General features: G+C 72.5%; 54 protein-coding genes and 2 pseudogenes (2 of these 56 running past the window's edge). 23 read left to right on the top strand and 33 right to left on the bottom strand.

Annotated features, from left to right (window positions below; genetic code table 11):
- Both QFZ71_RS07780 and QFZ71_RS07775 read left to right on the top strand, forming a co-directional pair.
- A pseudogene (locus tag QFZ71_RS07780) lies at positions 1-11 on the top strand (MFS transporter); its annotated part reaches 183 nt to the left of the window's first position; the annotation flags it as partial.
- A gap of 70 nt (positions 12-81) precedes the next feature.
- A complete protein-coding gene (locus tag QFZ71_RS07775) occupies positions 82-1,047 on the top strand; it encodes a hypothetical protein (protein WP_307667523.1) in 966 nt (321 codons plus the stop codon).
- A 51-nt stretch (positions 1,048-1,098) separates the two neighbouring features.
- Here QFZ71_RS07775 and QFZ71_RS07770 read toward each other — a convergent pair whose 3' ends face one another.
- A complete protein-coding gene (locus QFZ71_RS07770; protein ID WP_373465186.1) occupies positions 1,099-2,511 on the bottom strand; it encodes a carboxyl transferase domain-containing protein in 1,413 nt (470 codons plus the stop codon).
- Positions 2,512-2,542: 31 nt separating this feature from the next.
- Positions 2,543-4,303, bottom strand: a complete 1,761-nt coding sequence (locus tag QFZ71_RS07765) for an AMP-binding protein (protein ID WP_307667521.1) — start codon at positions 4,301-4,303, stop codon at positions 2,543-2,545.
- Between the two features lie 190 nt (positions 4,304-4,493).
- On the opposite strand from QFZ71_RS07765, the gene QFZ71_RS07760 reads away from it, so the two are divergent.
- The gene (locus QFZ71_RS07760) at positions 4,494-4,925 is read left to right on the top strand and encodes an Lrp/AsnC family transcriptional regulator (protein ID WP_307667520.1); all 432 of its coding nucleotides are present in this window, start codon (positions 4,494-4,496) and stop codon (positions 4,923-4,925) included.
- A gap of 165 nt (positions 4,926-5,090) precedes the next feature.
- Here QFZ71_RS07760 and QFZ71_RS07755 read toward each other — a convergent pair whose 3' ends face one another.
- The 3 genes from QFZ71_RS07755 to QFZ71_RS07745 all read right to left on the bottom strand — a co-directional run bounded on the left by QFZ71_RS07755 (position 5,091) and on the right by QFZ71_RS07745 (position 8,845).
- On the bottom strand, positions 5,091-6,914 hold the full coding sequence (locus tag QFZ71_RS07755; protein WP_307671369.1) for a GAF domain-containing protein: 1,824 nt from the start codon (positions 6,912-6,914) through the stop codon (positions 5,091-5,093).
- A gap of 185 nt (positions 6,915-7,099) precedes the next feature.
- On the bottom strand, positions 7,100-8,137 hold the full coding sequence (locus tag QFZ71_RS07750) for a rod shape-determining protein (RefSeq protein ID WP_307667519.1): 1,038 nt from the start codon (positions 8,135-8,137) through the stop codon (positions 7,100-7,102).
- Positions 8,138-8,278: 141 nt separating this feature from the next.
- A complete protein-coding gene (locus QFZ71_RS07745; protein ID WP_307667518.1) occupies positions 8,279-8,845 on the bottom strand; it encodes a hypothetical protein in 567 nt (188 codons plus the stop codon).
- Between the two features lie 124 nt (positions 8,846-8,969).
- On the opposite strand from QFZ71_RS07745, the gene QFZ71_RS07740 reads away from it, so the two are divergent.
- The gene (locus QFZ71_RS07740) at positions 8,970-9,854 is read left to right on the top strand and encodes a hypothetical protein (protein WP_307667517.1); all 885 of its coding nucleotides are present in this window, start codon (positions 8,970-8,972) and stop codon (positions 9,852-9,854) included.
- Positions 9,855-9,972: 118 nt separating this feature from the next.
- Here the strand turns inward: QFZ71_RS07740 and QFZ71_RS07735 are convergent, their stop codons facing one another.
- The gene (locus QFZ71_RS07735) at positions 9,973-10,407 is read right to left on the bottom strand and encodes a MarR family winged helix-turn-helix transcriptional regulator (RefSeq protein ID WP_307667516.1); all 435 of its coding nucleotides are present in this window, start codon (positions 10,405-10,407) and stop codon (positions 9,973-9,975) included.
- Between the two features lie 130 nt (positions 10,408-10,537).
- On the opposite strand from QFZ71_RS07735, the gene QFZ71_RS07730 reads away from it, so the two are divergent.
- From QFZ71_RS07730 to QFZ71_RS07715, 4 genes are all read left to right on the top strand, one after another.
- Positions 10,538-11,557, top strand: a complete 1,020-nt coding sequence (locus QFZ71_RS07730; RefSeq protein ID WP_307667515.1) for an NADP-dependent oxidoreductase — start codon at positions 10,538-10,540, stop codon at positions 11,555-11,557.
- A gap of 115 nt (positions 11,558-11,672) precedes the next feature.
- The gene (locus tag QFZ71_RS07725) at positions 11,673-12,101 is read left to right on the top strand and encodes an organic hydroperoxide resistance protein (RefSeq protein WP_307667514.1); all 429 of its coding nucleotides are present in this window, start codon (positions 11,673-11,675) and stop codon (positions 12,099-12,101) included.
- A gap of 133 nt (positions 12,102-12,234) precedes the next feature.
- Positions 12,235-13,056, top strand: coding sequence for an EI24 domain-containing protein (locus tag QFZ71_RS07720; RefSeq protein ID WP_307667513.1), 822 nt, complete (start codon positions 12,235-12,237; stop codon positions 13,054-13,056).
- Positions 13,053-13,661 carry a LysE family translocator gene (locus QFZ71_RS07715; RefSeq protein WP_307667512.1) on the top strand — a complete coding sequence of 203 codons (609 nt, stop codon included), beginning with the start codon at positions 13,053-13,055 and terminating at the stop codon, positions 13,659-13,661. The genes QFZ71_RS07720 and QFZ71_RS07715 overlap by 4 nt, the downstream gene beginning before the upstream one ends.
- 22 nt (positions 13,662-13,683) lie before the next feature.
- On the opposite strand, the pseudogene QFZ71_RS07710 reads toward QFZ71_RS07715, so the two are convergent.
- A pseudogene (locus QFZ71_RS07710) lies at positions 13,684-13,848 on the bottom strand (galactose-1-epimerase); the annotation flags it as partial.
- Between the two features lie 20 nt (positions 13,849-13,868).
- The gene (locus tag QFZ71_RS07705) at positions 13,869-14,813 is read right to left on the bottom strand and encodes an SGNH/GDSL hydrolase family protein (protein WP_307667511.1); all 945 of its coding nucleotides are present in this window, start codon (positions 14,811-14,813) and stop codon (positions 13,869-13,871) included.
- Positions 14,814-15,186: 373 nt separating this feature from the next.
- On the opposite strand from QFZ71_RS07705, the gene QFZ71_RS07700 reads away from it, so the two are divergent.
- Positions 15,187-15,681, top strand: coding sequence for a DUF3145 domain-containing protein (locus QFZ71_RS07700; RefSeq protein WP_307667510.1), 495 nt, complete (start codon positions 15,187-15,189; stop codon positions 15,679-15,681).
- A gap of 115 nt (positions 15,682-15,796) precedes the next feature.
- Here the strand turns inward: QFZ71_RS07700 and fabF are convergent, their stop codons facing one another.
- The 5 genes from fabF to QFZ71_RS07675 all read right to left on the bottom strand — a co-directional run bounded on the left by fabF (position 15,797) and on the right by QFZ71_RS07675 (position 20,695).
- Entirely contained in the window at positions 15,797-17,059 is a 1,263-nt protein-coding gene (gene fabF, locus QFZ71_RS07695) for a beta-ketoacyl-ACP synthase II (RefSeq protein WP_307667509.1), read from the bottom strand.
- Positions 17,060-17,135: 76 nt separating this feature from the next.
- Positions 17,136-17,384, bottom strand: a complete 249-nt coding sequence (locus tag QFZ71_RS07690) for an acyl carrier protein (protein WP_014045780.1) — start codon at positions 17,382-17,384, stop codon at positions 17,136-17,138.
- A 63-nt stretch (positions 17,385-17,447) separates the two neighbouring features.
- Complete coding sequence (locus QFZ71_RS07685; protein WP_307667508.1) at positions 17,448-18,479, bottom strand: ketoacyl-ACP synthase III; 1,032 nt, start codon at positions 18,477-18,479, stop codon at positions 17,448-17,450.
- 9 nt (positions 18,480-18,488) lie between these two features.
- A complete protein-coding gene (locus QFZ71_RS07680; RefSeq protein WP_307667507.1) occupies positions 18,489-19,406 on the bottom strand; it encodes an ACP S-malonyltransferase in 918 nt (305 codons plus the stop codon).
- Positions 19,407-19,495: 89 nt separating this feature from the next.
- Complete coding sequence (locus tag QFZ71_RS07675; protein ID WP_307667506.1) at positions 19,496-20,695, bottom strand: CdaR family transcriptional regulator; 1,200 nt, start codon at positions 20,693-20,695, stop codon at positions 19,496-19,498.
- A gap of 684 nt (positions 20,696-21,379) precedes the next feature.
- Here QFZ71_RS07675 and QFZ71_RS07670 point away from each other — a divergent pair.
- Positions 21,380-22,525, top strand: a complete 1,146-nt coding sequence (locus QFZ71_RS07670; RefSeq protein ID WP_307667505.1) for a hypothetical protein — start codon at positions 21,380-21,382, stop codon at positions 22,523-22,525.
- A 186-nt stretch (positions 22,526-22,711) separates the two neighbouring features.
- The gene (locus QFZ71_RS07665; protein WP_307667504.1) at positions 22,712-23,371 is read left to right on the top strand and encodes a pirin family protein; all 660 of its coding nucleotides are present in this window, start codon (positions 22,712-22,714) and stop codon (positions 23,369-23,371) included.
- A 9-nt stretch (positions 23,372-23,380) separates the two neighbouring features.
- Here the strand turns inward: QFZ71_RS07665 and QFZ71_RS07660 are convergent, their stop codons facing one another.
- The 5 genes from QFZ71_RS07660 to QFZ71_RS07640 form a co-directional block, all read right to left on the bottom strand.
- Positions 23,381-24,094 carry a DinB family protein gene (locus QFZ71_RS07660; RefSeq protein WP_307667503.1) on the bottom strand — a complete coding sequence of 238 codons (714 nt, stop codon included), beginning with the start codon at positions 24,092-24,094 and terminating at the stop codon, positions 23,381-23,383.
- A 29-nt stretch (positions 24,095-24,123) separates the two neighbouring features.
- A complete protein-coding gene (locus QFZ71_RS07655; RefSeq protein ID WP_307667502.1) occupies positions 24,124-24,531 on the bottom strand; it encodes a hypothetical protein in 408 nt (135 codons plus the stop codon).
- 105 nt (positions 24,532-24,636) lie between these two features.
- Complete coding sequence (locus QFZ71_RS07650) at positions 24,637-25,350, bottom strand: hypothetical protein (protein ID WP_307667501.1); 714 nt, start codon at positions 25,348-25,350, stop codon at positions 24,637-24,639.
- Positions 25,351-25,513: 163 nt separating this feature from the next.
- Positions 25,514-25,855: a DUF397 domain-containing protein gene (locus tag QFZ71_RS07645; protein WP_307667500.1), complete on the bottom strand. Its 342-nt coding sequence runs from the start codon at positions 25,853-25,855 to the stop codon at positions 25,514-25,516.
- Complete coding sequence (locus QFZ71_RS07640; protein WP_307667499.1) at positions 25,839-26,663, bottom strand: helix-turn-helix transcriptional regulator; 825 nt, start codon at positions 26,661-26,663, stop codon at positions 25,839-25,841. Before QFZ71_RS07640 ends, QFZ71_RS07645 begins: the two co-directional genes overlap by 17 nt.
- Before the next feature lie 83 nt (positions 26,664-26,746).
- On the opposite strand from QFZ71_RS07640, the gene QFZ71_RS07635 reads away from it, so the two are divergent.
- Positions 26,747-27,223: an ATP-binding protein gene (locus tag QFZ71_RS07635; protein WP_307667498.1), complete on the top strand. Its 477-nt coding sequence runs from the start codon at positions 26,747-26,749 to the stop codon at positions 27,221-27,223.
- Here QFZ71_RS07635 and QFZ71_RS07630 read toward each other — a convergent pair.
- The 6 genes from QFZ71_RS07630 to QFZ71_RS07605 form a co-directional block, all read right to left on the bottom strand.
- Complete coding sequence (locus QFZ71_RS07630; protein ID WP_307667497.1) at positions 27,192-28,004, bottom strand: serine hydrolase; 813 nt, start codon at positions 28,002-28,004, stop codon at positions 27,192-27,194. The genes QFZ71_RS07635 and QFZ71_RS07630 overlap by 32 nt on opposite strands.
- Before the next feature lie 165 nt (positions 28,005-28,169).
- A complete protein-coding gene (locus tag QFZ71_RS07625; protein ID WP_307667496.1) occupies positions 28,170-29,390 on the bottom strand; it encodes a glycerate kinase in 1,221 nt (406 codons plus the stop codon).
- Entirely contained in the window at positions 29,387-30,820 is a 1,434-nt protein-coding gene (locus tag QFZ71_RS07620) for an SLC13 family permease (protein ID WP_307667495.1), read from the bottom strand. The genes QFZ71_RS07625 and QFZ71_RS07620 overlap by 4 nt, the downstream gene beginning before the upstream one ends.
- 168 nt (positions 30,821-30,988) lie before the next feature.
- Positions 30,989-31,648: a response regulator transcription factor gene (locus QFZ71_RS07615; protein WP_307667494.1), complete on the bottom strand. Its 660-nt coding sequence runs from the start codon at positions 31,646-31,648 to the stop codon at positions 30,989-30,991.
- A complete protein-coding gene (locus QFZ71_RS07610; RefSeq protein WP_307667493.1) occupies positions 31,645-33,114 on the bottom strand; it encodes a cell wall metabolism sensor histidine kinase WalK in 1,470 nt (489 codons plus the stop codon). Before QFZ71_RS07610 ends, QFZ71_RS07615 begins: the two co-directional genes overlap by 4 nt.
- Positions 33,104-33,409, bottom strand: a complete 306-nt coding sequence (locus QFZ71_RS07605) for a small hydrophilic protein (RefSeq protein WP_307667492.1) — start codon at positions 33,407-33,409, stop codon at positions 33,104-33,106. The genes QFZ71_RS07610 and QFZ71_RS07605 overlap by 11 nt, the downstream gene beginning before the upstream one ends.
- Positions 33,410-33,585: 176 nt before the next feature.
- Between QFZ71_RS07605 and QFZ71_RS07600 the strand changes: the two genes are divergently transcribed.
- A complete protein-coding gene (locus tag QFZ71_RS07600; RefSeq protein ID WP_307671368.1) occupies positions 33,586-34,134 on the top strand; it encodes a MerR family transcriptional regulator in 549 nt (182 codons plus the stop codon).
- Positions 34,134-35,147 carry an aldo/keto reductase gene (locus QFZ71_RS07595; protein ID WP_307667491.1) on the top strand — a complete coding sequence of 338 codons (1,014 nt, stop codon included), beginning with the start codon at positions 34,134-34,136 and terminating at the stop codon, positions 35,145-35,147. The genes QFZ71_RS07600 and QFZ71_RS07595 overlap by 1 nt, the downstream gene beginning before the upstream one ends.
- Positions 35,148-35,317: 170 nt before the next feature.
- Here the strand turns inward: QFZ71_RS07595 and QFZ71_RS07590 are convergent, their stop codons facing one another.
- From QFZ71_RS07590 to QFZ71_RS07560, 7 genes are all read right to left on the bottom strand, one after another.
- Complete coding sequence (locus tag QFZ71_RS07590; protein ID WP_307667490.1) at positions 35,318-36,550, bottom strand: acyltransferase; 1,233 nt, start codon at positions 36,548-36,550, stop codon at positions 35,318-35,320.
- Positions 36,547-37,698, bottom strand: coding sequence for an alpha/beta hydrolase (locus QFZ71_RS07585; RefSeq protein WP_307667489.1), 1,152 nt, complete (start codon positions 37,696-37,698; stop codon positions 36,547-36,549). Before QFZ71_RS07585 ends, QFZ71_RS07590 begins: the two co-directional genes overlap by 4 nt.
- A 148-nt stretch (positions 37,699-37,846) precedes the next feature.
- A complete protein-coding gene (locus tag QFZ71_RS07580) occupies positions 37,847-38,536 on the bottom strand; it encodes a response regulator transcription factor (RefSeq protein WP_307667488.1) in 690 nt (229 codons plus the stop codon).
- Positions 38,533-39,894, bottom strand: a complete 1,362-nt coding sequence (locus QFZ71_RS07575) for a sensor histidine kinase (RefSeq protein ID WP_307667487.1) — start codon at positions 39,892-39,894, stop codon at positions 38,533-38,535. Before QFZ71_RS07575 ends, QFZ71_RS07580 begins: the two co-directional genes overlap by 4 nt.
- A gap of 217 nt (positions 39,895-40,111) precedes the next feature.
- Entirely contained in the window at positions 40,112-41,077 is a 966-nt protein-coding gene (locus tag QFZ71_RS07570) for a DUF4429 domain-containing protein (RefSeq protein WP_307667486.1), read from the bottom strand.
- Positions 41,078-41,163: 86 nt separating this feature from the next.
- Entirely contained in the window at positions 41,164-42,372 is a 1,209-nt protein-coding gene (locus QFZ71_RS07565) for an alpha/beta hydrolase (protein ID WP_307667485.1), read from the bottom strand.
- A 156-nt stretch (positions 42,373-42,528) separates the two neighbouring features.
- Positions 42,529-43,182, bottom strand: coding sequence for a TetR family transcriptional regulator (locus tag QFZ71_RS07560; protein ID WP_307667484.1), 654 nt, complete (start codon positions 43,180-43,182; stop codon positions 42,529-42,531).
- Between the two features lie 250 nt (positions 43,183-43,432).
- Between QFZ71_RS07560 and QFZ71_RS07555 the strand changes: the two genes are divergently transcribed.
- On the top strand, positions 43,433-44,926 hold the full coding sequence (locus tag QFZ71_RS07555) for an MFS transporter (protein ID WP_373465185.1): 1,494 nt from the start codon (positions 43,433-43,435) through the stop codon (positions 44,924-44,926).
- A gap of 200 nt (positions 44,927-45,126) precedes the next feature.
- A complete protein-coding gene (locus tag QFZ71_RS07550; protein ID WP_307671367.1) occupies positions 45,127-45,561 on the top strand; it encodes a peptidase inhibitor family I36 protein in 435 nt (144 codons plus the stop codon).
- Between the two features lie 64 nt (positions 45,562-45,625).
- Here QFZ71_RS07550 and aceE read toward each other — a convergent pair whose 3' ends face one another.
- Positions 45,626-48,358, bottom strand: coding sequence for a pyruvate dehydrogenase (acetyl-transferring), homodimeric type (gene aceE / locus QFZ71_RS07545; protein ID WP_307667482.1), 2,733 nt, complete (start codon positions 48,356-48,358; stop codon positions 45,626-45,628).
- A 496-nt stretch (positions 48,359-48,854) separates the two neighbouring features.
- On the opposite strand from aceE, the gene QFZ71_RS07540 reads away from it, so the two are divergent.
- The 6 genes from QFZ71_RS07540 to QFZ71_RS07515 all read left to right on the top strand — a co-directional run bounded on the left by QFZ71_RS07540 (position 48,855) and on the right by QFZ71_RS07515 (position 53,470).
- Positions 48,855-49,292, top strand: coding sequence for a DUF3052 domain-containing protein (locus tag QFZ71_RS07540; protein ID WP_073769554.1), 438 nt, complete (start codon positions 48,855-48,857; stop codon positions 49,290-49,292).
- A 193-nt stretch (positions 49,293-49,485) separates the two neighbouring features.
- Positions 49,486-49,944, top strand: a complete 459-nt coding sequence (locus QFZ71_RS07535; protein ID WP_307667481.1) for a peroxiredoxin — start codon at positions 49,486-49,488, stop codon at positions 49,942-49,944.
- Between the two features lie 138 nt (positions 49,945-50,082).
- On the top strand, positions 50,083-50,658 hold the full coding sequence (locus QFZ71_RS07530) for a TerD family protein (protein ID WP_307667480.1): 576 nt from the start codon (positions 50,083-50,085) through the stop codon (positions 50,656-50,658).
- Between the two features lie 129 nt (positions 50,659-50,787).
- Complete coding sequence (locus QFZ71_RS07525) at positions 50,788-51,363, top strand: TerD family protein (RefSeq protein ID WP_007452411.1); 576 nt, start codon at positions 50,788-50,790, stop codon at positions 51,361-51,363.
- 70 nt (positions 51,364-51,433) lie between these two features.
- Complete coding sequence (locus QFZ71_RS07520; RefSeq protein WP_307667479.1) at positions 51,434-52,582, top strand: DUF475 domain-containing protein; 1,149 nt, start codon at positions 51,434-51,436, stop codon at positions 52,580-52,582.
- Between the two features lie 153 nt (positions 52,583-52,735).
- Complete coding sequence (locus tag QFZ71_RS07515) at positions 52,736-53,470, top strand: Tellurium resistance (RefSeq protein ID WP_307667478.1); 735 nt, start codon at positions 52,736-52,738, stop codon at positions 53,468-53,470.
- 55 nt (positions 53,471-53,525) lie between these two features.
- On the opposite strand, the gene QFZ71_RS07510 is transcribed toward QFZ71_RS07515, so the two are convergent.
- Entirely contained in the window at positions 53,526-54,407 is an 882-nt protein-coding gene (locus tag QFZ71_RS07510) for a TerD family protein (RefSeq protein ID WP_307667477.1), read from the bottom strand.
- 212 nt (positions 54,408-54,619) lie between these two features.
- Here QFZ71_RS07510 and QFZ71_RS07505 point away from each other — a divergent pair, with 212 nt between their 5' ends.
- On the top strand, positions 54,620-55,294 hold the 5' portion of the coding sequence (locus QFZ71_RS07505) for an HpcH/HpaI aldolase/citrate lyase family protein (RefSeq protein WP_307667476.1). The gene runs 564 nt beyond the window's last position; only the first 675 of its 1,239 coding nucleotides appear in the window; it begins with the start codon at positions 54,620-54,622; its stop codon lies beyond the right edge, outside the window.

Here is a 55,294-nt window from a genome sequence, read left to right as displayed (position 1 = left end):
CGCAGCCGTAGCGCCCGTCCCCTTCGATCGGCCGACTCCCTCGGCGACGGAACTGTCAGTGGGAGGCGCGAGGATGAACACATGTCCTACGCAGAGAAGTTCCGGGCGCACGCCCGTCAGTACGGAGTGTCCGACGACGCCATCACCCGCATTCTGTGGCACGTCCAGCCGGCGGTCGGGATCGAGGGCATCTACGACGACCCCGGCCCCGACGACCGCGTGGTCGGCTATGCCGGGGGGCTCCCCCGGATGCCGGTGGACGTCCCCTGGGAGTGGGGGACCCAGTTCGTGGCCTGCCTCGATCTGGCGGCGATACCGAAGCAGCCTCTGGACGACTGGGTCACCCGCGAGGGCCACCTGCTGCTGTTCTCCGCATCGGACTACTGGCAGGCCGACGACGATCCGCTGTCGGTCGTCTACGTGCCCCCCGGCGCCGAGATGGTCGAGCGGGCCAACCCCGCCGTCTTCAGAGGGGACGGTGTGGAGGAGGCGGTGGAGCCGTTCGACCTCCTGAGCCGCAAGACCCTGATCTTGACGGAACCCGCCGAGTGGGACGTCCTCGGCGAGACCTGGGTCGAGGAGGAACCCGCCGAGGGGGAGACTCCCGGCGACCTCGTTCCGGATTGGCAGTTGGACCCCCTGCTCGTGGCCGCCCTGGAGGAGTACCGGTCGCGGGTCCCCCACCCGGCGTCGCCGGGCCGGCACGAGAGCGACCTGAAGCTGCGCGGGGCCGAACTGAACCCCCACGGATGGGACACCGACCAGGGGGACGTCCTCGCCGCCCTGCGGGAAGAGGCCGTGCCCCTCGTCAGGGAGGCGCCGGAGAGGTTCGAGGAGCTGCACCTGCAGGCCCTCACCGCGGCGATCGGCAACGGGTATGTGCCGGACTTCTGCCACATGGAGCACACCGAACCGTGGCTGTGCCTCGCCGAGGTCGCCGCGGGCGCCTTCTGGCGTCAGGCCGAGGGCACCCTGGCCTGGATGGTCAGCTACGCCGACCTGCGCGCGGGCCGTCTGGACCGGATCCACTCCGCCTACCACGAGTGACCGACGCCGTACGCCACGGCGACCCGCCGGCCGCCCGCACGGCACGGTCGGCTACCGGGTGACGATCGAGCGGGCGACGCCCAGCTCCACCAGGTCCTGCGGGCGCAGCCGCAGCTGGTCGGCCGTGGCGGCGGTCTCCGATGCCGGACGCTTGAGGATCGCCGCGGCCAGCTCCGGGGCGATGACGGAGAAGTAACTGTCCGCCGTGACATGGGTGTTGCCCGGTGCAGCGAGCGCCAGCGCCCCGCCCGAGCCGCCCTCGCCGATCACCAGCGTCGTCACCGGCACCCGAGCCGCCGCGATCGCCGCGAAGGCGTCCGCGATGGCCGCGCCCGCGCCCGCCCGTTCCGCCTCGGCGTCGTTGGCCGCCCCCGGAGTGTCGACCAGGGTCAGGACGGGGACGCCGAGGCGGTCCGCCAGCCGGACGGTCCGGGCCGCCGCACGGTAACCGGCCGGGCGGGTGGGCGTGCCGCACTGGGCGACGTACGCCACGGACCGCCCGTCCGCGCGGAGCCCGAAACCGCACAGCAGCCCCGCGTCGGTGCCGCCGGCCCGGTCCCCGTGCAGGGGGAGCCGTACGGTGAAGTAGTCGGCCAGGTACGCCTCGGCGCGTGGCCGTCGTGGATCGCGGGCCCGCGCCACCGCCTCCCGCCCGGTCTCCGGAAGCCCGGTCGCCCCCTCCCGCTCCGGGTTCGGAAGCTGTGGCACCGCTGGTTCGAGCGGTGCCGCCCCGGCGTCGGTCGGCGTCCGCTCCTCGTCCTCCGTACCGGACGCCGACAGCGCGCGCGGCAACGGGGCGGCCGGGAGGTCCTCGTGCGGGCCGAGCGCGTGCAGCCAGTGCCCCACCGCGGCGGCGAGTGCCCCGGCCGGGACGACCGCGTCCACCTGGCCCGCCGCGAACTGGCCCTCGGCGCTGTACGCGTACGGGTCGGCGTCCGGCGGCCGTACCCGCGAACCGGCGAAGCCGATCTGCGCGCCCGGCAGCGCCAGCACCACATCGGCGCCCGCGCCCACCGTGGCCCAGCCGCCGCCGGTCGACGGGTCGCGGACCACCGCGATCTGCGGGAGTCCGGCCGCGCGCAGCCGGACGGATGCGGCTGCCACCCGCTGGAGCTGGGTGAGCGCGATCATGCCCTCCTGCATCCTGCTGCCCCCGGTGGCGACCAGGACGAGCAGGGGCAGCCGCCGGATCAGGGCCAGTTCGTATGCGGCCGCCAGCCGGTCACCCGTCGCTCCGCCCAACGAACCGCCCAGGAAGCCGAATTCGAAGGAGATCAGGACGCAGGACCGGCCCCCGACGGCCCCGGTGCCGTACACCACCGACTCTTCCTCGCCGGTCCGGGCCGCGGCACGTTCGCGCGCCGCGTCGTACCCCGCCCAGCCCAGTGGGCCGTCCGGCGGCTGGGGGCGTGGCGGCGGGCGGTGCTCGGTGAAGCCCGCCGCGCCGGTGAGCAGCGTGATCATCTCCCGGCCCGTCGCCGGGCCGGAGTTCTCGTCAGGCACGGAGCGACCTCTTCATGATCTTGCCCAGGTCGTTGCGGGGCAGGGCGTCCAGATAGCGCACGGTGCGCGGGCGCTTGTGCGGGGCGAGTTGGGCCGCCACGTAACCCGCCAACTCCTCAACGGAGGGCGGAGAGTCGGGCGCAACCGCGACCACCCAGGCCACGACCCGCTCGCCGAGGTCCGGATCCGGCTCGCCGGTCACGGCCGCTTCCCGGACTCCGGGGTGGGTCAGGAGCACGTTCTCGATCTCGCCCGCGCCGATCTTGTAGCCGCCGCTCTTGATCAGGTCGGTGGCCTTGCGCCCGACGAGGGTGACGTAGCCGTCCTCGTCCACGGTGCCGACGTCGCCCGTACGGAAGAAGCCGTCCGCCGTGAGGGCCGCGGCGGTGGCGTCGGGCCGGTTGAGGTAGCCGGTGAACAGGTTCGGGCCCCGGACCTGGATCTCACCGATCGAGCCGGGGGCGTCGAGCACCGTGCCGTCGTCCTCCACCAGGCGCAGGTCCACCCCGGCGAGCGGCGGACCCACCGTGCCGGGGCGCGGGACCCCGTCCGCCCGGATACCCGTGTTCATCAGGGTCTCCGTCATCCCGTACCGCTCGATCACCCGCCGCCCGGTCGCCGCCGCGATGCGTTCGTGGTCGTGCACGGGCAGCGCCGCCGAACCGGAGACCAGCAGCCGGGCCCCGGCCAGCGCCGCCGCCAGCGCACCGGCCGGTGTTCCGCAGGCGTCCGGTCCGGGGGCGGACGGCACCGATGCCTCGGGGGCTCCGCCGGGCCACGCCGCCCGGCCCGCCCGACTGTCCGCCCGGCCCGTCCGACCGTCCGCCTGGGACGCCTGGGCGGGCTGGGACGCCGAGAACGCCGGGGGCGCCGGGTTCGTCCGTCCGTCCGCCGGGGAAGGCTGGTCGGTCCCGTCCAGCAGCTCCGCCAGCCGGTGGTACATCGTCGGGACCCCGAACAGCATGGTCCCGCCCGACCCCAGCTCCCGCGCCACGCCCTCCGGAGAGAACTTCCCCAGGTGCCGTACGGAGCCGCCGCGCCGCAGCGGGCCGAGCACGCCCAGGATCAGCCCATGCACATGGAACAGCGGCAGCGCGTGGACCAGGACGTCGTCCTCGGTCCAGCCCCAGGCGTCCTCCAGTGCGTCCAGGGAGGCGGCGATGGCCCGGCGGGGCAGGACGGCCCCCTTCGGCGGCCCGGTGGTGCCGGAGGTGTAGACGATCAGGGCGGGCGACTCGGAGTCGGCCGTGTCGCCCGTCGCGGCCGGGGTCACCGGTGCCGCCGGGCCGCCCTCGTCCGCGTCCCCCGGTGCGCCGAAGGCCACCGGACCGGCCGCGTCCGCCGCGCCCCGCGCGTACCGTTCCCCGGGTTCGGGCGCCGCCGCGGCCCGTGCGTCCACCGTCACCCGCCGCAGCTTCTCCAGCGCGGCCGGCAGCGCGTCGTCCGGACCCGCCAGTACGGCCGTGGGGGCGCTGTCGGCCAGGATGTGTGCCAACTCCCGTTCCCCGGTGCGCGGGTTGAGCGGCACGGCCGGGACTCCGGCGTGCAGCGCCGCCACCACCGCGATCACCGTCTCCGGCGTCGGGGTGGCCCAGACGGCGACCCGGCCCGCGTCCGCGATACGGGCGGCGAGTGCGGCGGACGCCTCGGCCAGCCGGCCGTAGCTCAGGGAGAGGTCGCCGAAGCGGACGGCCTCCCGCGAGGCTGCCGGGCCGGCGGGGGACTGGAGCGCGGGGAGAAGGGGGGAGGTCACGCCGGGAAGCCTAGGCCGTCGCATCGGCCCCCGCTCGGACTCCGGCGCCTATGAGGGGAGCGTCACGTACCCGGCCCGGTCGTCACCGGTCCGGACCGGGCGGTGTCCGGCCGAACCGTGCGGCCCCCTGTGTGCCGGTCCGTACGGAACTCACTCGGCCGATATCGCCGCAAGCTGGGACAATCGCCGTATGGATCGGCTGGACAGGGAAATCCTCGGCATCCTCCAGGAGGACGCCCGCATCTCGTACCGGGATCTGGGCGCACGCGTGGGGCTCAGCGCCAACGCTGCGGGCGACCGGGTCCGCCGCATGCGCCGCGACGGGGTCATCCGGGGCTTCACCGTGATCGTCGACCCGGCCGCCGACACCCGTTCGGGCCTGGTGGTCTTCATCGATGTGACGCTGCGGCTCGACACGACGAACGAAGAGTTCGAGCGCTCGGTGCTGATGCTGCCCGGAATCACCGAGGTGGTGCACCTGACGGGCGGCCACGATTACCTCCTGCGGGCCACCGCCGCCGACCCCGGAGCGCTGGACACCCTGCTGCGCCGGCTGAAACGGGAGGCGGGCGTCGCCCACTCCACCACCCGGATCGCCCTGCGCGCGGCCCCGAAGCACTGAACCTGCGGGGCCGTTGCGCGGAGCCTGCGGGGCCGTTGCACGGAGCCTGCGGCCTGAAGCGCCGCGCCCGCCGCCCCGCCGCTCCGGTGCGCTGAGCCCGCGGTGTCGAAGCGCCGCGCCCGCCGCTCCGGAACCGAGCTTGCTCGCGGAGTCGGCGCGCCCTGGTCAGAGCGGGGACTGCCAGGTCACCGTCGTCGGCCGTCCGTCCTCGCCGCGTCCGTCGTCCGCGACCACCAGCCGCACCCCGTCCCGCCCGTCCGGCAGCCGGACCGTGGCGTCCACCTCCACCTCGACGGCCGAGACCCCCGGCCTGCGGTGCGCGGCGGCCAGCGCCCCGCGCAGGGCGGCCAGCAGCTCCCGGCCCGTCTCCTCGCCCACCAGCGCGTCCACCGCGCCGGTGAACCGCACCGAGGGCGGAAAGCCGAGCAGCGCCGCCGCGCCGCCGGTCTCCCGCAGTACCCGGCCCCGGAAGGTTGCCGGGGCTTCGGCGGGCGGCTGCTGGAGGGCGAAGATCGCGGTGCGGACCTCCTGGATCGTGGAGTCCAGCTCGTCCACCGCCCGGCCGAGCAGGTCGCCGGCCTCCGCCCCGGCCCCGGCACCGGGGTCAGTCCCGGCCTCCGCGCCCACCCCGGCGCCCGAGTCGGCCCCGGCGCCCGAGTTGCCCCCAGCGCCCGAAGCGGCCCCAGCGTCCGAAGCGCCCGCATTGCCCGAACCGGCCCCGGACCCCGGTCCCGCCCCGGCCTGTGAACCCGCTTCCGGTCCCGTCTTCTCCCCCTTGCCGTTCGCCCCGGCGGCGGCCTTGCGGCGGGTCGACTCCAGCATCATCTCGGTGGCGAAGAGCCGCTGGACCACCAGGTCGTGCAGGTCGCGGGCGATCCGGTCGCGGTCCTCGTACACCGCGAGCTGCTCCCGGTCGGCCTGCGCGTCCGCCAGTACCAGGGCGAGGGCCGCCTGCGAGGCGAACTGCGTCGCCAGCAGCCGGTCCAGATCCGTGTAGGGCCGCTCGCCGCGCCGCCGGGGGAGCGCCAGGGTGCCGATGAGCCGCCCGCCGCTCTGCAACGGCAGCATCATGCTCGGCCCGAAGCGGGAACGTACGCCGGTGGTCATCCGGGGGTCGGTGGCCGAATCCTCGATGAAGACCGGTTCGCCGCCGAGCAGCTGCACCAGCACGGCGGAACCGGGCTCGATCACCGTGCCGACGATGCCCGCCGGGTCGTCCCGTGTGGACGCGGTGACGATCTCCATGCCGCCCTCCGCCGTGGGCTGGAGGATCACTCCGGCCGAGGCATCCGCCAGCACACGGGCACGTTCGGCCACCATCATGAGCGCGTCGGCCGCGTCGGTGCCGGTCAGCAGGGCGGTGGTGACGGCCGCCGCCCCCGCGATCCACCGCTCGCGCTGCCGGGCCGCCCCGTACAGCCGGGCGTTGCCGATCGCGATGCCCGCCTGAGCGGCGAGGGCCCGCAGCAGGGCCAGGTCGATGTCGGTGAACGGCCCGGACGGCTTCCCGGAGAGGTGGAGCCGGCCGAACACCTGGGTGTGTACGAGGATCGGGGCCCGCAGGAAGCTCCGCTCCGGCGGGAGGCCGGGTGAGCGGTCCGGAGCGAGGTTCGGCGCGCCGGGCGGGGAGTCCTGCGGAGGGGAGTCCGGGGCGGGTTTCGCCACGACGCCCGGAGCGGGCGGCGTGACGGAGGGCGGTGCGGTGAGCGGCTCGGGGCACGGCTCGGGGGTCTGACAGGGGGTCCCGATCGCGGCGGGCGCCGGGTCGGGGCTCCCAGTGGGAGCGTCCGGGAACAGGTCGAGGCGCCGCCGTTCCGTTTCCGTCATTCCGGCGGTGTACAGGGCACCGACCCGGTCCCGGTCGGGGTCCAGCACCCCGAGTGCCCCGTGGCGGGCCCCGGTCAGGGCGGTGGCCGTGTCCACGATCTGCTGGAGGGTGGAACCCAGGTCCAGGTCGCTGCCGACATCGAGGACCGCCTCCAGGAGCATCGGCAGCCGCCCGGCGGCATCCGCGCCGGACCCCGCCGCGCCGGCCTCGCCGACATCAGGCTCGACCGCACCGGGCCCGCCCCCACCAGGCTCGACCGGGTCGCGTCCGGACCTGCCCCCCTCAGGCTCGACCGGGTCGCGTCCGGGCCCGCCCGCGCCGGACTCGGCCGAGTCGCGTGACGGGCTCACCCCGCCAGCGGGTTGAGGACCATCGGCTGGATCTTGCCGTCCAGCATCGCCCCCAGGCCGAGCACCGCACAGGCGTCGGGGCGCTCGGCGATGTGCACCGGCATCCCGGTCGCGTCGCGCAGCATCTGGTCGAGGCCGGGGAGAAGCGCGCTGCCGCCCACCATCATGATTCCGCGATCCGCCAGATCGGCCACCAGATCCGGCGGGCACTCGCGCAGCACCTTCCCCACCCCGTCGAGCACCGCGGTGAGCGGGGTGTGGATGGCCTGCCGTACAGCGGCGGTGTCGACCTGCACCGAGCGGGCCAGGCCGGTCGCCACGTCGCGGCCGTGGATCTCGGTGAGGGCGGGGCCGGTGAGCTGGAGGCCGTTGCCGTGCAGGGCCACCTGGAGCGGGCGCACCGACTGGCTCGGGAGCAGCAGCTGGTGGTGCTGGCGCAGGTGCTGGATGACCGCCTCGTCGATCGCGTTGCCGCCCACCGGGATGCGTACGGCGGTCACGATCGAGCCGAGCGAGAGCACCGCGATCTGGGTGGTGGCCGCCCCGCACACCATGATCATCGTGGCGGTCGGCTGCTCGACCGGCAGCCCGCATCCCACGGCGGCCGCGATCAGGGTGTCCACCAGCTCGACCCGGCTGGCGCCCAGGCCGACCAGGGTCTCCACCGTCGCCCGCTGGGCCAGCGGATCGGCCTCGTGCGGGGTGCAGGCGGCGGCACGCAGCCGGGGCTTGCGGCGCAGCTGGCGGCGGAGCTTGTCGCCCAGCAGATGGCGCAGCATCCGCTGGGCCATCTCGATGTCCACGACCGTGCCGCCGGAGACCGGGCGGGCCACCCGGATGTAGTCGGGGGTGCGGCCCGTCATCTGCTCGGCGAGCGCGCCGACGGCGATGAGGGAGCCGGTACGGGTGTTGACGGCGGCGACGCTCGGTTCGTCGACGACGAGCCCGAGCCCCTTGACGTACACCCGTGTCCTCGCGGCTCCGAGGTCGACGGCGACATGGCAACGCTGCAACTGCTCAAGGCTGACGGTCACGGCGATTCTCCCGAGCGCGCGGACGGTGGTACCGGCGGACAGCCGGTCTCTCCTTGCATGGTCGCGCCGTCCGGGCCGTCGCGCGCGTTGAGCTGCGCCGTCAGGGGAGAGAAGCTGACGGCTGATCAGCTCGCCTCCCGCTCACTCCGGAAGCAGCCGCTGGAACAGGCCCCAGGTGAACTCGGCGACCCGCTCCCGGCCGGACGCCGGGTCGGTGACCGCCAGCGACCAGCGGGTCGGGGCGCTGCCCTCCATCGGCCGGGCCGGGGGAAAGGCGCGGGCCGCCTCGTCCACGGTGCACGACCAGGGGCGCAGCTCCACTACGGAGGTGAGTTCCGGGCCCGCCGCTCCCGGAGCGCGGACCAGCCACGCGTTCCACACCGCCCCGCCGGGACCGGCCATCACCTCGAACCGCAGATCCGGCCAGAGCGGCACCGGCCACAGGAGGGCCTCGCACGCCAGGTCCCCGACGCGGCGCGGCAGGGTTCGTTCCGGAGCCCCGAGCACCGAGCGGTAGCGGCGCAGGGAACCCCGCCCTCGGGGGGCGCGCACCATGGCCTGCCAGCGGCGGTTGGCCTCCCGCATGTCGGCGAGCGACGCGCCCAGTTCGTGCCGGGCCTCCTCGACCAGGCCGGGCTGGTGGTCGGCCATCCGGCGCAGCAGGACGAGCTGGAACTGGAGGGGGCCGAAGGGGGCGGGATCGGTCATGCGGCCCATCCTCCCGCGTGTCAGGCGTATCGGACCGGCCGTCACCGGAACGCGTGCTTCCTCACACAATCCTCACCCGGACGGCTTCCCCGGTTGTTCCGCGCCCGCCTAACCTGCGGGCGCCATGGATTACTGCCACCCGTGCCGACGGCATCTCAACGGAGCCCTGGCCTGCGCCGGGTGCGGAACGCCGGCCCAGGCGCTGTCCCCCTACGCCGCGCCCGAGCCCACCGGCCCCACGCCGGACGGCGTGTACGGGAGAGCCTCCCCGGCCGACGCGCCCCAGGGCCGGTCCACGGTCCGGGGCAGGTCCGGGCGACGGCCCGGCGAGAGCACCCGGCGCGACACCGCACCCGACCTGCGGGGCGACCGCGACACCGCACACGACCTGCGGGGCGACACCGCATACGACCCGCGGGGCGGTGCCGCGGGCGAGCCCCTGCGTGACATCGCCCGCGAGCCCCGACGCGGCTCGCGCCGCCGGGCCGGTGGCAGTCGACGCCCCCGCGGCCGGACCGTTCTGCTCGGGGCCCTCGTGGTGCTGCTCGCGGCGGGCGGGCCGGCCCTGGCGGAGTGGGCCGCGGACTCCGGGCGGGACGACACCGCCGCCGACTTCGTACGCGACTCCTCGGGCGGCCCGACCGGGGCCGCGCCCGCCGCGTCCTCCGCCCCGGCGCCCCGCGATCCCGGCCCGGTCGGCTCGGAGGCCGGGGCGGCCACGAGCTCCGGCACCGCCGCTTCACCGGCCGCCGGCGGCGAACGCTCCTCGGGGGCGACGGACACGGCGAGCCCCGCCGCCCCGGACGAGCCCGCCGCACCGGACCCCGGCGAGCCGGAGCCCGCCGCCCCGGCCCCGTCCGACGCCTCCGACAGCCCGCCCGCCGACCCGCCCGGACCGGGTGGCCCGGACCGGCCGACGACCGCACCCGCACCCCCGCCGCCGGCCGAACCGAGGCCCACCCCGACGCCGTCCCCGACCTGCACCCGCTTCCTGTGGTGGTGCACGTAGGAGAAACGCCGCAGGCGTAGCGCGACGCCCGAACGCCCCGCCGGAGCCCAGCACCCCCAGAGGCCCCCCACAGGCCCACCACCCCGACGGACCCAGCACCCCTCACAGGCCCCCACCCCTAAGCGGCGGCCTCCTCGCCCAGCATCCGGCGCAGCAGGTCCCGTAGTGCCGTGCGCTCCGCGTCCGAGAGGCCGGCCAGCGGTTCCCGCGCGAAATCCAGCGCGTCCCGCAGCTCCCGCGCCGTACGGCGGCCCTCGTCCGTCGCGGCGGCGAGTTTCACCCGGCGGTCCGCCGGGTCCGGGCGGCGCTCGACCAGGCCCCGCGTCTCCAGCCGGTCGATGATCCCGGTGACGTTCGACGGCTCGCACTTCAGCCTGACCGCGATCTTCCGCATCGGCAGCGGAGCGAGCGAGAGCAGCCCGAGCACCCGTGCCTGCGCGCCGGTGAGGGAATGCTCGGCGGCGGCCCGGTCGTACTCCTCGTGGTAGCGCGCCACGACGGCGCCGATGAGCTCGACGACCTCGAGGGTCAGGGGGTCTGTGCGAGTGGCCATGGACGACAGCGTACCGATTTGCTTGACATCATGAAATATTCAGGAGCATGGTTTTTTCATGTCATGAAGCTTTTCGCGCCGTCGAGCGCGGAGGCCCACCCCCGTAGGACATCGAGGAGAACCCGAGCCCATGTCTGCAGCACTTCCCACCTCCAGTCGCGAATGGCACCTCGTCGCCCGTCCCCACGGCTGGCCCAAGGCCGAGGACTTCGCGCTGCGTGAGATCACGGTGGCCGCTCCGGCCGAAGGCCGCATCCTCGTCCGCAACAAGTTCTTCTCCGTCGACCCGTACATGCGCGGCCGGATGAACGACGTGAAGTCGTACACCCCGCCCTTCAAGCTCGACCACCCGATGGACGGCGGGGCGGTCGGCGAGGTCATCGCGTCGAACGCCGAGGGCTTCGCCGTCGGCGACCACGTCCTGCACGGCCTCGGCTGGCGGGAGATCGCCGACGTGCCCGCCCAGCACGCGGTCAAGGTCGACCCCGACCTCGCTCCGCTCTCCGCCTACCTCGGCGTGCTCGGCATGACCGGACTCACCGCCTACGCGGGCCTGTTCGACGTGGCCTCCTTCAAGGAGGGCGACGCGGTCTTCGTCTCCGGCGCGGCCGGGGCCGTGGGCAGCCAGGTCGGCCAGATGGCGAAGATCAAGGGCGCGTCCCGTGTCATCGGCTCCGCGGGCTCCGACGAGAAGGTCAAGCTCCTCACCGAGGAGTACGGCTTCGACGCCGCGTTCAACTACAAGAACGGGCCGGTCCGCGACCAGCTCAAGGAAGCCGCCCCCGACGGCATCGACGTCTACTTCGACAACGTCGGCGGCGACCACCTCGAAGCCGCGATCTCTTCGTTCAACGTGCACGGCCGCGCCACCATCTGCGGCATGATCGCCCAGTACAACGCCACCGAGCCGACCCCCGGCCCGAACAACATGGCGCTGATCATCGGCAAGCGGCTGCGCCTGACGGGCATGCTCGTCGGCGACCACGCCGACCTCCAGCCGCAGTTCGTCCAGGACGTCGCCGGCTGGCTGGCCTCGGGCGAGCTGAAGTACCAGGAGACCAAGGTCGAGGGCATCGAGAACGGCTACGACGCCTTCATGGGACTGCTGCGCGGCGAGAACACCGGAAAGATGATCGTCTCCCTGGGCTGACCCCTCTCCCCGGGCTGACCCCTTCTCCGGCGCCGGTCACCCGTTAGGCTCATGCCCAGGCCGTCGTGATCGTGGGCGCGAGTCGCGGCGCACCAACCGGAGGAATCGTCACACCATGACCATCCAGAAGATCGATGTCGCCTACACCGCCGTCGCCACCGCCGAGAACGGCCGGGACGGCCGGGTCTCCTCCGACGACGGTCAGCTCGACGTCGTCGTGAACCCGCCGAAGGCCATGGGCGGCAGCGGCGCCGGCACCAACCCGGAGCAGCTCTTCGCGGCGGGTTACAGCGCCTGCTTCCAGGGCGCGCTGGGCGTCGTCGCCCGCCAGGAGAAGGCCGACATCTCCGGCTCGACCGTGACCGCCTCGGTCTCGATCGGCAGGACGGAGGCCGGCGGCTTCGGCCTGGAGGTCGCGATCAGCGCCTCCATCCCGAACGTCGACGCCGCCACCGCGCGGGCGCTCGTCGAGAAGGCCCACCAGGTCTGCCCGTACTCGAACGCCACCCGCGGCAACATCACGGTCGACCTCTCGGTCGCCTGACCGGTCGAAGGAGCCGCCCGACCGGTCGAGGGCCCCGTCCGAGGGCCCCGGCCGACGGCTTCCGCGCGAGGACCGCACCCCACCTCGGGGTGCGGTCCTCGCCGCGTTCCCGCACGCCAGTACGCTGACGCCCATGAGTGATCTCGGGGTGGGTTTCGGCTACTTGATGAAGGGGCAGCGCTGGGTTGCCCGACACGGACGATGGTTCGGATTCGGGCTGCTGCCCGGACTCGTCACCCTCGTCGTCTACGCCGGAGCCCTGATCGGACTCGGCTACGGGGCCGACGACCTCGTCGGCTGGGCGACTCCGTTCGCCGACGACTGGTCCTCGCCCTGGCAGGGCATCCTGCGGACCGGGCTGACCGCCCTCGTCTTCGTCTTCGGCCTGTTCCTCGCGGTCATCACCTTCACCGCCATGACCCTCCTGGTCGGCCAGCCCTTCTACGAGTCGCTCTCCGAGGAGGTCGACCGCAGCGAGGGCGGCGAGGTCCCCGAGTCCGGGCTCCCGCTCTGGCGTGAACTGTGGATCTCCGCCCGTGACTCCGTCCGCATCCTGCTGCGCGTCGCCCTGTACGGGATCATCCTGTTCGCCTGCGGTTTCATCCCCGTCATCGGCCAGACCGTGGTCCCCGCGGTCGGCTTCTGCGTCTCCGGCTACTTCCTGGCCGAGGAGTTGACCGCCGTCGCCCTCCAGCGCCGGGGCATGGTCCTCAAGGACCGCCTCACCCTGCTGCGCGGCCGCCGGATGCTGGTCCTCGGCTTCGGAGTCCCGCTGACCCTGGCCTTCCTCGTCCCGTTCGTCGCGGTGTTCCTGATGCCGGGAGCCGTGGCCGGGGCCACCCTCCTCGCCCGCGACCTGGTCGACCCCGCCCCCGCCCCGGAGGCGGAGCCCGGTGCCGGTCCCGGCACCGCCGACGACGCCGGCGCACCGGCCCCCCGGACGTGGTCGGCGTGACCGAGCTGCTGGCGGTCGCCGCCATCACCGTCCTCGCGGTCGTCTCCCCGGGCGCCGACTTCGCCATGGTCGTCCGCAACAGCTACCTGTACGGGCGCACCACCGGCGTCCTCGCGGCGACCGGCGTCGCGGCGGGCGTCCTGGTCCACGTCACGTACACGATGCTCGGCGTCGGGCTGCTCATCGCCTCCTCGACCGCCCTGTTCACCGCGGTCAAGCTGGCGGGCGCCGGGTACCTGATCTACATCGGGGTGCGCACCTTCCTGGCCCGCGCCGACCTCGACGTCGATCTGACGGACCGGCCGGGGCTCTCCCCGTTCGGGGCGCTGCGCAGCGGGTTCCTGACGAACGCCCTCAACCCGAAGACGACCCTGTTCGTCGTCGCCACCTTCACCCAGGTCGTCGGCCCCGGTACCGCGCTCTGGCAGCAGGCGGGGTACGGCCTGTTCATGTCGGCCGCCCACCTCGGCTGGTTCTCCCTGGTCGCGCTGTTCTTCTCGCACTCCCGGCTGCGCGGCGCGATGCTGCGCCGCCAGAAGGCCCTGAACCGTTCGATCGGCTCGGTCCTCGTCGGCCTCGGCGTCACCCTCGGCCTGGCCCGCTGACCGGAGCCCCGGAGGAAGCGCCTCAGCGCACCGAGAACGCGTACTCGGTGCGCGAGGCGAACTCCTCGCCCGGCCGCAGCACCGTGGACGGGAACTCCGGCCGGTTCGGGGCATCGGGAAAGTGCCGGGTCTCCAGGGCGATCCCGGCGCACGGCCCGAACGGCCGCCCGTCGAAGTGGTCCGCCGTGTCCGCGCAGGTGGTCCTGGTCACCGGCCCTGCGCGGGCGGCTCCGCGGCCGTGACGTTGCGGTAGGCGATCTCCGCCAGCCGGGCCTGGCCGTCCCGGCTCGGGTGGAACCAGTCCCACGGGCTGAGCTGGGTCCCGGTGAACCGGTAGGCGAACACCGCCCCGCCGTCGTACCGGCAGTACCGGTCCTTCGCGCACACGTCCCGCAGCACCTCGTTGTACGCCACCACCCGGTCCCGCACCGCCTCCCGCCGGGCGACCGCCGCCGGGCCCAGGTCGTCCGCGTCGGCCAGCATCGACCGGCAGATCCCGAGCTGCCAGATCTTCTTGCCCAGCTCGCTCGTCCGCCCCGTCGACCAGAGCCGCTTCAGGTCCGGCACGCTGGAGACGTACACCCGCGCCTTCGGCGCCCCGGCCCGCAGCTGCCGCATCGACGCCTCGAAGTAGGTACGGAAATCGGCCACCGGCGTCATCAGCCGCGCCGAGTCCCGGCACGCGTCGTTCGCGCCCGTCATCACCGTCACCAGCTCCGGCCGCTCCTTCGCCGCCAGCGCCATCTGCTCGGGCAGCTGCACCATCCGGGAGCCCGACACCGCGTGGTTCCAGCTCCTCTCCGTCGCCCGCGACGGGCCGAGCAGCCGTACCGCGAGAGAGCGCACCGAGGCATCCGTACCGGTCGCCCAGGATGCCTCGGGACAGTCGGTCAGCACCGAGCAGGCGTCGAAGCCCCGCGTGATCGAGTCGCCGACCGCCGCGATCGACCGGGGCCGGGGGTTCCAGTCCGGCGCGGGGGAGGGGGAGGGCGAGGGCGAGGTGCTGCGCGAGGCGGCCGGAGCGTTCCCCGACACGCCGCCCTCCGAACCGCTGCCACCACATCCGGCCAACGCGGCCACGCCGAGGCACGCGAGCGCCGTCAGCCCCGCGGCGACGGCACGCGTTCGTGGGCGTGTCGTACGCTCCGGCATCGTTCCGACCCCCTCCGGTCACCCTTTGGCGTATGCCTCTGGTCATGCCCCCGGCACACGCATCATCCCCAGGTCGGAGCTGTGCGCGCCCTGCCGGGTGAAACCCGGCGCATCAGAGGCCCGAGACCGACCGTACGTCACACGGACGGCCCCGGCGCACGGTAGCTTTTCCCCGTCGAACCAGTGGCGTCCCGCCCGCCCGCGTGCACCGGGGTGGCTCCGGTACATTACATCCCGTCACATACTGTCCCTTTTCAGGAGATTAACTCCCGATGCTGTTTACTGATGACAACCTCGGGAGACGGCCGAAAAGAGGCGGTCCGGACGCGAGGCCGTTGGGGAAGGCGTACCTCGTCCCACACGGGAGGTTCCGGTGACGACACGTGGAGTCCTGTACGTTCACTCCGCACCGCGCGCGCTGTGCCCACATGTCGAGTGGGCAATGGCGGGCGTCCTCGGTGTGCGGGTGCAGCTGGACTGGATCAGGCAGCCGGCCGCGCCCGGCACCTGGCGGTCCGAATTCTCCTGGCAGGGCCGCGCCGGCACCGCCTCGCAGCTCGCCTCCGCCCTGCGCGGCTGGGATCTGCTGCGCTTCGAGGTGACGGCCGAGCCGTCCCCCACCGCCGAGGGCGAGCGCTACAGCTCCACCCCCGGCCTCGGCATCTTCCACGCCGTCACCGGCCTGCACGGCGACATCCTGGTCCCCGAGGACCGGCTGCGGGCCGCCCTGGCCCGCTCGGTGCGCGGCGAGAGCGACCTGGAGACCGAGATCTCCTCCCTGCTCGGCAAGCCGTGGGACGACGAGCTGGAGTCCTTCCGCCACGCCGGCGAGGGCGCTCCCGTCCGCTGGCTCCACCAGGTGGTGTGACCCCTCCCGGCGCCCGCCCCGCTCCCGATCGTCCCGGCGCCCGCCCCGCCCCGATCGCATGACGAAGCCCGCCTCCCGGACGCCGGGAGGCGGGCTTCACGCGTACAGCGGTGGACTACACCGACCGGAACGCCAGCACCACGTTGTGGCCGCCGAATCCGAACGAGTTGTTGATCGCCGCGATCGGCCCCTCGGGCAGCGCCCGCGGCTCGCCGCGCACGATGTCCGCGTCGATCTCCGCGTCGAGGTCGTCGACGTTGATGGTCGGCGGGGCCGTGCGGTGGTGCAGCGCGAGGACGGTGGCCACCGTCTCGATGCCGCCCGCGCCACCGAGCAGGTGACCCGTCATCGACTTCGTCGCGGAGATGGCGACGTGGTCCAGGTCCTCGCCCAGCACCTTGCGCAGCGCCTTGATCTCGGCGATGTCGCCCTGCGGCGTCGACGTGGCGTGCGCGTTGAGGTGGACCACCTCGGAGGGCTTGAGGTCGCTGGAGTCCAGCAGGTTCTGCATCGCGGCGGCGATGCCCCGCCCGGTCGGCTCGGGCTGCGCGATGTGGTGGGCGTCGGCCGAGAGGCCCTGGCCCAGCACCTCGCAGTAGACCTTCGCGCCGCGCTGGGCGGCGTGCTCGGCGGACTCCAGGATGACGACGCCCGCACCCTCGCCGAGGACGAACCCGTCCCGGCCGGTGTCGTACGGACGCGACGCCTTCTCGGGCTCGTCGTTGCTCTTGGACATCGCCATCATGTTGGCGAACGCGGCGATCGGCAGCGGGTGGATGGCCGCCTCCGTACCACCGGCGACGACCACGTCGGCACGGCCGGTACGGATCATCTCGACGGCGTACCCGATCGCCTCCGCGCCCGAGGCGCAGGCGGAGACGGGCGTGTGGACACCGGCCTGTGCGTTGACCTCCAGACCGACGTTGGCCGCCGGGCCGTTGGGCATGAGCATGGGAACGGTGTGCGGGGAGACGCGGCGTACGCCCTTCTCCTTCAGCACGTCGTACTGGTCGAGCAGGGTGATCACGCCGCCGATGCCGGAGGCGATGACCGAGCCGAGGCGTTCGGGGGCGATGGACTCGTCCTCGCCGGCCTTGGCGGTGAAGCCCGCGTCCGCCCACGCCTCGCGGGCCGCGATCAGCGCGAACTGTGCCGAACGGTCCAGCTTGCGGGCCAGCGGACGGGGAAGTACGTCGCCAGGATCGACGGCCGCGAGGGCGGCGATCCGGACGGGCAGGTCGGCGAAGCGCTCGCCTTCGAGAGGCTTGACGCCGGACCGGCCGGCCATCAGACCTTCCCAGGTCGATGCGGAGTCGCCACCCAGCGGAGTGGTTGCGCCGATACCGGTGACGACCACGGTGCGATTGGTCGAGTTCACTGGAAAATCTTCTCCACGTGTAGAGGGTCGTGAATCAGCGGCGCCACCGCCGGGTGGCGACACAGCCGGGCTGGGATCAGCCCTGGTGCTTCAGGATGTAGTCGGCGGCGTCGCCGACCGTCTTGAGGTTCTTGACGTCCTCGTCGGGGATCTTGACGTCGAAGCGCTCCTCGGCGGCGACAACGACCTCGACCATGGACAGCGAGTCGACGTCCAGGTCGTCGGTGAAGGACTTGTCCAGCTGAACGTCCTCGACCGGGATACCGGCGATCTCGTTGACGATCTCGGCGAGACCGGTGACGATCTCTTCCTGCGTGGCGGCCATCTTGGCGCTCCTTCGGTGGGTTTGTTCGGTGTTCGTGCGCACGGACCAAAAGGTCCGGTGTGCCTAGGGGAGGGTAACGACCGTCGCGGCGTAGACGAGACCCGCCCCGAAGCCGATGACGAGCGCGGTGTCGCCGCTCTTCGCCTGACCGGTCGCCAGGAGCCGCTCCATCGCGAGCGGGATCGAGGCGGCGGACGTGTTGCCGGTGGACTCGATGTCACGGGCGACCGTGACGTGCTCCGGCAGTTTCAGGGTCTTCACCATCGAGTCGATGATCCGCATGTTGGCCTGGTGCGGGATGAAGACGTCCAGGTCCTCCGGGGCGATCCCGGCCGCGTCCAGCGCCTGCTGGGCGACCTTCGCCATCTCGAAGACGGCCCAGCGGAAGACCGCCTGGCCCTCCTGCGTGATGGCGGGGAACTTGATCTCGCCCTTCGAGTCGAGCGGCAGCGTGGAGAGGTCTCCGGCATGCAGGTCGTTCCAGGCCACCGTCTGCTTGATGGTCTCGGACTTGTCGCCCTCGGAACCCCACACGGTCGGGCCGATGGCCGGCTCCGGGGAGGGGCCGACGACGACCGCGCCCGCACCGTCGCCGAACAGGAAGGCCGTCGCGCGGTCCTCCAGGTCGGTCAGGTCGCTGAGCCGCTCCACGCCGATGACCAGGACGTACTCCGCCGAACCCTCGACGATCATGCCCTTGGCGAGGGTCAGGCCGTAGCCGAAGCCCGCGCAGCCGGCCGAGATGTCGAAGGCGGCGGGCTTTCCCGCGCCGATCCTGTGGGCGATCTCGGTGGCGACGGCCGGGGTCTGCTTGAAGTGCGAGACGGTCGAGACGACGACCGCGCCGATCTGCTCCGGGTCGATGCCCGCGTCGGCGATGGCCTTGCCGGACGCCTCCACCGACATCGCGGCCACGGTCTCCTCGTCGGAGGCCCAGTGGCGGGTGACGATGCCGGAGCGGGAGCGGATCCACTCGTCGGACGAGTCGATCGTTTCGAGGATCACCTCGTTGGGCACGACGCGGGTCGGGCGGTAGCCGCCGACCCCGACGATCCGCGCGTACGGGGCGCCCTTGCTGGGCTTGATCTTCGACATGCTCGCTCCTTAGACGCCTGCGTGCTCGGAGATGAGCGCGCGGGCCGCGTCGAGGTCGTCGGGGGTCTTGAGCGCGAGCGTCCGCACACCGGGCAGCGCGCGCTTGGCGAGTCCGGTCAGCGTGCCGCCCGGGGACAGCTCGACGAGTGCGGTGACGCCCAGGGACTGGAAGGTCTCCATGCACAGGTCCCAGCGGACCGGGTTGGCGACCTGCCCGACCAGCCGGGCGATGACCTCGGTGCCGGTGGCCACGGTATGGCCGTCGGCGTTCGAAACGTAACGCACGGTCGGGTCGGAGACCGTCAGGTCGCCGACCGCCGCGCGCAGCTTCTCCACGGCCGGAGCCATGTGGTGCGTGTGGAACGCGCCGGCCACCTTGAGCGGAACGATCCGCCTGACGCCCTCGGGCTTGTCGGCCTCCAGGGCCGCGATCTGGGCGGCGGTCCCGGCGGCGACGATCTGGCCGGCGCCGTTGACGTTGGCCGGGGTCAGCCCGAGCCTCTCCAGGTGCGGGACCGTGACGGCCGGGTCGCCGCCGAGGAGGGCCGCCATGCCGGTCTCGGTGACCATGGCGGCCTCGGCCATGCCGAGCCCACGGGTCCGGACGAAGCGCAGCGCGGCGTCCTCGTCGATGACGCCGGCGAGCGAGGCGGCGGTGATCTCACCGACGCTGTGGCCCGCGACGACGTCCGGGGCGGCGGCGTCCAGGGCGGTCGCCGACAGCAGTCCGGCGGCCACCAGGAGCGGCTGCGCCACGGCCGTGTCGCGGATCTCGTCCGCGTCGGCCTTCGTGCCGTAGTGGGCAAGGTCGAGCCCGATGGCGTCGGACCAGGCCGCGATGCGGTCGGAGGCACCGGGAAGGTCGAGCCAGGGGGTCAGGAAGCCGGGCGTCTGAGCGCCTTGGCCGGGAGCGACGAGTACGAGCACCCTCACACTCTCTCTTGTGGACGGCCCGGTACGCCCGTGGGGACAGGGACGAAGAACCGTCAGGGGAATTGTTGGAGTCCAACAAAAGTCTAGGACTGGCGATCGGCTGCGGCCAAGCGCCCCAGGATCAGGGCGATCCGCAGGGTGAAGGCCGAACGCACGTCGGAGGGCGACCAGCCGGTGACGTCCGTCACACGTCGCAGCCGGTAGCGCACGGTGTTGGGGTGCACGAAGAGCATCCGGGCGGCACCCTCCAGACTGCTCGCCTGCTCCAGATAGACGCTCAGCGTTTCCAGCAGAGCCGAACCGGCTTCCTCCAGCGGTCTGTAGATCTCCTCCACCAACTGGTCCCGCGCGGCGGGGTCTCCGGCCATCGCGCGCTCCGGGAGGAGATCGTCCGCCAGCACCGGACGCGGCGCGTCCTGCCACGCCGAGCACGCCTTCAGCCCGGCCGCCGCCGCCTGGGCGGACCGGGTGGCCGCGAGCAGGTCGGGCACGACGGGCCCGGCGACGACCGGCCCGGCCGCGTACGGGCCGATCAGCCCCTTGGCGACCTGGAGCGGGTTGTCGCTGCCGCCCGCGATGACGACGAGCCGGTTGCCGAGGACCCCGGTGAGGACCTGGAGCTTGGCGTGCCGGGCGGCGCGCCGGATCGCCTCCACGGTCAGCTCGCTGTCCCCGTCGGGCGCGGTGCCGAGGACGACGCACACGTGCTCGGGCGAGTTCCAGCCGAGCGCGGCGGCCCGTGACACGGCCCCCTCGTCGGCCTCGCCGGAGAGCACCGCGTTCACCACCAGCGACTCCAGCCGGGCGTCCCAGGCGCCCCGCGCCTCGGCGGCCTGGGCGTAGACCTGGGCGGTGGCGAAGGCGATCTCGCGCGCGTAGACGAGCAGCGCCTCCCGCAGCACCGACTCGTCGCCGGGGGCGGCCACCTCGTCGATCGCGGCCTCCATGACCTCGATCGTGGTGCGCACCATCTCCACGGTCTGCCGCAGGGTGATGGCGCGGGTCAGTTCGCGCGGGGCGGTGCCGAAGACGTCGGTCGAGATCGCCTGCGGGGTCTCGGGATGCCGGAACCACTCGGTGAACGCGGCGATACCGGCCTGGGCGACCAGGCCGATCCAGGACCGGTTCTCCGGCGGCATCGCCCGGTACCACGGCAGCGATTCGTCCATGCGGGCAATCGCGTTCGCGGCCAGCCGGCCGGAGGACTGCTCCAGCCGTTTCAGCGTCGCGGCGTGCAGGTGGGCGTCGTGGGCGGGGGGCTGCTCAGGATCGGGTCGGGGCACGAGGACAAGACTGCCTTATCGGGCCGGTGGATCGGTGGGCCGGGGCACGGGAGCCCCGTACCGGCGGGCGGGCCCGTGACCGCCGCGGCCACCCCAGGGCCGCCGTGCGAAGGTCCCGCGGCCTGCGCCGGGGAGCGCCCCGCGCCGTCGCCGCCGTCGCGCGGGCCGGCGGAGGGGCGGCGCCCGTCCGCCGACGGATGCACGGGAGGGAGGATGACATCGGCCGCGCCGTCCGGGCCGGTGACGGTCCGCGCCGGCAGCGGCGGCGGCCCTGGTCGGACAAGCCCGGCGTGAGCCCCGGTCGGGGGTCCTGGCCGTGGGCGTACTCCCCAACCCCGTTCGGGGGTCGCCCGGTTGCGGCTGCGCCCGGCACGGGAGGCGCGTCCGGTACGCGTCTCGCCCCCCTCACCCGCACGACGGCTCGCCTGAGGACATCGGCGCGTCGGCCCTCCGCCGTGTGATCTCCCTCTCCTGCGGTGGGGGTGGTGGACGATCCGTCGCTCGGGCGCGGTACAAACGTTCCGCGAGCCGACGGGGGTCGCGGCGGTGGGGGTGCCTGCGGGTGCGGCATGCCGCGCAGGGATACGAAGTTCGTCAGGGGACCAGCACATGAGCTATCCGCAGCCGACTCCCGCGCGGAGGCCGTCGGCCGGGCGCCGCCGAGCGCGTTGGGAGCGCTACCGGGTGACGGGGCCGTTCTCGCCCGGTGATCTTGCGAAGCTCTGGGGCCTGATGGGCGCGCTCGTGGGCTTCGCGGTGCTCTGCGGCTGGGCGCTGGACATGAAGGGCGGCACGGTCGTCGTGGTGGCCGCGCCGTACGTCTTCCTGTGGTTCGACGCGCGGCGCGTCCTCTTCCAGTTCGACCCCGGCGGCGTGCGCATCGGCAACGTCCAGCTGCCGTGGACCGACGTCACCGCCTTCGTCGTCGCCGATTCGCCCGCGCTCGGGCCACAGGTGCTCATCGGCACGCGGCTGCGCGACGGTACGGTCATCCCTGCGGGGGCCGAGGTGCTGCCCCCCGATCCGGCGATGCCCGCGCAGCTCCATGTGGCGGTCGAGCGGCGGAAGTTCCACCTGGGCAAGCTGACCGCGAAGGCACAGCGGTATGCGCCGCCGCATGTACAGATCGTCCACGCGGAGGCAGACGCCTCCGGAGGGTCCGGGGCCGGTCCGGCCGCAGGCGGCGATCCGTACGCGGCGGCCGGCCATCCGTACGCGGGAGGCCATCCGTACGCGCCGGGCACCACCGGGCAGCCGGGTGCGGACCCACGGGTGTTCCCGGCCGTGGTGCCCGATGGGGGCGGGCCTCGCTGGGGCATCGTGGCGGGCGCGGTGCTGACGTGTGTCGCCGTCTGGGCGGTGTTCGCCACCGCGCTGCCCGGGATCGCCATGCTCTTCCCCTATGAGGGCGAGGGTGGGACGGGCGGTATCGCCCTGGTGACGGAGGACGTCCTCGGGCTGTCCGAGTTCCCGCCCGGCCCTCCGGGCGGCCTGGTGACCTGGCCGTCGCTGCTCTGCCTCCTGGCCGCGATCACCGTCGCCCACCGCGCCCTCACGCCGCACTCGCCCTCCCGTGCGCTCGGAGTCGTGGGCCTCCTGTGCTCCGTCGCGTTCCCTCTGGTGCTCCTCGGGAACGACGCCTTCGACGGCCACCCCCTCGGCAACTACGAGAGCGGCTGGTGGCTGCTGCACCTCGGCGCGTTCCTGTGGCTGGCGGCGTTCGTCGCCATGGACCTGGCGCTCACCCGGGGCGCGGCCCGACCGGCCGGGTCCGGCCGGTTCACCTCAGGAACGTCCGGCTTCTCCCAGCCGGACGAAGGCCCGTACTGACCACCGGCCGACCGGACCCTGCGGCCACCGTCCCCAGGCGGGAGCCGTGAACACCCGCACCGCACGTGCCGTCCTCGCCGCCGCCGACGCGCTCGCGGGCCGATCCGGACCGGCAGCACGGTGTCCCGCAGGACCCGTCCATCGTGTGCCGCCCCGCACGGGCGTGCGCCGGGCTACCGTGGCCGGGTGATATCCGTGCACCGGTCCGAGGACCGCTACCGGGGCGGGGACGAGGCCGCCGGGATCGACACCCGGCACGCCCTCTCCTTCGGCCCCTTCTACGACCCGGACAACCTCCGCTTCGGCCCGATCCTGGCCTGCAACGAGGAGCGCCTCGACGCGGGCGCCGGGTTCGAGGAGCATCCGCACAGCCATACGGAGATCGTCACCTGGGTCGTCGAGGGCGAGCTGACCCACCGCGACTCGGCCGGGCAGTCCACCGTCGTCCGCGCCGGGGACCTGGCCCACCTGAGCGCCGCCTCCGGGGTCCGCCACGTCGAACGCAACGACGGCACCGGTCCGTCGACGTTCCTCCAGATGTGGCTGGCCCCCCTGGAGCCGGGCGGCGAACCCTCGTACACGGTCGTGCCCGGCATCACCGACTCCACCCCGTACGCCCTGCCCGGCGCGGGCGCGGTGCTCCATGTCCACCGGCCGGCCGGGGGCGAACGCACCACCCTCCCGGACGCGGTGCGCCTGTACGTCCACGTCGTGCGGGGGACGGTCGCCCTGGGGGGTGAGGAGCTGGGCCCCGGTGACGCCGCCCGGATCACCGGCGCGCGGGACCTGGCGGCGGTCACGGTGGACGGGCCCGCCGAGCTGCTGGTGTGGGAGCTGGCGGGCTGAGCCCCGCGCCTACCCGGCCCGGAGCGCCCGCCACAGGTCGCGGAGCAGCGCGATCTCGGCCATGTGGTGGATCAGCTCCAGGTTGGCGTTGACCAGCACGCCGATGTACGCGTCGTCCGGGTCGGAGCCGTACGGGTACTGCGACAGGCCCACCGTGTCGAGCTGTTCCTCGGTGAGGGTGTCCATGCTCGCGCGGTGGCGGTCGAGCGTCTCCCGGAAGCGGTCCAGCGCGAGCGAGGCGGACGGCGTGAAGTCGACCAGGAGGTGCGGGTCCCGCCGCCGTTCGCCGAAGGTCCACTCCCACCGGCCGGCGAAGTCGGAGTGCAGATGCCCCAGCCGCCACGCGATGGTCGTGACCGGTACGACGTCGGGCTCCGGCTCGTCGGTGAACGCCAGGACCTCTTCGACCCGTTCGGTACTGACGCTCCAGTCCTCGGCGATCTTCGCCACGGACATCCCGCCCGCCGCCTGCCGGGCGACCTCCGCGTACTCGCTCGCCGGGATCTCCGGCGCGCCCTTGTCGAGGACCCAGGCGCCCGGCCCGTACGCCCGGGGCGTCACCGCCTCCTCCCGGCGCCGGATCGACCAGCTGCCGGGGGCGGGCTCCCAGAGGTACTCCTCGTCCCCGAGCCCGCGCAGCCGGACCTCGGCCATCTCCCGTGCCTGGTCGAACTGCTCGATCAGGATGCCCAGTCGGTCGGTCCGCTGCCCCTGGTCGTTCATATGTGTCTCCCTCGTCGTCGTGCCGCGGTTCAGGACTCGGACCGCTGGTCGCGTTCGGCCGTCAGCCGGTCCAGCTCGCGTATCGCCTGGGCGTGGCCGCTCATCCGCCGGCTCACGCTGCCGGTGGTGACCAGAGCGGTTCCCGCGAGTGCCACGGGGATGGAGAGCCCCATAACGGCCAGCGCCTCGGGCCAGTCGCGTTCGTCGGCGCAGTAATCACCGCTGTATACGCCTTCGTTGGCGGTCCCCCTGTCCGTGAACAGGCGGGCCGCGCACTCCCTCTCGTTGCCGCCGGGCGTCTCGATCGAGTACTCCGTCATCAGCAGGATGGCGCACCAGCCCCACAACAGGCCCGCGACCACCAGGAGAAGGGCTCCCCCGTCACGTATGCGGGAGGCCCGCTCCCGGAATTCGAGGTCGTAGTCTCGTGATCGCATGGCGGATGAATCTAGCAGCGGGCAACCGGGGCCCCGTATACGGGCCGTACGGAAGGCGGCGGCCTCCTCGCCCCGTCCTACGACCACGCCGGGGCCATGCCGGGATCAGGTCGGTGTTCCTGACGGCGCGTAGTGGCGCAGGTAGGCATGCTCCTGCGGTGAGAGGGCCGAGAGGTCACCGTCCTGAAGGGCGCGCCAGAGGCGGTTCTCGATCCAGAACCGGTGCGCGAACTCCTCGAACGACGGCGCGCACCAGAGGATCGTGTCCTCCTGATCCTCCGGATCGGCGAGGCCGGGCCACGCGCCGTCATCGCCGTCCTCCGCTTCGTACAGGTCCGCGTAGTCGACGGAGGAGTGCACCACGAACACCTCGCCGGACGGGCTGAGGTGGAGGTACCAGTGGACGCAGTCCTGCTGGTCCCGCAGGAAGCGGACGAGGAAGGCGCCGGGCTCGACCGGACTGGGAAGAGGCTCGGACACATCGGTCCAACAGCCGGTCACCGATACGTCGTCCAGCGAGAAGCGGAGCTTCGCGTCGGCCAGGCAGGTGACGAAGTCGCGCGGCAGCGCCACGCCTTCGGCCGCGAGGGCGGCGGCCAGACGGTCGAGTGCCGCCAGGCGGTCGGGGGCCGGTTCGGTGGGGCCGCCGAGCCATGCGAAAGCGCCGGTGTACTGGGCCGAGTCGAGCGGCGGAAGACTCTCGTAGGGGTAGTACGCGTAGGTGAACCGGCACGGCCGGTATGCGCCGAGATCGGTGGCACACCAGCTGGTGTCGAAGCGTGCTGGGGGCGCGGCGGCCTCCGGACGTTCGTCGGGCATCGGGCCTCTTCCGACCGCAGTGAGGGGAGCTGTCCGTACCACCCTCGCACCGCCCACTGACACTCTCGCTCCGCCGCACGAGCCGCTCGACGCGCCGCGCGTGAAGAAGGCGGCGGCCGGAGCCCGTCAGGCCCCGGCCGCCGCCTTCTCGGACGTGGTCGTGTCAGCGCAGTCCGTCCACGAACGTCTGCCAGGCGCGGGCCCCCAGGACGATGGCGGGGCCGGTCGGGTTCTTGCTGTCGCGGACGGGGACGGACCCGCAGGCGGTCTCGACGGCGGTCTCGACGCACTCGCCGCCGGTGTTGCCGCTGTACGAGGACGTCTGCCAGGCCGCGCCGCCGGTCACGGTGCACTCGACGCACTCGCCGCCTGTACTGCCGCTGTACGAGGACTTCCGCCAGATGGCGCCATCGGTCACGGTGCACTCGACGCAGTCGCCGCCGGTGCTTCCGCTGTAGCTCGACTTGCGCCACTCCGCGCTCGTCAGGTCAGGGCCGTGCTCCATAACGCTCCTCCATCACGCGGCTGATCCGCGCCACCGATTCCTCGACGGAGAGTGCGGTGGCCTGGAGGTGAGCGTATCGGAGCGAGGACTCTCTGACGGTCTCCGGGTTGGCCGTCATATGGCCGGAGATGAGGTCCTCGGTGTAGATGATGTCCGGGTCGTCGTCGAAGCGCATGCTGGTGAATGAGCCGTCCAGGCTCGCGTGTTCACCGGCCTCGAACGGCAGCACCTGGATGCGCATCCAGCGGTGTGTCGCGTAGTCCAACAGCTTCTGGAGTTGGGCCCGCATCACCTCGTGGCCGCCGATCGGCCGGTACAGCACGGCCTCGTCCAGGATGGCCCATGCCAGCGGTGGCTTCTGCCGCTCCAGGATGCGCTGGCGCTCCATCCGCGCCGCGAGCAGGCCGTCCAGATCCTTGGGCATGCCGGTGGCCAGCACCGCCCGTGCGTACTCCTCCGTCTGGAGCAGCCCGTAGACCAACTGCGCCTGGTACGTGGAGATGTACGCGGCCTTCGCCTCCATGTCCGCGTACGCCTGGAACCACGTGGGCAGTTGGCTCCGCAGCACCAGCCCCACCAGCCGCGAGAACACGCCGTCCGTGCCCAGCGCCGCGTCCACACGCTCCGAGAAGTCGCGGGTCGGGATCTTCCTCGTCGTCTCGACCTGGCCGATGAGCGAGCCGGTGCAGAAGATGATGTCGCCCAGCTGAGGCTGCGTCAGTTTGGCGGCCTCCCGCAGGCGGCGCAGCTCCCCGCCGTAGAAGTCCAGCGGGGAGGCGTCGGGATCGAGCGTCTGGATGTTGGCCACGGTGCGGACCTCCGGGTGCAACGCCTCGCGGCGTTCGTTTCGGTGCGTAGCCGAGCGTAGCCATTCCGTCGCAGCCTGGTGACATGAATCACGTACTCGTCCCCCGGAGGAATGCCGGGGAGCCCGTCTACCGCGCCGACCTCGCCTTCGGTGAGCACTCCGCCCGGCACCTGCGCCGCATTCTGCGGCTCTACCTCAGGACCTGGGACCTGCTGTTCCTCGCCGACGCGGCGGAGTTGGCGCTCACCGAGCTGATCGCCAACGTCGTGCAGCACGTCCCCGACCGGCGCGGCCGGGCCTACATCTTCCGGCTGCCGGACCGCGAAGGCGTCCGCGTCGAGGTGGCGGACGACAACCCGGTTCTGCCGCTCGCCATCAGGAGGGACCCGCTGGACGAAGGCGGGCGGGGGCTCGTCCTGGTCAACGCCGTGACCGACGCCTGGGGCATCGTGAAGCAGTGGGATCAGCCGGGCAAGACCGTCTGGTTCGAGTGCCTGACCCCGCCGGAGCCGGGGAGTGCCCGGCGGATCAGGACAGCTCGGCCAGAACCGCGTCCGTGAACGGCGTCCACGCCTCCGCCGCCCACGGGCCGAACGCGCGGTCCGTCAGCGCGACGCAGGCCGCGCCCGCCACCGGGTCGATCCACAGGAACGTGCCCGCCTGGCCGAAGTGCCCGAAGGTGGCCGGGGAGGACGAAGTGCCCGTCCAGTGCGGGGACTTGGAGTCGCGGATCTCGAAGCCGAGGCCCCAGTCGTTCGGGTTCTGGTGGCCGTAGCCCGGCAGGACGCCCTTGAGGCCCGGATGCACCACGCTCTGGGCCTCCAGGACCGTACGCGGGTCGAGCAGGCGGGGGGCCTGGACCTCGGCCGCGAAGCGGACCAGGTCCCCGGCGGTGGAGACGCCGTCGCGGGCGGGGGAGCCGTCCAGGGTCGTGGACGTCATGGCCAGCGGCTCCAGGACCGCCTGGCGCAGGTATTCCGCGAACGGGATGCCGGACGCCCGCGCGATGTGCTCGCCCAGCACCTCGAAGCCCGCGTTCGAATAGAGGCGGCGCTCGCCGGGCGGGGCCGTCACCCGGTGCTCGTCGAAGGCGAGGCCGCTGGTGTGGGCGAGGAGGTGGCGCACCGTGGAGCCCTCGGGCCCGGCCGGCTCGTCCAGCTCGACGGCCCCTTCCTCGTACGCCACCAGCGCCGCGTAGGCCGCGAGCGGCTTGGTGACCGAGGCGAGGGGGAAACGGTGGTCGGTCGGCCCGTGCGTGCCGAGGACGGTGCCATCCGCCCGGACGACGGCGGCCGCCGCCGTGGTGACCGGCCAGGTGTCGATGATGCGCAGGCTCTCCATGGTTCCGAGCCTAACGGCCGCCCCTGCCTTCGCGTCCCCGGGCCCGTTCCCTGCCCCGGCCCGTGCGAGGAGCCCCTGCCCCGGCCCGTGCGGGCACGGCGGCCCGGAGCCGGGCGCGGGCCCCGTCCGGCCGCCGTGCCCGCACGGGGCCCCGGCCCGGCGACCTCACGCCGCCAGCGGGTGCAGCGGGGCGAGCCGGGTGCCGAGCGCCATGATCCGCATCGCCCGCTCCGTGGCGTCCGCCAGGAACTCGCCGCTGCGGCCGATCGCCTCCCCCAGCGTCATCGGGGCGGGCAGGATCGCGCTGTACGCGTCCACGCCCACCGCCCGTACGTCCTGCGCGCCCGGCCCGATCGTCCCGGCCAGCACCAGGACGGGCACCCCGGAGGCGCGGGCCCGGCGGGCGACCTCCGCCGGGATCTTCCCGCGTACGGTCTGGTGGTCGAGCGCCCCCTCCGCCGTGATCACGACATCGGCGCGGGCCAGGCGGGCGTCCAGGTCGAGGCCGTCGAGCAGGACGTCGTAACGGGGGAGGAGCCGGGCCCCCACCGCGGCGAGCCCGGCCCCCAGCCCGCCCGAAGCGCCCGTTCCGGGGGCCGTCCGCAGGTCGACGGCGGCTCCCGTCGGCGGGGTGAACGCCGGGGCCAGGTCACGGGTGAGGACGGCGGCCAGCCGCTCCAGGCCCGCCGAGAGCAGCTCCACCTCCGCCGGGGTCGCCCCCTTCTGCGGCCCGAACACGCGGGCCACGCCGCGCTTCCCGCACAGCACGTTGTACGGGTTGCAGGCCACCAGCAGTTCCGTGCGGGCCAGCCTCGGGTCGAGGGCGGACGGGTCGAGGTGCTCCAACTCGTGCAACGACCCGCCGCCCGGCGGGAGTTCGCGGCCGTGCCGGTCGGTCAGCCGGGCCCCGAGCGCCTGGAGCGCGCCCGCGCCCCCGTCCGACGTACCGGAGTCGCCGCAGCCGACGAGGATGCGCCGGGCCCCGGCGTCCAGGGCCGCCCGGATCAGCTCGCCGACCCCGTACGTGGTGGTCGCGCCCGGATGGCGGCGGTCCGGCGGGACCAGGGCGAGCCCCGCGACGGCCGCCATCTCGACGACGGCGGTGAGCGGTCCGGGACCACCCAGCAACGCGAAGTGCGAGGCGACCGGGTCGCCCACGGGGCCCGTCGCCGTGGTCTTCACCAGCCGGCCGCCACCCGCCAGGGCCAGTGCCTCCGCCGTGCCCTCGCCGCCGTCGACGAGGGGGATGAGGTCGAGTTCGGCGTCGGGGACCACCCGGCGTACGCCGGCGGCGATGGCCTCCGCCACACGGGCCGCCGACAGGGACTCCTTGAAGCCGCTGGGGGCGATGGCGATGCGGGGAGCGCGGGAGGAAGGACGGGTCATGGCTGGGTCTCCAGGAGGACGGGCACGCCGAGCAACGGCCAGACGGCGAGGGCGAAGAGGAGGACGAGGGCGGCGGTGAGCGGGGCGAGGAAGGCGGACAGCCGCAGCAGGTCGCGCGGGGTGTACGTCGGGGTGCCCGGCACATCCGCGAAGAGGGCGACCGGCTTGGCCGAGGACGGCAGGGTGTGGCAGAAACCGGCGGCGGCCGTGGAGGCCAGCGCCGCCGTGACCGGGTTGACCCCGGCCCCGACCGCCGCCGCGACCACCAGCGGCACCAGCACGGAGGACCGGGCGGAGCGCGACTGGAGCGCGAGATGGGCGGCCGTGCTGACGACGACCACTCCGGCGAGGAACAACCACGGGGGCGTGGACGCCCCCGTGGGTATCCACCCCACCAGCCAGTCGGCCGCACCCGAATCGGCGAGGGCGACGCCCATCGCCATGGTGGCGGCCATGAACAGCAGCAGCGGCCAGGGGACCGTCCGCAGCCCGTCCTTGAAGCGGACCGTGCCCAGCGCGGGCGAGGTCGCCACCAGCGCGCCGATCAGCGCGACCACGGCGGGCGACACCCCGTGCAGCGGCTCGCTGCACCACAGCAGGACCACGGTCGCCAGCAGCAGCAGGCACCGCGACTCCGCCGGGGTGAACGGCCCTTCGACGGCCGTCCCGGAGTGCTCCTGGATCTGCGCCGCCGTGATCCTGACCGGCCCCCTGCGGTCGGCGCGCCGGGTCGTGGTCACCAGCACCAGTTCGGCGGCGAGATGGGAGGACACGACGGCCAACGGCAGCCCGAGGACCAGCCATTGGACGAAGCCCAACTGCTCCCCGGTCTGCTCCCCCAGCACCCCCACCGTGATCAGGTGCGCGCCCGCCCCGATCAGGGTCGCCACGGCGGAGAGCAGGATGACGGTCGGGAAGAGGAGCGCCAGCATGACGACGAGGCGGGTCCGCTCCCGGAGCGCGGCGGCCAGCGCCAGGAACACCGGGAGGGCGAGCGCGGCCCGGCCCGAGGTGGCCGGTACGGCGAACGCGGTGACGACCAGACCGGCCGTGGTCAGATGCACCAACTGGCGTACGGTCCGGGCCCCGCCGACCAGGAACACGGCGGCCCGCCCGGCCAGACCGGTCCGGGTCACGGCCGCCGCCAGGACGAACGCGCAGATCAGCAGCCACACCGTCTCGTCGCCCAAGGTGGCGAACAGGGTCTCGCTGCTGATCACCCCGGTCACCGTCAGCGCCAGGCCCGCGCCGAGCGCGACGTAGGCGTCATCCACCGGGGTGGCGATCCAGGCGGCGGTGGCGAGGACGAAGACGGCGAGGGAGAGCCGCCCGTCGACGCCGAGGCCGGGGGCGGCGCCGGGGACGGCGAGGAGGGCGCAGAGTCCGAGGACGGCGCAGAGGCCGGCGGTCTGCCGGAGGGGGAGAGGCACGCTGTACAGCCTCGGAAGGCGGGGTGAGAGGTCGATGAGCGGCCGGTGAAGGACCTTTCATCCCGCCGCCGCCGGGTCACCCGGCCGCCCGGTCACCCGGCCGCCCGGTCACCCGGCCGTTCGGGCGGCGGGTGACCGGGCGGCGTCGGTCCGGGCGTACCCCGAGGGCTACGGCAACCGGTACCCCATGCCCCGTACCGTCTCCAGCCGCTCCGCCCCCAACTTGCGGCGCAGCGCCCGGACGTACACGTCCACGATGTTGGAGCCGGGGTCGAAGTCGTACCCCCACACATGCGACAGGATCTGCTCGCGGGACAGCACCTGGCCCGGATGGCGCAGGAACATCTCCAGAAGCACGAACTCGCGCGCCGTCAGGTCCACCGTCCGTTCCTCCGCGCGGGCCCGGCGCGTCCGCAGGTCCAGGGCGAGGCTGCCGCTGCGCAACAGGGTGACCTCGGGCGCGCGGGCGGCGGTGCGCTGCCGCAGCCGTACGCGGGCGAGCAACTCCTCGAAGCGGAACGGCTTCGTCATCCAGTCGTCGGCCCCGCCCTCCAGCCCGGCCACGGTGTCCCGGACCGAGTCGCGGGCGGTGAGCACGATCACCGGCAGCGTGACCCGCGCCTCGCGCAGCTCCCGCAGGACGGTGAAGCCGTCCCGCCCCGGCAACCCGATGTCGAGCACCATCAGGTCGAAACCGCCGGTCAGCGCGTGGCCGAGCGCCAGGTCGCCGTCCTCCGCGACGACCGTGGTGAAGCCGTTGGCGCGCAGCCCCTTCTGGACGAACGAGGCGATGCGCTCCTCGTCCTCGGCGATCAGGATGCGGTTCATGAGTCGGTCTCCAGGATGAGTACGAAGGTGGCTCCGCCGCCCTCGGTCCGGCGGAGTTCCACGCGTCCGTGGTGGCCCTCCGCGATGGCCTTGACGATGGCGAGGCCGAGCCCCGCGCCGCTGGTGCGGGTCCCGCGCCGGGAGGTGCCCCGGCGGAACCGTTCGAAGATCACCTCGGCGTCCTCCGGCGGGATGCCGGGCCCGTGGTCCGCGACGTACAGTTCGACGCGGCCCGCCCCGTCCCGGTCCGGCGGGGCCTGTCCCGTGCGGGCGCGTCCCGCCTCGGTCCGGGAGCCGATCCGGATGCGCTGGCCGGGAACGGTGTGCTGGACGGCGTTCTGCGCGAGCTGGACCATCGCCTGCGTCATCCGCTGCGGGTCCAGCCGCACTTCGCGGTCCGCGACGCCGTCGAGCTGCCACTCCCGGTCCCCGAGGGTCCGCACCTTCACGAACACGTCGGCGGTCAGCTCCGCGAGCTGGACGGGTTCGGGGCGGACGAAGTCGGGGCGCTCGGCGCCCGCGAGGAGGAGCAGATCCTCGACGATACGGCTCATCCGGTCCAGCTCGTCCGTGACCAGCCGTACCGTTTCCTCCCGGTCCGCCGGATCGTCGCCCATCAGCTCCAGATGGCCCCGGACGATGGTGATCGGGGTGCGCAGCTCGTGCCCGGCGTCGTCGACGAAGACCCGCTGCGCGGCGAACGCCCGCTCCAGCCGGTCCAGCATCGCGTTGAACGTCTCCGCCAGCGCCGCGATGTCGTCCCGGCCCTCCACGGGGATACGCCGGGTGAGGTCCTGTTCGGTCAGCTCGGCCGCCGTCGCCCGGACGATCCGTACGGGCGCGAGAATGCGGCCGGCGACGGCCCAGCCGACCCCTGTCGTCATCAGCAGCGCCACCCCGGACAGGGCGAGCAGCGTCCAGAACGTCTTGTCGGCGACGGCCCGTTCGCGCTCCGGGTGGAAGGCGACGACGAACGTTCCGGGCCTGCCGTCCCTGGACGCGCCGATCCCGACCTTCGCCCAGCGCACCTCACCCTGCGGGCGTCGCAGGGTTCCGAAGGAGTCCGGGGAGGCGTGGATGCGGGTCAGCGACGCACCGTCCCGCCACAGGGCGGTGTCCGGGGGCAGATCGCGCCGCTGCCGGATGACGTCGGGCCGGTCGCCGGGGCGGCCGGTGAGGCCCAGCAACTCCTCGTCGGGGTCCGCGTACTGGCGTTGCAGATAGATCCGGAGCAGCCGGTCGGCGGTGGGGAACCGGCCGCCGGTGTCCGGATCGACGCCCTGCGGGACGAAGTTGGCGAACTCTCCGGTCTCCTGGGTGAGCAGCTGGCTGATCCGGTGGTCCACGTCCTGCTGGAGGAGGGAGCGCACGGTGACGGCGACCGCGCCCAGCGCGACCGCCATCACGACCAGGAGCCAGAGCAGGATGCGTACGCGGGCGGAGATCCTCGGCAGGCTAACCGTCATCACCGAAGTCGTCGTCATCGTCGTCGTCGGCCGCCGAGGGGCCCGGAACGACGGAGCTGTCCGGTGTGCGGGTCGGGGTGGCGGAACCGCTCGGCGCCGGTCCGCCCGGTGTCCGTCCGTCCGGCGCCGGGCCGCCGCTCTCCGGCGGAGTGCCGCGTGGGCTCTCCTCCAACCGGACGGCGGGCGGCACCTTCGGCGCCTCCGAGGTGTCGGTCATGGCATAGCTGGTGGCCGCGATGCCGAGGGGCACGGCGACGACGGCAGCCAGGGCCGCCAGACGAGGTGAGAAAGCCATGCGTTCACCCTGGCGGTCCCGCACGGTACGAAGATGAAGCCAGGATGAACATTCCTTCATCTCGGACAAAGGGGGCATGTGCGCAAAGGGGGCATGTGCGGGCGTGGGTGGTGCGGGAGGGGCCGCCGCCGGTGCCGCTTGCTTCGAGTGCACTCCAAGGATCTAGCGTGGAGGACATGACGGTGATCGACGGAACCTCCCGGAGCACTCCCGCGACGACCGCACCGACGCGGCCCTCACCGGGGGCCTCGCAGGCAACCTCACCGGGGATCTCGGCGGGGACCCCCTCGGGGGTGGGCGTCTGTACGGCCGCCCCTTCTCCCCACCCCCGCCCCACGGGCCGGGACAGCTACACGATCAGCGAGGTCGTCGCCCGCACCGGGCTCACCGCGCACACCCTGCGCTGGTACGAGCGCATCGGGCTCATGCCGCACGTGGACCGCTCGCACACCGGTCAGCGCCGTTTCACCAACCGCGATCTCGACTGGCTGGCCTTCGTCGGCAAGCTGCGGATGACCGGGATGCCCGTCGCCGACATGGTGCGGTACGCGGAGTTGCTGCGGGAGGGCGAGTCCACCGTCGAGGCACGGCGGGAACTGCTGGAGGCGACCCGCCGCGATGTGATCGCGCGGATCGCGGAGCTCCACGACACCCTCGCCGTCCTCGACCACAAGATCGAGTTCTACGCGGGCGCCCGCCGGGCGCCGGAGAGGCACAGTGCCTGATGACCGTTGACAAGATCGCCACGGTGGAGCTGGGAGCGGGCGGACCGCAGGTCGGTGTCCAGGGCCTCGGCTGCATGGGCATGAGCGAGTTCTACGGCGAGACGGACGAACGCTCCGCCCGCGACACCCTGGACGCGGCCCTGGAGGCGGGCGTCACGCTTCTCGACACCGCCGACGCCTACGGGCGCGGGGCCAACGAGGAGTTCCTCGCGCCGTTCGTCCGGGCTCACCGGGACGAGATCACCCTCGCCACCAAGTTCGCCCTCGTCCGCACCGACGACCCCCACTACCGGGGCATCAGCAACGACCCCGCGTACATCAGGACCGCCGTCGAGGCGAGCCTGCGCCGGCTGGACACCGATGTCATCGACCTCTACTACATGCACCGCCGCGACCCGGCCGTCCCGCTCGCCGACTCGATCGGCGCGCTGGCGGAGCTGGTCCGGCAGGGCAAGGTCAAGCAGCTCGGGCTGAGCGAGGTGACCGGCCCCGAACTACGCGAGGCGCACGCCGTGCACCCGATCGCCGCCCTCCAGTCGGAGTGGTCCCTCTTCAGCCGGGACGTCGAGAGGAGCGCCGTCGGCGCGGCGGCCGAGCTGGGCGTCACGCTCATCCCGTACTCGCCGCTCGGCCGGGGCTTCCTCACCGGGGCCTTCACCGACGCGGGCAAGGACCTGGGGGAGGGCGACTTCCGCAAGCACCAGCCCCGGTTCAGCGGCGGCAACGCCCGGACGAACGCGGCCCTGCTGGAGCCCGTCCGCACGATCGCCGCCGCGCACGGGGCGACGCCCGCGCAGGTGGCCCTCGCCTGGGTCCACCAGCGCGCCGAGGCGCACGGGCTGAACGTGGTCCCGATCCCCGGCACGCGACAGCGCGGCCGCCTCCTGGAGAACGTGGCGGCGACCCGTCTGACCCTGACGCCGGACGAACTGGCCGCCCTGGAGCCGATCGCGGACCGGGTCGCGGGGGACCGCTACCCGGACATGAGCAGCACGGCGGCGGCGCGGGAGTAGGCACGGGAGCGGGGCCGGTGCGAACGGCCGGGAGGCGCACGGGGCGATCGCCCGGTTCATGCGGTTCATGACGACCGAGCGGCGCACCCCGGTCTCCGGGACCCGTACGCGGGGAGGGCCCGTCCGCCGTGCGGGGACCGTACGCCGGGAGGGCCTGACCCGCCGTTCCCTCACGCCAGCCCCAGCGCGAACACCGCGAACCCCGCCGCGAGCAGCCCGGCCAGCGCGCGGCGGGCGTTCGCGGCGCGGGTGCCCGCCTGCCACGGTGCCTCGAAGCGGCGCGCGTACCGGGCGATCAGCACCAGCAGCCCCGCGAACACCGGCAGCCACGCGATCCGGGCGAGGAGCCAGCCCACCGTCTCCGGCGCGGTCGTCAGCCCCGCCACCGCCGTGCCCCCGACCCCCGCGAGCGAGGCCGGTACGGCGGCGGCCAGCATCGCGCTCTGGTGCCAGCACAGGATCGTCATCGCGGACAGGTTGACCACCACGACCGGCGCCCACAGCAGCGGCCTGCGCAGCAGCCGGCCGAGCCGGTCGCGCAGCAGGATCGCCGCCCCGCTCTGCGCCGCCGCCAGTGCCACCACCAGCAGCGACGGCGGATGCGAGTTCGTCCGGGCCTCGCCCGGCACCCCGACCATCGACGCCGGATAGTGGAAGACGAGCAGCAGCACGGCGAACAGCACCCCGCCCCCGGCCAGCAGCAGCCCGGCCCCGCGCCTCCCGATCCGCCCCTCGCCCCAGGCCACGCCGAGCTGGTACGCGAACAGCCAGCCGGGCAGGAGGTTGAGCAGGCTCAGCCAGGACGGCATCGCCTCCGCGAACGGCCCGTACCGCAGGAAGTCCACCACCGCCACCGACCCCAGCAGCGGCAGCGCCGCCCAGCCGCCGAGCTTCCGCGCCAGCCCGACGCAGACCGGAGTGAGGGCCGTGACCACGGTGTACACCCCGACGAACCACAGCGGCTGGATCACCAGCGTCGCCCCCGTACGCAGGGTGTCGCCGGGCACGCCCAGCGCGGACAGCACGGTGAGCAGCACCGCCCACACGGCGGTCACCCCGAGCACCGGCCGGCCGAGGCGGGCCAGCCGGCCTCCCAGCCAGGCTGCCGTCGTCGAGGCCCGCCGGCGGTAGGAGAGCACCGAGGCGTACCCCCCGACGAGGAAGAAGATCCCCAGCATCTGGAGCACCCAGCTCGCGGGCGCGAGTCCGGCGAACGCCGAGAGCGGGCTCGCGTTGTGCAGGCCGTCCGCGTCCAGCCGGAAGCCGCCGAGCATCCAGTGACCGAGCGGCACGGCGAGGAGGGCCACCGCCCGCAGGCCGTCGATCGCCCGGTCGCGGTGGGCGGGGGTGGAGGCGTCGATACGGGCGGCGAGCCGCCTCGTGCGCTCCCGTGCGGCGTTCATCGGCCCACGCCTTCCAGGGCCTGCGCGTCCGCCGGGGCTTGCGTACCTTCCAGGGCTTCCGCGCAGTCCAGGGCTCGCGCGACCGCCGGGCCCCGCGCGCCATCCCGCGTGGCCGTGCCCCGCACGATGGCGGCGAAGGTCCGCAGCGAATCCGTCCCCGGCGCGAAGTACCCGGCGTGGCCCCGCGCGTCGTCCGCCGGTACGCGCCGGGCGCCGAAAGCCGGGTCGGTCGGGTCCGTCCCATGGCCCAGGCCCGCGAAGCGGACGTTCGGCACGTTGTCGATCCAGTCCGTGGGGTCCTTCGCCGCCCACACGCGGGCCCTCGTCCGCAGCCCCGTGACATCGTCCGCCCGCATGCCGGGGGAGCCGAGGACCACGAGGTCGGTGGCGCGCAGCCGGTGCGCGGCCAGACCGCAGACCACCGAGCCGTAGCTGTGGCAGAACACGGCGGGCCCGGGCAGCCCGTCCGCCGTCAGGCCCTCCGTGAACCGGGTCAGCCGCCCCGCCCCGGCCTCCGCGAGGCCGCCGGTCGCCGCGTCGATGCCGACACCCACCGGGGTGGTGTACCCGACCCAGGCGACGACGGCCGTCCCCGGACCGGCCGCCGTGTGCAGGGTCCTGGCCATGCCGGGCGGGGCACCGTGTGCGGCGGCCTTCCGGTCGTACGTCCCGGCGTCGTTGTCCGACCCCGGTACCACCACCGCGACCCGCGACGCCGTGCGCAGATCCCCGAAGACCTCGGCGACCTGGCCGCGTCCGCGCGGGTCGAACGCCAGGATGCGGCGGCCGGGGGCGGCGAGCGAACGGTAGCGGGGGTCGTCCTCGGCCGCCAGCGCCAGCGCGTTGGCGCGGTAACGCAGTTCCAGCGGGGCCCCGTCGAGATTCCCGACGACGGACGGGTGCCGCACCACCAGGAGTTGCCGTTCCCCGGCGCTCAACCCCGCGAAGAACTCCGCGACGTCGGCCGGCGCGGCGCGCTCAGGGTCGGGCAGCCCCCTCCCCAGCGCCCGGTCCGCCCGCCACTGCGCACTGCCCGGCGGCGGCCCGGTCAGCGCCTGCTGCGCATCCCCCGAAACCCAGCCGGTGGTTCCCGCCACCACACCGGCGGCCAGTGCGAACGCGACCAGAGCCCTCGCGTGTCGACGCATCGTTCCCTCCCTCTCCCGGTCGCACCGACCGGTGCGACCGGGAGGAAGGTAGGAAGAGGACGGGTGACGCGGCGTCACACCGGAGAGCCAAACGCTAAGTGATACCGGGGTAGGGGGTGGGGCAGAGCCGCCCCCGGTATCGGCGGGCTCACGCCCCCGCGTCGCCCGGTGTCACCAGCCCCGACTCGTACGCGAAGACCACCGCCTGGGCCCGGTCCCGCAGCTCCAGTTTGGCGAGCACCCGTCCGATGTGGGTCTTCACGGTCTGCTCGGCCAGCACCAGCCGCCCCGCGATCTCCTGGTTCGACAGCCCGCGCGCGATCAGCTCCAGCACCTCGCTCTCGCGCGGGGTCAGCCCGTTCAGCCGCAGCGCCTGACCGCCGCGCGTCGCCCCGGCGGGCCGCTGCGCCGCGAAGTCCGCGATCAGCCGCCGGGTCACCGAGGGCGCGAGCAGCGCGTCCCCGGCCGCCACCACCCGTACCGCCGCGATCAGATCGGCGGGCGGCGCGTCCTTCAGCAGGAACCCGGACGCCCCGGCGCGCAGCGCCTCGTACACGTAGTCGTCCACGTCGAACGTCGTCAGCATCAGGACCTTCGGCCGGTGCACCACCCCCACCGGCGGGTTCAACAGCTCGCGCGCGGCGGCCAGTCCGTCCATCTCCGGCATCCGGACGTCCATCAGGACCACGTCGGGATGCTGGTTGCGGCTGACCTCGACGCCCTGGCGGCCGTCCGCCGCCTCGCCCACCACGTCGATGTCGCTCTGCGCCGCCAGCAACGCCGCGAACCCCGCCCGCACCATGGCCTGGTCGTCGACGATGATCACGCGAATGGTCACAGGTCCTCCGGAGAAGGCGGCAGGGAAGGGGACGCGTCCGTGGACGCGGACGGGGAACCGGCAGGCGGCAGCGGCATCCGCGCCGCCACCCGGAACCCGCCGTCCGGCAGCGGCCCGGTGTCCAGCGAGCCGCCGGTCAACCGTACGCGCTCCCGCATCCCCACCAGCCCGTGCCCGGTCCCCGCGCTCTCCAGCGGCGCGGCGGGCTTCGGTGCGGGCCCGTTGACCACCAGCACGTTCAGGTGGCCCCGCGACGCCCGGACCGAGACCCGCGTGCGCGCACCGGGCGCGTGCCGCACCACATTGGCCAGCGCCTCCTGCACGATCCGGTACGCCGACAGATCCACCGCCGGTGGCACCTCGCCCAGATCCGCCGCCAGCGACAACTCCACCGGCAGTCCGGCCCGTACCGTCGCCTCCACCAACTGCTGGAGCCGGTCCAGACCCGGCTGCGGTGTCCGGTCGCCCTCCGAGCCGTCGCTGCGCAGCACCGACAACAGCCGCCGCATCTCGCCCAGCGACTCCCGCGCCGCCGCCGCGATGGCGGCGAACTCCTCCCGCGCGGGCTCCGGCAGCCCGGAGATCCGGTACGGCGCGGAGTCCGCCTGCACGGTGATCACCGACATGTGGTGCGCGACGACGTCGTGCAGCTCGCGGGCGATCCGCGTCCGCTCCTCCAGCAACGTGCGCTGCGCACGCTCCGCCTCGCTGATCGTCTCCTGCTCGGCCAGGCGCCGGGTCGCCTCGCCCCGCTCCCGCACCACCCCGCCGATCACCAGGACCACCGCGCCGAGGATCGTCAGCAGCAGGGCGCTGCCGGCGTCGCGGCCCGAGGGCGCCATCAGCTGGAGCACCACCCCCGCCACGGCGGTCACGGTCCAGACGGCGATGGCGGTCCGCCAGGTCTCGCGCAGGCCGATGGCCAGCAGCACGAAGAGGTACGCGACCAGGACCGGCGGGGGCCAGGGCCAGCTGTCGTGCTCTCCGGGGCCGCGGGCCAGCAGCACCAGCGCGCCCACGACATCGGCCGGGAAGATGATCCACCACGCCTGGAGGGGCCGGTGGGCCAGCATCAGCAGCGGAGCGGCCTGAGCCACCCCGAGCGCCCCGGCCAGCGCGCCGGGCACGCCGTACTGCGAGGTCAGGACGGTGATGGTGACCGGGATGAACGTCGCGGCCAGGGCGAGCACCAGGGCGTACGGCAGCAGCCGCTGCCACCGCTTCGGCGCGTTGGCCAGCGGCGGGACGGGCGGATGGGAGGCGTGGGACAGCCCGTGGGCCAGCTCGCGCAGATTGCGGCGGGCGGCGCTCAGCAGGCCGTCGGCGGGCGGCGGGGGCCCGGAGGGGGAGATCGACATGGCCCGGTCAGCCTAGGCAGGCCGAGCGGGCCGGGGCGTCATACCGTGGTTCCGACCGCGGGCCGGGCGTCTCATACCCGGGTACGGGGCCGAAGCGCCGTGAACCGGACGCGTCGTCGGGTGCGGGGAGCGGCTCCGGTACGGACGGCGGGTCCTGGGGGGTGTTGCACCGGACGACAGGTCCGGCAGGAGGTGGCTCCGGACGTTCGGCCGCGGGTCACAGCTGGGCGAGCAACTGGGCCTTCTTCGCGCTGTACTCGGCGTCCGTCACCAGGCCGGCCCGGTGCAGCTCACCGAGGTGGTGGATCCGCTCGGCGATGTCCGCCGGATCGCGCCGCCCGGCGCTCACCAGGGCCGGGGCGGCGGCGGGAGCGAGCTGGGTCCGGCGTACGGACTCCAGGACGGCGGCGGCGAACGGCAGCGACTCGTGCACCGGCCCGTACCCCAGCCCGAACAGCACGGCCGCCGGGTCCTGGTCGGCGGGCCGGACGGCCGACGGCTCACCGGGCGCGCCGGCCGGCGAGCCGCCGTCCGCGTCCGTGCGGTCGCCGGTACCGAGCGGCTCGCCCAGGCTGCCGCCGGTGCGGTGGTCCACCGGGGCCGCCGCGCGGGGTATCAGCCGCAGATGACCGTCCAGCGCCTCGGGGGAGCGCCACACGATTCCAGCCAGTTCGCCCACCCGGAAGGTCTGGTCGCCGGCCTTCCACTTGGTGCTGGAGGCCCCGGTCCAGGACCACCGGAAGGAGATCCGCTCACCGTCGAAGCCGGCCCGGCCGTCGTAGGCCTTGAAGCTCATCGGGGCCTCGGGCGCCGCCACCAGGAAGCGGTCGGCGGGCTCGTCGGAGGCCGGACCCAGCAGGGCCCGCAGCTCGTCCGCGTAGTACTCGGCGAGCACCTCCCGCTCCGCCGGAAGCACCAGGCGGTACGGGTCGCACCCCTCTTTGAGCTGCCCGGAGGCAGCCTCCATCAGGGGATCGGCGCCTGCCCTCGGCGCAGCGCGCAGAACCACCGTGCCCCGCTTGCCGGGGGTCAGCGTCACCGACGACAGCGCCGCATACGGGATGCGGCGCTCCCGCAGGCTCTGGAAGAGCTTCGGTGTGCGGATGCCCCGTTCGAAGCGGATGAGCACGGAGTCGGTGTCGAACTCCCAGGCGGCATGAATTCCGGCCAGCACATCACCCATGTGCCTCATCGTATGCGGCACGGTCGCGCACGTCCCCCCTCGAAGCAAGTCCCTGTTCATCCGCCCGATACGCGCCTCTCCGCGCGTCAGCCCTCCAGGCCGCCGGAAATACCGCTGTGGCACGTGCTGGCGGCACGCGCGCAGCTGACCGATCCGTAGGAGCCGACGCCGATCGCGGCGAGGTTGTCCAGGCTCTCCGTGCCCGGCACGAAGTAGCCGCTGTGCCCGGCCGCGCCGCCGGCCGAGACGACCCGCGCGCCGAAGGCCGGGTCCACCGGGTCGGCCCCGTGGCCGATCCCGCCGAACTCCATGTGCGGGACGTCCCCGATCCAGTCGTCCCCGTCCCGCATCGCCCAGATCCGGGCGCCGGTCTCCAGCTGACCGGCGTGGGCGGCCCGCATGCCGGGGCTGCCCGCGACCGCGATGTCGGCCACCCGGTCCGGGGCCCGGTGCGCGGCCACGCCGCAGACCACGGAACCGTAGCTGTGGCAGAACAGCGACACCGTGGAGCGTCCGGGCAGCGCGCCGACCAGCGCGTTCAGCCGGACCGCGCCCTCGGCCGCGAGTCCGCCGAGCGCCGCGTCCATACCGACCCCGACCGGGGCGGTGTAGTCGGCCCACGCGATCACGGCGGTACGGGTGCCCGGCGAGGCCGAGCGCTCCGCGCCGTACAGGGACTCGGCCATGCCGACCGGGGCCGTGTACCGGCGCTTGGAGCGTTCCAGGGTCAGCAGATGGGTGTCCACGCCCGGAACGACGACGGAGACCCGTGAGGCCCGGTCGAGGTTCCCGAACACCTCGGCCGCACGGCCCCGCCCGGACGGGTCGAAGGCCAGGATCTGGCGTCTCCCCTTGAGCAGCGAGCGGAACCTGTCGTGCCGGGCCCGTGCCTCGGCCCGGCCGTCCGGCGAGAGCTTCGGGTCGTGGGCCCGCGCCCGTTCCACGGTCATGGCGCGCCCGAGAGCCACCCGATTGGCCCGGTAGCGCACGGTGACCGGCGCTCCGTTCATGTTCCCCACCACCGATGGGTGCCGGACCGCGAGAGCCATGCGCTGCGCCGAGGTGAGACCGGCGAAGAAGCGGGCCAGCCGGGCGGCGGGAGCGTCCGCCTCCGGCAGCTCGCGGCCTACCGTCCGGTCCCGCGCCCAGGCGGCGAGTGCCAGCTCGCGCTCCCCGTCCACGTGCTGATCGCGGACGGCGCTCCAGCCCGTCGTCGCCAGCATCACGAACACCACCGCCAGGGCGAGCAGAGCGCGCCAGACGGTCAACGTGGGAGAGGTGTCGAAGGAAGTCACTGCGGAACACCCTAGGAGACGCGCGCCGACCTCCGAGATGCGCGTGAGGTACATCACCCGTCCGCGAGGGATTAACCCCTAATTTCTCACGCAGGGTCACTCCGGCACTGCGAGCGGGCCACCGCCGAAGACCGCCCTGCCGCTGACGCGGAGGTGCTACCCCTGACGCCAGTCGCGGGCGAGGGCGGGGACGAGCTGATCGAGGTACTCCTCGGTCAGATCGCGCAGCGCCTCCACGCTGGAATCGTGGCCCCGGCCCCACAGCTGGCCGGTCACCCGCATCACCGCGGAGAACGCGGCGACGGCCACGCGCGGCCGGGGGTCCCGCTCCACGTCGAGCCCCTCGCGCTCCGCGATCAGCAGGGCGACCTCGTTCTCCAGGGCGACCCCGCGCCGCATATGGGCGGCGAGCAGGGTGGGGGTCGACTCGATCATCCGGTAGGTGCGCATGTGCAGATCGACGGTGACGACCTCCTCGATCGCCTCGCCGATGCTGTTCCACGCGCACAGCACCGCCCCGCGCATGGCCTCGAAGGGGGCCTCGTGCGCGGGGCGGCGGCGCAGCTCCTCGATGAAGCGGGACTCGACCATCTCCTGCACCGCGAAGGTGGCGTCCTCCTTGCTCGCGAAGTAGCGGAAGAAGGTGCGCTGCGAGACCTCCACGGCGTCGGCGATCTCATCGACGGTGGTGCGTTCGTATCCCTGCGTGGTGAACAGTTCGAGGGAGGCGCGCACCAAGGCGTCGCGGGTGCGCTGTTTCTTGCGTTCGCGCAGTCCGGCCCGGGACCCGCCTGCCTGCCCGTCGGTCACGTACCGGCCCCTCTTTTCCGTATTTCTCCAGCTCAGCATACCTATGAGCCCTGTGTGAGCCACGTGACAGTTACTGTCTTGTGAATTGGTTTGTCAACTGTCAGAGACTGTCACTAGTCTCCCCGTTATGACTAGTCAGACCACCGTCGAGAAGGCACCGCGGGAGCCTGAAGACAACGCAGTACCCGCCCCGGTCAAGGGGCTTCGCGGCCACCCCTGGCTGACCCTCTTCGCCGTCGCCATCGGTGTGATGATGGTCGCCCTCGACGGCACCATCGTCGCCATCGCGAACCCCGCGATCCAGCGGGACCTCGACGCCTCGCTCGCCGACGTCCAGTGGATCACCAACGGCTATCTGCTCGCCCTCGCCGTCGCGCTGATCACCGCGGGCAAGCTGGGCGACCGCTTCGGCCACCGGCAGACCTTCCTCATCGGCATCGCGGGCTTCGCGCTCGCCTCCGGTGCGATCGGCCTCTCCAGCGAGATCTCGCTGGTCATCCTCTTCCGTGTGCTCCAGGGCCTCTTCGGCGCCCTGCTGATGCCGGCCGCGCTCGGCCTGCTGCGCGCCACCTTCCCCGCCGAGAAGCTGAACATGGCGATCGGCATCTGGGGCATGGTCATCGGCGCGTCCACCGCGGGCGGCCCGATCGTCGGCGGCCTCCTCGTCGAGCACGTCAGCTGGCAGTCGGTCTTCTTCATCAACGTGCCCGTGGGCGTCCTCGCGCTCGTCTTCGGCCTGGTGATCCTGCGGGACCACCGCGCCCCCAACGCGCCGCGCTCCTTCGACCTGATCGGCATCCTGCTGCTCTCGAGCGCGATGTTCGCCCTCATCTGGGGCATCATCAAGGCCGGTGAGTCCTGGGGCTGGGGCGACGGCCGGACCTGGTCCTGGCTGGGCGCCGCCATCGCGGCCTTCATCACCTTCGGCATCTGGCAGAACCGGACGAAGGAGCCCCTCGTCCCGCTGAAGATGTTCCGTTCCGTCCCGTTGACGGCCGGCACCGTCCTCATGGTCCTGATGGCGTTCGCCTTCATGGGCGGCCTCTTCTTCGTGACGTTCTTCCTCCAGGGCGTCCACGGCCTCAGCCCGGTCGACAGCGGCCTGCGCCTGCTGCCGCTGACCGCCATGATGATCGTCTCCTCGCCGGTGGCGGGCCTGCTGATCACCAAGTTCGGCCCGCGCGTCCCGCTGGTCGGCGGCATGGTCTGCACGGCCACCGCGATGTTCGGCATGACCACGCTCAGCGAGTCCACCGGCACCTGGACGATGTCCCTCTGGTTCGCCCTCCTCGGCTGCGGGCTCGCCCCGGTCATGGTCGGCGCCACCGAGGTCATCGTCGGCAACGCGCCCCTGGAGCTGTCCGGTGTGGCCGGCGGTCTCCAGCAGGCAGCCATGCAGGTCGGCGGCGCGCTCGGCACCGCCGTCCTCGGCGCGGTCATGTCCTCCAAGGTCAGCGCCGAATTCGCGGGCAACTGGAAGGACGCGGGCCTGCCCGGCGAGGCGGATCCGGGGCTGGAGAAGGCCGCCGAGTTCGGCATGGTCCCCGGCGGGCTCGACCAGGCCCCCGGCATGACGCCGGACATCGCCGCCCGCATCGGCGGGGTCATCCACGACACCTTCATGTCCGGCATGGGCCTGGCCTTCACCGTCGCGGGCATCGTCGCGGTCGTCGCGGCCTTCGTCGCCACCCTCACCAAGCGCGGCGAGAACGCCGAGGCGGGCGCCGGCGTCGGTCACATCTGACCCGTCCGACGCGGCGTCTTTCGTCAACACAGCGCAGGTCACAGCCCCGCCGAATCCTTTCGGCGGGGCTGTCGCCTATCAGGGTGGTGAGCCCCCGCCGCTCTTCCGCACCTCTCGCCCCGTGACTCAGAGTGAGCGACGGAAGAACATCACCGACCAACCACGGGGGTTGATCCACCATGCGCACGACCGTTCCGACCCTGCGTACGACCGTTCTCGCGGCGGCCGCCCTGGCCGTCGTCGCCCTCGCTCCCCAGGCACTGGCACCCGACCGGGCGGCAGCGGCTCCCGAGCGGGCGGCAGCGGCTCCCGAGCGGGCGGCAGCGGCTCCCGAGCGGGCTCCGGGCGTCAGCCTCGGGAACTGCGAGGCGGGCCGGCTCTGCCTCTGGAAGAAGGCCGACTTCACCGGGGCCCGTCACACCTTCGAGCTCTCCGGCACCGACATCGAGAGCTGCGTCCCGCTGCCCGAGGGCGGTGACGCCCAGTCCCTCGCCAACCGCACCGGGCGGCCCGTCACCACCTACCAGTCCGCCGAGTGCGCGGAGACCGGCGAGTTCGAGACGTACCCCGGCGGCGGGACCTGGACGCCCCGCTCCCCGTACCAGGTACGCGCCTTCAAGATCTGGGAGAACTGAGCCCGGACGTGCCGGAGGGGTGGCGGCGCGTGCCACCACCCCTCCGGGCCCTTCGCTCCTACGGCTACGCGTCGCCGCCCGCCGCGCCCGGATCGGCCGCGGTCACGTCCAGCAGCTCGTAGCGGTCCACGGCCTTCTTGAGGGCGGACCGGTCGATCCGGCCCTCCTTGGCCAGCTCGGTCAGGACCGCCAGCACGATCGACTGCGCGTCGATGTGGAAGAACCGGCGGGCCGCGCCACGGGTGTCCGCGAAACCGAAACCGTCCGCGCCGAGCGACTGGTAGGCGCCCGGCACCCAGCGCGCGATCTGGTCCGGCACCGAACGCATCCAGTCCGAGACCGCCACGAACGGGCCCTGTGCCCCTTCGAGCTTCTTGGTCACGTACGGGACGCGCTGCTCCTCCTCCGGGTGCAGGAGGTTGTGGCGCTCCACGTCCACCGCCTCACGGCGCAGCTCGTTCCAGGAGGTCGCCGACCACACGTCCGCCTTCACGTTCCACTCGTCCGCGAGGATCCTCTGCGCCTCCAGGGCCCAGGGGACCGCCACACCGGACGCCATGATCTGGGCCGGGATCTCGCCCTTCTCGCCGGTGCTGAAGCGGTGGATGCCCTTGAGGATGCCCTCGACGTCCACGTTCTCGGGCTCGGCCGGGTGCTGGATCGGCTCGTTGTAGACGGTGAGGTAGTAGAAGACGTCCTCGTTCGCCTCGCCGTACATCCGGCGCAGCCCGTCCTTCATGATGTGCGCGATCTCGAACCCGTACGCCGGGTCGTACGCGACACAGCCGGGGTTCGTCGAGGCGAGCAGCTGGGAGTGGCCGTCCGCGTGCTGGAGGCCCTCACCGGTCAGCGTCGTACGGCCGGCGGTCGCGCCCAGCACGAAACCGCGCGCGAGCTGGTCGGCCATCTGCCAGAACTGGTCACCGGTGCGCTGGAAACCGAACATCGAGTAGAAGACGTACACCGGGATCAGCGGCTCGCCGTGGGTGGCGTACGCCGAACCGGCCGCGATCAGCGAGGCCGTGCACCCCGCCTCGGAGATGCCGTCGTGCAGCATCTGGCCGGTGGGGGACTCCTTGTACGCGAGCAGCAGATCGCGGTCGACCGCCTCGTACTGCTGGCCCAGCGGGTTGTAGATCTTCGCACTCGGGAAGAACGCGTCCATGCCGAAGGTGCGGTACTCGTCGGGGGCGATCAGCACGAAGCGCTTGCCGATCTCCTTGTCCCGCATGAGGTCCTTCAGGATGCGGACGAACGCCATGGTGGTGGCGATCGACTGCGAACCCGAGCCCTTCTTCGCGGCCGCGTACGTCTTGTCGTCGGGCTGCGGCAGTGGCTTCGCCCGGACCACCCGCGTCGGGACGTAACCGCCCAGACCCTGGCGGCGGTCGTGCATGTACTGGATCTCGTCCGACTCGCGGCCCGGGTGGTAGTAGGGCGGGTAGCCCTCGTCCAGCTGCTTGTCCGTGATCGGGATGTGCAGGCGGTCCCGGAAGCGCTTGAGGTCCTCGACCGTGAGCTTCTTCATCTGGTGGGTCGCGTTGCGGCCCTCGAAGTTCGGCCCCAGGGTCCAGCCCTTGACCGTCTGCGCCAGGATGACCGTCGGCTGGCCCTTGTGCGCCTTGGCCGCCGCGTAGGCCGCGTAGACCTTGCGGTGGTCGTGGCCGCCGCGGCCCAGGTGCAGGATCTGCTGGTCGGTCATGTCCTTGACCATGTCCCGCAGCCGCGGGTCGTCGCCGAAGAAGTGCTCGCGGATGTACGCGCCGGTCTCGGTGGCGTACGTCTGGAACTGGCCGTCCGGCGTGGTGTTCAGCTTGTTGACCAGGATGCCCGTGCGGTCCTGCGCCAGCAGCGGGTCCCAGGAGCGGTCCCAGACCAGCTTGATGACGTTCCAGCCGGCGCCCCGGAACTGCGACTCCAGCTCCTGGATGATCTTGCCGTTGCCGCGCACCGGGCCGTCGAGGCGCTGGAGGTTGCAGTTGACCACGAAGGTCAGGTTGTCCAGGCCCTCACGGGCGGCGATGGAGAGCTGGCCCAGCGACTCCGGCTCGTCCATCTCGCCGTCGCCCAGGTACGCCCAGACATGCGAGTCCGAGGTGTCGGCGATCCCGCGCGCCTCCATGTAGCGGTTCATCCGCGCCTGGTAGATCGCGCCGAGCGGGCCGAGGCCCATCGAGACGGTCGGGAACTCCCAGAAGTCCGGCATCAGCCGCGGGTGCGGGTAGCTGGACAGCCCGTTCGGAGCCTTCGACTTCTCCTGGCGGAACGCGTCGAGCTGCGCCTCGCTCAGCCGGTCCAGCAGGAACGCGCGGGCGTAGATCCCCGGGGACGCGTGCCCCTGGAAGAAGATCTGGTCGCCGCCGTCGCCCTGGTCCTTGCCCCGGAAGAAGTGGTTGAAGCCCACGTCGTACAGCGAGGCGGAGGACGCGAAGGTGGCGATGTGCCCGCCGACGCCGATCCCCGGCCGCTGCGCCCGCGAGACCATCACGGCCGCGTTCCAGCGGGTCGCGTTGAGGATCTTGCGCTCGATCTCCTCGTCGCCGGGGAAGAACGGCTCGTCCTTCGTGGCGATCGTGTTCACGTAGTCCGTGCTGCGCATCTCCGGCACCGCGACGCGCTTCTCCCGCGCGCGTTCGATGAGCCGGAGCATCAGATAGCGGGCCCTCTCCCGGCCGCGCTCGTCGACGGCGGCGTCGAGGGAGTCAAGCCATTCCTGGGTCTCTTCGGGATCGAAATCCGGGACCTGGCTCGGAAGGCCGCCAATGATGATCGGGTTGCGATCGGATCCGGAAGCCACACTGTTCCTTCGCTGTTCGGTGGTGCTCTACGGGGTCTGTTACGGGGAACGTACCCCCGGGACAACTGTGTGCGCGCCGCCTCCATCGTGCTACCGCGAGGGCCCGGACGTCATCTCTACCGTGGGGTAACTCCGAGGTTCCGAAAACTCCTCGGCGGGGCACGAGTATGAGCGGTACGCGGCTGGGTACGGGCAAACCGCAACCTTACGCCCAAGGCGTCCAAGCGTTCCCAAAGGCTGTTCGAATCCGATTGGCGGATCGAAACGGCATAAGCTGAGGAAGGACGTAAACGGATGGAGAGATCCGGGGAGACCCGGTGAAGCCGCCGGAGAGGCATGCCGGAACTTACGGTGACGTGGCAGGGAACGTCACCGTATAGGCGGTCTCGCACGCTGGGTACTTGCGCGATTCGCCGGGCCCGTGTGGACTACGGCCTACGCCCCGCGCACGCGCGTGGCCACAGCATTTTCCGAAGACATGATCAGGAGGCAACCCGTGAGCGCGACCGCGGACCACGCGGAGGAGCGGACCAACCCGGCTGCACGCCTGGGGTTCGAGCCCGGACAGGTGGTCCAGGAGATCGGCTACGACGAAGACGTCGAGCTGGAGCTCCGTGAGGGCATTGAGGCCACTACCGGCCAGGAACTCGTCGACGAGGAGTACGACGACGTCGCCGACGTCGTCCTGCTCTGGTTCCGTGACGAGGACGGCGACCTTACGGACGCGCTGGTGGATGCCATCGGTCTGATCGAGGACGGCGGGATGGTCTGGCTGATGACGCCGAAGACCGGCCGTGACGGTTACGTCGAACCGAGCGACATCAACGAGGCCGCCCAGACGGCCGGGCTCGCCCAGACCAAGAGCATCAGCGCGGGCAAGGACTGGACGGGCAGCCGTCTGGCCACCCCCAAGGGGGCCAAGGCCAAGCGCTGAGCCGCTTCTCGCACCACATCGAGGCCCCTGCGGGCGCGCACACCGTGCCCGCGGGGGCTTTCGTGCGCCCGTACGGCCCCGCAGGCGACACCGAGGGGCCGTCGGGGGCCGGTCCACGGCCCGTGCGTAGGGTGGGAGTCACCCGGACGGACCGTCTCGGGGTGCGGAGAAGCGGCGAAGGGATGCGTGTTCCATGACGATCGAGGTCGGCAGCCAGGCCCCGGACTTCGAGCTCAAGGACAACCACGGCCGGACCGTGCGGCTGTCGGAGTTCCGTGGCGAGAAGAACGTGGTGCTGGTGTTCTACCCGTTCGCCTTCACCGGCGTCTGCACCGGGGAGCTGTGCGCGCTCCGCGACGAGCTGCCCCGCTTCGAGAACGAGGACGTCCAGCTGCTCGCGGTCTCCAACGACTCCATCCACACCCTGCGCGTCTTCGCCGAGCAGGAGGGGCTGGAGTACCCGCTGCTCTCCGACTTCTGGCCCCACGGCGCGACCTCTCGGGCCTACGGCGTCTTCGACGAGGACAAGGGCTGCGCGGTGCGCGGCACGTTCGTCATCGACAAGGAGGGCGTCGTCCGCTGGAGCGTCGTCAACGGCCTCCCGGACGCCCGCGACCTGAACGACTACGTCAAGGCGCTCGAAGCGCTCTGAGGCGATCTCCTGGCGACGCCCGGTCAAAAGCCTGTTTTGGCCGGGAACCGGTCACTAGGATCCAATCGTTGATCCGATGCCAACGAACGACGGGGACGCTGGTGTCTGCCGGCCCCTGAGAAAACTACTGGAGGACTCGTGGGAGTCAGCCTCAGCAAGGGCGGCAACGTCTCGCTGACCAAGGCCGCGCCCAACCTGACCGCGGTCATCGTCGGTCTGGGCTGGGACGCCCGCACCACCACCGGGGGTGACTTCGACCTCGACGCCAGCGCCCTGCTGACGAACACCGAGGGCAAGGTCGCCACCGACGGCAACTTCGTCTTCTTCAACAACCTGAAGAGCCCCGACGGCTCGGTCGAGCACACCGGTGACAACACCACCGGTGAGGGCGAGGGCGACGACGAGGTCATCAAGGTCAACCTCGCGGGCGTCCCCGCCGACGTCGACAAGATCGTCTTCCCGGTCTCGATCTACGAGGCCGAGAGCCGCCAGCAGAGCTTCGGCCAGGTCCGCAACGCGTACATCCGCGTGGTCAACCAGGCCGACAACACCGAGCTCGCCCGCTACGACCTGAGCGAGGACGCCTCGACGGAGACCGCCATGGTCTTCGGCGAGCTCTACCGCAACGGTGCCGAGTGGAAGTTCCGCGCCATCGGCCAGGGATACGCCTCCGGCCTGCGCGGCATCGCCCAGGACTTCGGCGTCAACGTCTGACGTTCTGGCGCCAGGGGGCGCCCGGCCGGTTCCGACCGGCGGGGCGCCCCGTCACCGGGCGCTTTCGACGCCCGTCACCGGGCGTCGAAAGCGCCCGGCAGCGTTTTTCACGACTCGGGGAGGACACACATGGGCGTCACGCTCGCCAAGGGAGGCAACGTCTCCCTCTCCAAGGTCGCACCCAACCTCACCCAGGTGCTGGTCGGGCTCGGCTGGGACGCGCGCTCCACCACGGGGGCCGACTTCGACCTCGACGCCAGCGCGCTGCTGTGCCAGTCGGGCCGGGTCCTCGGTGACGAGTGGTTCGTCTTCTACAACAACCTCACGAGCCCGGACGGCTCCGTCGAGCACACCGGGGACAACCTGACCGGTGAGGGCGACGGCGACGACGAGTCCGTCATCGTCCGCCTCGACCAGGTCCCCGCCCACTGCGACAAGATCGTCTTCCCGGTCTCGATCCACGACGCGGACAACCGGGGCCAGGCTTTCGGTCAGGTCAGCAACGCCTTCATCCGGGTGGTCAACCAGGCCGACGGCCAGGAACTGGCCCGCTACGACCTGAGCGAGGACGCCTCGACGGAGACCGCGATGATCTTCGGCGAGCTGTACCGGTACAACGGCGAGTGGAAATTCCGTGCAGTCGGCCAGGGGTACGCGTCCGGCCTGCGAGGCATCGCTCTAGACTTCGGCGTCAACGTTTCATAACGCCGCGCACGGCGCGGGGGAGCCCCGACACACCGGGGGAGACCCGTTACATAACACGATGGGGTAGCCAGTGGTACTGAAAACCTTCGGCTGGTCGTTCGCGGTCACCGCGCTCGGCCTGGTCGCGGCGGTCATCTACGGGGGGTGGCAGGCCTTCGGCATCGTCGCGATCCTGTCCGTCCTGGAGATCTCGCTGTCCTTCGACAACGCGGTGATCAACGCCGGAATCCTGAAGAAGATGAATGCCTTCTGGCAGAAGATCTTCCTGACCATCGGCATTCTCATCGCCGTCTTCGGTATGCGACTGGTGTTCCCCGTCGTGATCGTGGCCGTGAGCGCGCAGCTCGGACCGATCGAGGCCATCGACCTGTCCTTCAACGACCCGGACAAGTACAAGGAACTGGTCACGGACGCCCATCCGTCGATCGCCGCCTTCGGTGGCATGTTCCTGATCATGATCTTCCTCGACTTCATCTTCGACGAGGACCGGGACATCCACTGGCTGCGCTGGATCGAGCGTCCGCTCGCCAAGCTCGGCAAGGTCGACATGCTCTCGGTCTGCGTCGCGCTGATCGTCCTCCTGATCTCCGCCCTGACCTTCGCCACCCACGCGCACCAGCACGGCGGCGGGCACGCCGACAAGGCGTCGACGGTCATGCTCTCCGGTATCGCCGGTCTGATCACCTACCTGATCGTCGGCGGGCTCTCCGGCTTCTTCGAGAACAAGCTCGAAGAGGAAGAGGAGCGGGAGCACGAGGCCGAGGAGGAGGCCAAGAAGAAGGGCAAGCCCGTCACCGGGGTCGCCCTCGCCGGCAAGGCCGCGTTCTTCCTCTTCCTCTACCTGGAAGTCCTGGACGCCTCGTTCTCCTTCGACGGCGTCATCGGCGCCTTCGCCATCACCAACGAGATCGTGCTGATGGCCCTCGGCCTCGGCATCGGCGCCATGTACGTCCGTTCGCTCACCGTCTACCTGGTGCGCGAGGGCACGCTCGACGACTACGTCTACCTGGAGCACGGAGCGCACTACGCGATCGGCGCGCTCTCCGTCATCCTGCTGATCACCATCCAGTACGAGATCAACGAGCTGATCACCGGCTCGGTCGGGGTGATCCTGATCGCCCTCTCCTTCTGGTCCTCGGTCAGGCGCAACCGCGCGCTCGCCGCGGAATCCGGCGACGGCGGCTCGGGAAGCAAGTCCGAGGTGTCCGCCGGGGTGTGACCCGGCAGGGATTGAGGAACGCTCTTGGCGGGGCGGCCCACACGGCGACGGCTCTCCGGGATCTCCCGGACCCGGCCCGGTGGCCGCCCCGCTGCGATGTCCGGGCGCGTACGAGCGGCGCGAACACCAGGCGCGAACAGGGTGGGGGTTGGCATGGGATTCTTCGACGGCCTGTGGCCGGGACGTGCGGCGCAGTTCGACTCGGGCAACTCGACGTCGAGCGCGATCGTGCTGTCCAAACGCAACGCCACGATCTCGCTCAACAAACAGGGCGCCCTCTCGGGCAACCTGAGGGTCAATCTCTCCTGGCGGATGCGGACCTCGGACATCGAGGGCCGCTCGCGCCGGAGCGGCCGGCTGCGGAACCCCCTCCAGTTCTTCCAGCCGGAAGTGGTCCAGGCGCACACCCAGGGCGTGGTCAACGTCGACCTGGACCTCGGCTGCATGTACGAGCTGACGGACGGCACCAAGGGGGTCGTGCAGCCGCTGGGCAGCCTCATCGGCGACCTCAACGGCCCGCCGTACGTCCGGCTCAGCGGCGACGACCGGTTCGGCGCGCCCTCCGGCGAGACGGTCTACGTCAACCTCGACCAGCGCGACCAGATCAAGCGCCTGCTGTTCTTCGTCTACATCTACGACCGGACGCCCGCCTTCGACCGGACGCACGCCAAGGTCACGCTCTACCCGGGCAACGGGCCGCGCATCGAGATCGAGCTGGACGAGCGCGCTCCGCAGGCCCGCTCCTGCGCGGTGTTCACCGTGGAGAACGTGAAGGACGAGCTGATCGTGCGGCGCGAGGTGAAGTTCGTGTACGGCTTCCAGTCGGAGCTGGACCGGCTGTACGGCTACGGCATGCAATGGGGGCGGGGCTACAAGTCCCGCACCTGAGCCGGGCGCGCACCGGTGTCGCGGTGGAGCGGGTCCCGTCCCGTCCCGTGCGGGCTCAGGACCGGAGGAACTGCGGACCTTGGGGAGGCAGCACGAAATGAGGGTCGGGCGCGTGCGCGGCGGCTGCCGCCGGCTGCGGATAGCCGTACGCGGGCGGCTCGGCGGACTGCGGATAGCCGTACGCCGGTTGGTGGGCCCCTCCGGCCGCGGCCGGGCGCGGATAGCCGTACGAGGGCTGCTGATGCTGGACCGTGGCCTGCGCGTCGGGGCCCGCACCGGCCGGTGTGGGGACGTGCGGGGGCACGGCCGGAGGCGGCGGCACGGCGGCCGGGAGCTGCCCCGCACCCGCCGGTGCGTCCGGGTCCTGCCCCCCGTCCGCCGCTTCCGAGTCGTCCACCGAGATGCCGAAGGCGGTGGCCAGGCCGATCAGGCCGGTGGGATACCCCTGACCGACGGCGCGGAACTTCCAGCCCTCGCCGCGGCGGTAGAGCTCTCCGCAGATGATCGCCGTCTCTTCCCCGGTCTCCGGCCTGACGTCGAACACCGCCAGCGGCTCGCCCTCGGCGAACGCGGCGTCGAACAGCAGAATCCGCAGGTCCGGCACCTGCTCGAAGGCCGCCCCGTCGGAGGAGGCCGCGATGACCACCTGGTCCACCGACGTGTCGAGCGCCCCGAGGTCCGCCTCGACCGTGTCCGTCAGCCCTTCCGGGACACTGCGCTTCGGCAGCCGCCGGACCAGGCCGGAGGGGTGCCGGGGCTGGTTGTAGAAGACGAAGTCCTCGTCGGAGCGCACACGGCCCGACGCACCGAGGAGCAGGGCGGAGGCGTCCACGTCGGGAACCCCGGCGCCCGGGGTCCAGCGCAGTACGGCCCGAACGGCCGTGGCATCGACGGGGACGTTCGAGCCCTTCAGCATCGTGTGCGTCATGACCGTCATCCTGCCTGCTGGGAGCCCGTGCGGACAACGCGGGGGGCAGCACGAATGTACCCGGCGGCGGCGCGGGCAGGGCGCGACGATACCGCGGCGGATGGCCGGACAAGAGGCGGGTAACCGGAAATTCATGTACATGGGGAACTGTTGACACCCGTCCATACGTACTATTACCGGCCATGTGTTGTTCGGTCGGTCAGGCAGTTCGGGGGAAAAGAATGCGTCACTTCGGGCATATATCGCCCACTGCCCGCGAGGGCCTGTTCCACCGGGAGCCCCGCGTCTTCACCGCCGACTCCCCGGCCCGCATGCTCTCCGTCGCCCTGGGGGCCACGCTCTACTCCCCGGCCACCCGCCCGACACTCGCCGACGATGTGCTCAAGCAGGCCGCGCGCGGTGTCGTCTCCATGGTGCTGTGCCTGGAGGACTCGATCGACGACGCCGAGGTGACCGAGGCCGAAGCCAACCTGATCAGGCAGTTCGCCGACCTCGCCGCCCGCGGGGCGGCAGCGGCGCCCGAGAGCGGAACGGTGGAGTCCGGCGAGCGGGGCCCCGACGCGGCCACCGGAGCGGCCGACGCCGGCGTACCGCTCCTCTTCATCCGCGTACGGGAACCGGGTCAGATCACCGACCTCGTGCGACGCCTCGGCGACTCGGTCCGCATGTTGTCCGGTTTCGTACTTCCCAAATTCACCGAGGAGCGGGGTCGCCACTTCCTGGAGGCGCTCGCCGAGGCCGAGGCGGCGTGCGGACGACGCCTCTTCGCCATGCCGGTCCTCGAATCCCCCGAGCTGCTCCACCTGGAGACGCGCGGCGAAATCCTCCGGGGCATCGCCCGCAGCGTCGACAAATACCGGGACCGGGTACTCGCCCTGAGGCTCGGCGTGACCGAC

It is taken from the genome of Streptomyces sp. V2I9 (assembly GCF_030817475.1).
Taxonomy (GTDB): domain Bacteria; phylum Actinomycetota; class Actinomycetes; order Streptomycetales; family Streptomycetaceae; genus Streptomyces.
Note: the sequence above shows the minus strand (reverse complement) of the source record. Positions and strands in the feature narration are given on the sequence as shown.

Excerpts from the sequence above, each read along its gene's own strand:
- QFZ71_RS07775 (WP_307667523.1), top strand. The coding sequence starts at position 82 with ATGTCCTACGCAGAGAAGTTCCGGGCGCACGCCCGTCAGTACGGAGTG.
- QFZ71_RS07770 (WP_373465186.1), bottom strand. The coding sequence starts at position 2,511 with ATGATCACGCTGCTCACCGGCGCGGCGGGCTTCACCGAGCACCGCCCG.
- QFZ71_RS07760 (WP_307667520.1), top strand. The coding sequence starts at position 4,494 with ATGGATCGGCTGGACAGGGAAATCCTCGGCATCCTCCAGGAGGACGCC.
- QFZ71_RS07755 (WP_307671369.1), bottom strand. The coding sequence starts at position 6,914 with ATGCTCCTGGAGGCGGTCCTCGATGTCGGCAGCGACCTGGACCTGGGT.
- QFZ71_RS07745 (WP_307667518.1), bottom strand. The coding sequence starts at position 8,845 with ATGACCGATCCCGCCCCCTTCGGCCCCCTCCAGTTCCAGCTCGTCCTG.
- QFZ71_RS07740 (WP_307667517.1), top strand. The coding sequence starts at position 8,970 with ATGGATTACTGCCACCCGTGCCGACGGCATCTCAACGGAGCCCTGGCC.
- QFZ71_RS07735 (WP_307667516.1), bottom strand. The coding sequence starts at position 10,407 with ATGGCCACTCGCACAGACCCCCTGACCCTCGAGGTCGTCGAGCTCATC.
- QFZ71_RS07730 (WP_307667515.1), top strand. The coding sequence starts at position 10,538 with ATGTCTGCAGCACTTCCCACCTCCAGTCGCGAATGGCACCTCGTCGCC.
- QFZ71_RS07725 (WP_307667514.1), top strand. The coding sequence starts at position 11,673 with ATGACCATCCAGAAGATCGATGTCGCCTACACCGCCGTCGCCACCGCC.
- QFZ71_RS07720 (WP_307667513.1), top strand. The coding sequence starts at position 12,235 with ATGAGTGATCTCGGGGTGGGTTTCGGCTACTTGATGAAGGGGCAGCGC.
- QFZ71_RS07705 (WP_307667511.1), bottom strand. The coding sequence starts at position 14,813 with ATGCCGGAGCGTACGACACGCCCACGAACGCGTGCCGTCGCCGCGGGG.
- QFZ71_RS07690 (WP_014045780.1), bottom strand. The coding sequence starts at position 17,384 with ATGGCCGCCACGCAGGAAGAGATCGTCACCGGTCTCGCCGAGATCGTC.
- QFZ71_RS07685 (WP_307667508.1), bottom strand. The coding sequence starts at position 18,479 with ATGTCGAAGATCAAGCCCAGCAAGGGCGCCCCGTACGCGCGGATCGTC.
- QFZ71_RS07660 (WP_307667503.1), bottom strand. The coding sequence starts at position 24,094 with ATGAACGACCAGGGGCAGCGGACCGACCGACTGGGCATCCTGATCGAG.
- QFZ71_RS07655 (WP_307667502.1), bottom strand. The coding sequence starts at position 24,531 with ATGCGATCACGAGACTACGACCTCGAATTCCGGGAGCGGGCCTCCCGC.
- QFZ71_RS07650 (WP_307667501.1), bottom strand. The coding sequence starts at position 25,350 with ATGCCCGACGAACGTCCGGAGGCCGCCGCGCCCCCAGCACGCTTCGAC.
- QFZ71_RS07645 (WP_307667500.1), bottom strand. The coding sequence starts at position 25,855 with ATGGAGCACGGCCCTGACCTGACGAGCGCGGAGTGGCGCAAGTCGAGC.
- QFZ71_RS07635 (WP_307667498.1), top strand. The coding sequence starts at position 26,747 with ATGAATCACGTACTCGTCCCCCGGAGGAATGCCGGGGAGCCCGTCTAC.
- QFZ71_RS07630 (WP_307667497.1), bottom strand. The coding sequence starts at position 28,004 with ATGGAGAGCCTGCGCATCATCGACACCTGGCCGGTCACCACGGCGGCG.
- QFZ71_RS07625 (WP_307667496.1), bottom strand. The coding sequence starts at position 29,390 with ATGACCCGTCCTTCCTCCCGCGCTCCCCGCATCGCCATCGCCCCCAGC.
- QFZ71_RS07615 (WP_307667494.1), bottom strand. The coding sequence starts at position 31,648 with ATGAACCGCATCCTGATCGCCGAGGACGAGGAGCGCATCGCCTCGTTC.
- QFZ71_RS07610 (WP_307667493.1), bottom strand. The coding sequence starts at position 33,114 with ATGACGGTTAGCCTGCCGAGGATCTCCGCCCGCGTACGCATCCTGCTC.
- QFZ71_RS07605 (WP_307667492.1), bottom strand. The coding sequence starts at position 33,409 with ATGGCTTTCTCACCTCGTCTGGCGGCCCTGGCTGCCGTCGTCGCCGTG.
- QFZ71_RS07600 (WP_307671368.1), top strand. The coding sequence starts at position 33,586 with ATGACGGTGATCGACGGAACCTCCCGGAGCACTCCCGCGACGACCGCA.
- QFZ71_RS07595 (WP_307667491.1), top strand. The coding sequence starts at position 34,134 with ATGACCGTTGACAAGATCGCCACGGTGGAGCTGGGAGCGGGCGGACCG.
- QFZ71_RS07590 (WP_307667490.1), bottom strand. The coding sequence starts at position 36,550 with ATGAACGCCGCACGGGAGCGCACGAGGCGGCTCGCCGCCCGTATCGAC.
- QFZ71_RS07585 (WP_307667489.1), bottom strand. The coding sequence starts at position 37,698 with ATGCGTCGACACGCGAGGGCTCTGGTCGCGTTCGCACTGGCCGCCGGT.
- QFZ71_RS07575 (WP_307667487.1), bottom strand. The coding sequence starts at position 39,894 with ATGTCGATCTCCCCCTCCGGGCCCCCGCCGCCCGCCGACGGCCTGCTG.
- QFZ71_RS07570 (WP_307667486.1), bottom strand. The coding sequence starts at position 41,077 with ATGGGTGATGTGCTGGCCGGAATTCATGCCGCCTGGGAGTTCGACACC.
- QFZ71_RS07555 (WP_373465185.1), top strand. The coding sequence starts at position 43,433 with ATGATGGTCGCCCTCGACGGCACCATCGTCGCCATCGCGAACCCCGCG.
- QFZ71_RS07535 (WP_307667481.1), top strand. The coding sequence starts at position 49,486 with ATGACGATCGAGGTCGGCAGCCAGGCCCCGGACTTCGAGCTCAAGGAC.
- QFZ71_RS07525 (WP_007452411.1), top strand. The coding sequence starts at position 50,788 with ATGGGCGTCACGCTCGCCAAGGGAGGCAACGTCTCCCTCTCCAAGGTC.
- QFZ71_RS07515 (WP_307667478.1), top strand. The coding sequence starts at position 52,736 with ATGGGATTCTTCGACGGCCTGTGGCCGGGACGTGCGGCGCAGTTCGAC.
- QFZ71_RS07510 (WP_307667477.1), bottom strand. The coding sequence starts at position 54,407 with ATGACGGTCATGACGCACACGATGCTGAAGGGCTCGAACGTCCCCGTC.